Below are 57,435 nucleotides of genomic sequence, written 5' to 3'. Positions count from 1 at the left end.
GCGCGCAGGCCAGCATGTCCTGCGGCAGGGCAGGCGGCATGGGGGGCGCTTTGGGCGCCGCCGCATCAGGGGCGCGGCGGCTGCGCCAGATACCTACGGCCACCGCGATGACGACCAACAAGACCAGGTACTTCATGCGCTGCGGCCCAGAACAACTTCCAATACAAAACGCGAGCCCACATAGGCCAGCAGCAACAGGGCCGAGCCCGCATACAACACACGCACCGCATTGCGGCCCCGCCAGCCAAAGCGGGCACGGCCCAGCAGCAACGTGGCAAAGGTCAGCCACGAGAGCATCGAGAACACGGCCTTGTGGTCCCACCGCCAGGCCCGGCCATACAGCGTCTCGCCAAACAGCCAACCGGCCAGCAAGGTGGCGGTGAGCAGTACAAACCCCGCCGTCACGAACCGGAAGGTCAGCCGCTCCAGCGTCAGCAGCGGGATGCCGCTGTGCGGGTCTTCAGCCTGCCGGATGTGGCGTTCGGCGCGTGTCATGAGCCAGGCGTGCACCACCGCCGCTGCAAACAGGCCATAACACGCAATGCCCAGCGCCAGGTGCAAAGGCAGCCAGGCAGATGCGGTCACGTGCAGCGGCTGCCCGGGGAACAGCATCGCCAGCACGATGGCGGCCGCGCCCAGCCCTGCCAGTACCCAGCGTGACTGCATTTGTGGAAACAACTGCCGTTCCACGGCATAGACCGTGAGCACCAGCCAGGCGGTCATCGACAGCGCGGGCGCAAAACCGAACCGGGGCGCATCGCCCCACAGGCCCCAGACCAGCACGGCGCCGTGCAGCAACCACGCGACCAGCAGTGCATTGCGTGCTGCTGCAGCCCCCAGGCGGGAGGCTGCAGCAGCCGGTACGGCATAGGCCACAGCAGCGGCCAGGGCCAGCAGCCAACTGACGGGGGAGCTACTCGTTAAAATCATGGGCACAGTTTAGCCTTTCGCCCACCGCCAGCGCCCTGGCGGGGCTGCGCACGCAACGCCCTTGTTGACGGCGCGCAGCCAATACCGGAAACACCCCTATGGCCTCCGCCCTTACCGACAAACTCACGCGCCTCGTCAAGGAGATGCGTGGCCAGGCCCGCATCACCGAATCCAACGTGCAGGACATGCTGCGCGAAGTGCGCATGGCGCTGCTCGAAGCCGACGTGGCCCTGCCCGTGGTGCGCGACTTCATCGCCCGCGTGAAGGAAAAGGCCCTGGGCCAGGAGGTGCTGGGCTCGCTCAAGCCCGGGCAGACGTTGGTCAGCATCGTCAACCGCGAACTGGCCGCCACCATGGGCGAGGGCGTGGCCGACATCAATCTGGCCGCCCAGCCGCCTGCCGTGATCCTGATGGCCGGCCTGCAAGGTGCGGGCAAGACCACCACCACGGCCAAGCTGGCTAAGCACCTGATCGAAAAGCGCAAGAAGAAGGTGCTGACCGTGTCGGGCGACGTGTACCGCCCGGCGGCCATCGAGCAGCTCAAGACCGTGACCAAGCAGGCCGGTGCCGAATGGTTCCCCAGCACGCCCGACCAGAAGCCGCTCGACATCGCCCGCGCTGCCCTGGACTACGCCAAGAAGCACTACTTTGACGTGCTGCTGGTCGATACGGCCGGCCGCCTGGCCATCGACGAAGCCTTGATGAAGGAAATCAAGGACCTGCACGCCGCGATCAACCCCGTCGAGACCCTGTTCGTGGTGGATGCCATGCAGGGCCAGGACGCCATCAACACGGCCAAGGCCTTCAAGGAAGCGCTGCCCCTCACCGGCATCGTGCTCACCAAGCTGGACGGCGACTCGCGTGGTGGTGCCGCGCTGTCCGTGCGCCAGATCACGGGGGCGCCCATCAAGTTTGCGGGTGTCTCGGAGAAGATCGACGGGCTGGAAGTGTTCGATGCCGAACGCCATGCGGGCCGTATCCTGGGCATGGGCGACATCGTGGCGCTGGTGGAGCAGGTCACCGCCGGGGTGGACATGGAGGCCGCACAAAAGCTGGCGGCCAAGGTCAAGAGCGGTGACGGGTTCGACCTGAACGACTTTCTCTCGCAGATCCAGCAGATGAAGCAGATGGGCGGACTGTCCAGCCTGATGGACAAGCTGCCCTCTCAGCTCACCGCCAAGGCCGGTTCGCTGGACATGGACAAAGCCGAAAAAGACATCAAGCGCAAGGAAGGCATCATCCAGAGCATGACGCCCCTGGAGCGCCGCAAGCCCGAACTCATCAAGGCCACACGCAAGAAGCGCATCGCCAACGGCGCGGGCGTGCATGTGCAGGAGGTCAACCGCCTGCTCAAGGAGTTCGAACAGATGCAGGGCATGATGAAGAAGATGAAGGGCGGCGGCCTGATGAAGATGATGAAGCGCATGGGCGGCATGAAGGGCATGGGCGGCGGAGGCATGCCCAAGATGCCTTTCTGAAAGGTTTTCAAGCCTTTTTGGCACCAGGCGCTACAACCATATGCCTGAGTTGCTATAAAAATAGGAGTAAAAAAAGCCGACATGTGTCGGCTTTTTTTATGGCCCGTCCGGCTGGGGGCGGTGGTTCGGTCTGGCACCTCAGGCAGTTTGCAAGGCCATGGGCCTTCCCATGCGCCCGGCGTGCAGCCAGGCGCGGCGCAGCACCGGGGGCGACCACGACTCCTCAGGAATCAGCAGCAGCCGCTGGGCACGCAGCGCACGGCCCAGAGCGATCTGGCTGGTCCACACCGCCAGCGGAATCGCCAGTGCCAGCGGCAAGCCCACGGGCATCAGCCACAACAGCGCGCTGCTGTCGATCAGCGCCACGCCCGCCGCAAGCAGGGCGATCACGGCGCTCATGGGGGCCAGCTGGCGCACGGCGTGGCGCCAGGGCACGGCATGGGCCTCGCGCGGGGGCGACTTCCACTCCAGCTTCAGTCCGGTCAATGCGATCAGCACGAACAGCGAATGCGCCAGCATGCGAACGGGCGCCTGCAGGATGGCCATGACGCTCTCCAGCACGGCGCTCTTGAGCAGGCTGAAAGCGCCGCCGTACTGCTTTTGCTCGCGGCGCATGAACACGGCTGTGACGCCCAGGATGCGAGGCAGGAACAGCAGGCACAGGGTCCAGGCCCACAGCGCCAGCAGCTCGGCGGGCAGGATGTGCCAGTCCGCCACCAGCTTGGCGCCCGACAGCCACAGGGCCGTGCCCAGCGTGAGGAAGGCCAGCCACAGCGGCGCAGACAGATAAGCCATGGCGCCGGTGATGAACATGGAGCGGTGCACGGGGTGGATGCCGGGCTCGGCCATCAGGCGTGCGTTTTGCAGGTTGCCCTGGCACCAGCGGCGGTCGCGCTGCAGTTCGGCCAGCAGGTCGGGCGGCTGCTGCTCGTAGCTGCCGATCAGGTCGGCCACCAGCCACACGTGGTAGCCCGCGCGGCGCATCAGTGCGGCCTCCACAAAGTCGTGCGACATGATGCCGCCAGACAGACCACCCGTGCCCTGGATGGGCGCCAGCGCGCAGTGCTGCATGAAGGGCGCCACGCGGATGATGGCGTTGTGGCCCCAGTAGTGCGATTCGCCCAGTTGCCAGTACTGCATGCCCAGCGTGAACAGGCGGCCGGTGACGCGCGACGCAAACTGCTGCGCGCGGGCATGCAGCGTGACATGGCCGATGGCCTGCGTGGCGGTCTGGATGATGCCGGCCGTGGGGTGGGCTTCCATCAGCTTGGCCATCGAGACGATGCAGTCGCCGCTCATCACGCTGTCGGCGTCCAGCACCACCATGTAGCGGTAGTCCTTGCCCCAGCGGCGGCAGAAGTCGGCCACGTTGCCTGCCTTGCGGTGCGTGCGGCGCGTGCGCAGGCGGTAGTACACCTGCACCTGGGGCTGCTGGCTGTGCTGCGCCAGGGCGTTGCGCAGGTCTTCCCAGGCAGCGCGCTCGGCGCGGGCAATGGCGGGGTCGTTGCTGTCGGAGAGCACAAACACGTCGAACGTGGTGCCGTGGCCGGTGGCGGCCACCGACTCGCAAGTGGCCCGCAGCCCGGCAAATACGGTGGCCACGTCTTCGTTGCAGATCGGCATGATGATGGCGGTGCGGGCGGCTGGCGCCAGGGTGTGCCCAGCCACGCTACGTGCCGAGAGCGCATGCCGGTCGCCGCGCAGCATCACCCAAAAGCCCATCAGCCCGGTCAAAAAGCCGGTCACCACCCAGGCGGACAGCAGGGCAAACAGCGCGATCTGGCCGTAGCTCAGCCACGCGTTTTCGTAGTCGGGCTGCACGCTGGCAAACAGGGTGCTGGCCAAGGCGGTCGTCAGCACGGTGAGCAGCGCAAACGTCCAGCGGCGGCGCTGCGCTGCGCCTTGCCAGGCGGCGGTGGATTCAGCGCGGGCTTGTGCCGCCGTGGCCGGTGCGGGTGGTGGGGATGTACGGCCCGTCAGGCGCATCAGCACGGCAGTGCCCACGCTGTTCCAGAAGCCGCGCCAGGGCAGGGGCACCATGGAGCCACGGTGCAGGGGCGGTGCCGTCACCGCATTGGGGTGGCGCTCCTCGCGCAGTGTGCTGCGTCGGTTGAGGGTTGGCCGGGGGTAAGCCACACCGCGCCGCGCGACCACGGCAGGGCCGGTGGATGCGTGGGTGCCGTGGGGGTCATGAGGGCTTACTCGGGAAGACTGATGTGCGTCCATGTTTCACTCACAGCGTGGTTGTCGTGTTGGAGAAAAGCGCGCAGCTCGATGGGCCGGTCAGCCTGCAGGCGCTGGATGCGAACGGTCATGCGCCAACCGCCGGTGGCGGGGTTGCGGTAGGCAATGTTTTCCAGCACCTTGCCGTTGGCATCGCTGGTCACAACGGCCTTGAGGGAGGCCTCCGCAGGCAGGGCCTTGAGAGCCGGGCCCTCGAAATCGACCACGTACTGAACCTGCTGGCGCAGAGCCTGGGCCGACAGCTTGGTGTAGCCCATGCCACGGCGCGACTGGGTGGCCCAGGCGCCGGGCGGGCGCTGCTGTTCGTCGCCTTGCCAGCTGAGCTCATAGGCAAATTCCAGCGGCTGGCCGGGGGCGGGCATCTGTGCGGGCACCCAGTACGCCACGATGTTGTCGTGCGTCTCGTCGGGCGTATTCAGCTGCACCAGCTCCACACGGCCCGCGCCCCAGTCGTGCAGGGGACGGACCCAGGCGCTGGGGCGGCGCTCGTAGCGGGCTTCCACGTCCTCGTAGCTCGCCCACTGGCGGTCGCGCTGCATCAGGCCAAAGCCCTTGGGGTTCTTTGTGGCGAACGAGGTGACCAGTGTTTGCCGGGGGTTCTGCAGCGGGCGCCACAGCCATTCGCCTTCGCCCGTGGCCACCATGAGGCCGTCGGAGTCATGCACTTCGGGGCGGAAGTCCTCCTTGCGTGGCTGGTTCTCGCCGAAGAAGAACATGCTGGTCAGCGGCGCAACGCCCAGCGTGGCGATGGGTGGGGTGCCCGAGGCGGCGCGCACAAAAATGCGGCTGCGCACCGTGGTGGTGGTCTGCGCGCCGGGCTGGATGTCGAAGCGGTAGGCGCCCGTGGCGCGTGGCGAGTCGAGCAGTGCGTACACCGTGACCTGGGTGGACAGCGGGTCGGGCCGCACCAGCCAGAACTCGGTGAAGCGGGGGAATTCCTCGCCCCGGCCGCCCACGGTGTCAATGGCCAGCCCGCGCGCCGACAGGCCGTACTGCTGGCCTTGGCCCAGCGCGCGGAAGTAGCTCGCACCCTGGAAGACCACCAGTTCGTCCTTGTAGGCGCTGGAGTTCAGGTGGTTGTGCAGACGAAAGCCTGCAAAGCCCAGGTCGCCCCAGGCCTCGGGCCGCAGCTGGTTCTTGCCGTAGTCAAAGTCCGCGCGGCTGTAGGGGATGTGGCGCACGCCCTGGGGCGTCACCTCGTTGATCAGCACCGGCTCTTTCTGGTACAGCCCCAGATGGAAGAACATGGCCTCGTAAGGCAGCTTCTCGGCCCGCCACAGGGCGCGATCAGGGCGCCAGCGGATGTCGCGCACCTGGTCGTAGTTGAGCTTTGCGAGGTCGGCCGGGAGCCTGTCGCTCACGGGCCGGTAGGGTTGGCTGGCGCGTTCGCGGGCGAGGCGGGTCACGCTCTCGAAGTCAAAGCCCTGTGCGTGCGCGCCGCCGGCCAGCAGGGCGGTGGCCAGGGCCATTGCGGGCCCTGCGCGCCTGCCGATCTGTCTAAAAAAGGAGGGAAGAACTGCGTGCATGCCAGGCATAGGGCAAACCCTGTGCCAGCTGCAAAAAATGCTTTGAAATCAATGGGTTGGAGTGGCCTCTGCGTGTAAGCAGTTGTGCAATGGCCTGCGGGCACTGATCAGCCCCTGCTTTTTGTCGCCAGATGGCGACAAGGGGTGGGTACTTTGATCAAAACACCCTGTAAATCAATGACTTACTCGTGTCGCTCATCCACGACATCGTCCGCATCGCCTGCATCCTGCTTGAACTGTCCCGGCGTCAGCGCGTGCTTTTGCAGCAGGCGGTAGAACTCGGTGCGGTTGCGTTGCGCCAGCCGCGCCGCATCGGCCACATTGCCGTCGGTCATCTTGAGCAGTCCCACCAGGTACTCGCGCTCGAAACGCTGGCGGGCCTCCGCAAAGCTCAGCACCTGGGTGGACGGGGTGCGCAGCGCGCGCTGCACCAGGGTCAGCGGGACCAGGGGGGTGGTGGACAGGGCGCACACCTGCTCAACCACGTTGTAGAGCTGGCGCACGTTGCCCGGCCAGGCGGCGGTGGTCAGTGCCTTGAGCGCCTCGGGCGCAAAGCCGGACAGGCGCTTGTCGTATTTGCGGGACAGCCGGTCCAGAAAGTGGTTGGCCAGCAGCGCAATGTCCTCGCGCCGCTCGGCCAGGGTGGGCAGCACCAGCGACACCACGTTCAGCCGGTAATACAGGTCCTCGCGGAACTGCGCGCTGGCCATGGCGGCCTCCAGGTCCCGGTGCGTGGCCGAGATGATGCGCACGTCGATGGGCGTGGCCTGGCTGGCACCCACGGGGCGCACAGCGCGCTCCTGTAACACCCGCAGCAGCTTGACCTGCAGGGCGGGGGGCATGTCGCCAATCTCGTCCAGCAGCAGGGTGCCGCCGTCCGCCGCCTGGAACAGCCCCTTGTGGTTGCTCACCGCATCGGTGAAGGCGCCCTTGACGTGGCCGAACAGCTCGGACTCCAGCAGCGCCTCGGGGATGGCGCCGCAGTTGACCGCCACAAACGGGCGGGCCGCGCGCGGGCTCGCCCGGTGGATGGCGCGTGCCAGCAGCTCCTTGCCCGAGCCGCTGTCGCCGCGCAGCAGCACGCTGGCGTCGGACTGGGCGACCATGTACGCCTCGGACAACAGGTCTGTCATGCGGTGCGACCGGCTCACGATCTCTGCCCGCCAGTCCTCGTTGGCATGCGGCTGCGCTACGGCAGGGGCGCTGAGCGCCAGCGCCTGTGCGATCTTCTCCAGCAGCTCTTTGCCGTCGTAGGGCTTGGTCAGGTAGGTGAACACCCCGCGCGATGTGGCCTCGACGGCGTCGGGAATGGTGCCGTGTGCGGTCAGCAGGATCACGGGCAGAGAGGGGTGGCGGGCGCGCACTTCGTCAAACAGGGCCAGGCCGTCGCGCCCGGGCAGACGCACATCGCTCAGCACCAGCTGCGGGCGCGCAATGTCCAACTGCGCCAGTGCCGCTTCGGCAGAGCCCACGGCCACCACGTCGTGCCCGGCGGCTTTCAGGCGCAGCGACAGCAGCCGCAGCATGTCGGCGTCGTCGTCCACCACCAGGATGCGGGCGGGAGGGGCGGCACGGTGGGGGGCAGAGGAGTCCATGGCGGGGGAAATGGTCAGGGGGCGGGCCGTGGCGCGGATCCGTTGCCCACCGCTGGGGCGGACTGAGATGCGGCGGGCGCTGGGCGGGTGCTCAGGCTGCGTTCGATGGCGCGCACAGCTTCCAGGCGTTCGCTGAGCTGGTCGTTGCGGCGTTGCGTGTCGCGCAGTTGTTGGGTCTGGCGATCGAGCTGGTCCTCCAGCCGGCGTTGTTGCAGCAGTCGGGCCTCCAGCAGCCGGGCCAGGGGGTGCAGGGGCTGCGCTGCGGGGCTGGTGTTGCCCAGCACACGCTGCACCAGACCCAGTGCGCGGGCGGTGTCCACGGCCTGGCGGGTTTGCGCCAAGGCCGTGGCCAGCAGCAGCGGTGTGTCGGGGGTGGCGTCCTCCGCTTCGCCCAGCCGGGCTATCTCCTTGGTGAGTTCGGCAGGGGGCAGCTTGAGCACACGGTCCGTCTGGGCCAGCAGCAGCGCGACGGGGGTGTGGTTGGTGTCCGCATCGGTGCTCCTTGCTTCGGCAGGGCCCACTTCCACCGTCGGGGCCACGGGCACGGCAATGATCATCGCGGCCGGTGGCTTCTGGGCGGGGGCGGGTGGGGGCGTGGTGGTGGCACAGCCCGCCAGCACGGCGCACAGCGCAAGCAGCGGCCATCTCAGGGCGTGGGAGGAAAGGGTGTGACTGCTAGGCGGCATGGGGAAGTTCGATGCGAAAGAAGGAGTGTGCGCCTTCGTCCACCAGGCGCACGCTGCCGCCATGGGCCTGCACATATTCCTGCACGATGGACAGACCGATGCCGGTGCCGCGCACGGCATCGTCCGGTTGGCGAACACCCCGGTAAAAGGGTTCAAACACGCGGTCACGGTCCACCCGGTCCACGCCGGGGCCTTGGTCAAAGACGTCCAGACGCACATGACCGGGAGGTTGCGAGAGCACCAGCCGCACCGTGCCTCGGGGCGGTGAAAAGCGGATGGCGTTGGACAGCAGATTGCTGACGGCGGAGGTGATCTTGTCGGCGTCAACGGGCATGCGCACGGGCGGCCCCTCTACCCGCACAGTCAGGCCCTTGGCCTGCCACTGCAGCCGCTGGGCCTCGACCTGGGCCTCCAGCAGAGCCAGCAGATCGGTGTCGCGGCGCTGCAGCTGGCGAGCCTCAAAAGCGGCGGCATTGAAGCGCAGCAGGGCCTCGATCTCACCCTGCAGCTGCAGCGTGTTGTGGTGCAGGATTTGTGCTACCTCGCGCTGGCCTGCGGTGAGTTCGCCCGTCACGCCGTCCTGCAGCAGTGCTACGCCCTCGCGCAGCGCGGCCAGCGGTGTCTTGAGTTCGTGGGACACATGGCGCAGGAAACGCGCCTTGTCGGCGTCCAGCTCCAGCAGCCGCAGCCTCAGCCATTCCAGTTGCTGGCCCAGCCGGCGCACGTCGTCCGGGCCGGAGATCAGCACCGGCTCGTCCAGCTGGTTTTCGCCCAGCTGACGGATCGCACTCTCCAGCCGCTTGAATGGCCGCGCGAGCCAGATGCCCAGCGACAACGCCAGCACCAGCGCCAGCACAATCGCGCCCACCACCTGGTGCGTCACGCTGCGGCGGCTTTGCTCCACCTCGTCCTGCAGCGCGTTGTTGCGTTGGGTGTTGAGGTCCTGCACCGTCTGCACCATGGTGCCGTGCAAGGTCTCCAGGGCCACAAACTCTTCGGCAACCAGGCGTTCGTTGTCCAGAGCGCGGTCCGGCGGTGCGTCCAGCAGGGCTTTGACGGCATCGAGGTGGGTGCGCCACGCCTGGGTCTGCGCAACGGGCAGGCCTGCGGCCTGCAAATGGTTGAGCACCGTGAGGGCTTCGACCGCCATGTCGTCGAAGCTGCGGCGCAAGGGGGCATCCCGCAGCACCAGGGACTGCCGCGCTGAGCGCTCCAGGGCTTGGCCGCGCTGGTTCAGGCCCTGTGCGGCTGCAGTCAGCGCAGTGGCCTCGGCTGTGCCGTGGCGGCTGAGCACCATGAGCTGCTCCAGCGTGTGCAAAGCCCGCAGCGAGCTGACCCCCAGCAAGCCGGCAATCAGCGCGAACGCCAGCAGCAACAGTTGCTGGAAGGAGAGGCCATGCAACAAGCCTTCGGCGGGTGGCGGTGCCGTGGGCGGTGTGCTGGGCGTGGGCATTGCAGCCAAAAGGGCGCGGGGCGTGCGGGGTGTCGGTACCCGCGCGTCAGCCGGCCAGTGCGGCGGTTTCGTGCGTCAGCACCTCGCCCCGCAGGGTGTAAGCCTTCGCTTCGGTGATGGTCACATCCACCATCTGCCCCACCAGGCGGGGCTGCCCGGCAAAGTTGACCACCCGGTTGCATTCGGTGCGGCCCATCAGCTCGCCCGCATCGCGCTTGGAGGCGCCCTCCACCAGAATGCGCTGCACCGTGCCCACGCGGCTTTCGCTGATGGACTTGATGTTGGCGTTGATCACGCCCTGCAGGTGCTGCAGGCGGCGCAGCTTCACATCGTGCGGCGTGTCGTCGTGCAGACCCGCAGCAGGCGTGCCAGGGCGGGGGCTGAAGATGAAGCTGAAGCTGTTGTCGAAGTGGATGTCGTCGATCAGCTTCATCATCTTGTTGAAGTCGTCTTCCGTCTCGCCGGGGAAGCCCACGATGAAGTCGCTGCTCATGGCCAGATCGGGGCGGATGGCGCGCAGCTTGCGCACCGTGCTCTTGTATTCCATGGCGGTGTAGCCGCGCTTCATGGCCATCAGAATGCGGTCGCTGCCGTGCTGCACGGGCAGGTGCAGGTGGCTGGCCAGCTTGGGCAGCTTGGCATAGGCCTCGATCAGCCGGGGCGTGAACTCGTTGGGGTGGCTGGTGGTGTAGCGGATGCGCTCGATGCCGGGAATGTCCGACACGTATTCGAGCAGCAGCGCAAAGTCGGCAATTTCGGCCGTGCCGCCCATCTTGCCCAGGTAGGCGTTCACGTTCTGGCCCAGCAGGGTGATTTCCTTCACGCCCTGGTCGGCCAGGCCCGCCACTTCGACCAGCACATCGTCAAACGGGCGGCTCACTTCTTCGCCACGGGTGTAGGGCACCACGCAGTAGCTGCAGTATTTGCTGCAGCCTTCCATGATCGACACAAAGGCCGAGGCGCCCTCCACGCGGGCAGGCGGCAGGTGGTCGAACTTTTCAATCTCGGGGAAGCTGATGTCCACCTGTGGCTTATCGAGCTGCTCGCGCTGGTTGAGCATCTCGGGCAGGCGGTGCAGGGTTTGCGGGCCAAACACCACGTCCACATACGGGGCGCGCTTGATGATCTCGGCGCCTTCCTGGCTGGCCACGCAGCCGCCCACGCCAATCTTCACGCCGCGCGCCTTCAGGTGCTTGATGCGGCCCAGGTCGCTGAAGACCTTTTCTTGCGCCTTTTCGCGCACCGAGCAGGTGTTGAAGAGGATGAGGTCGGCCTCGTCCACGTTCTGAGTAGGCTCGTAGCCTTGGGCGGCGTTGAGCACGTCGGCCATCTTGTCCGAGTCGTACTCGTTCATCTGGCAGCCGAAGGTTTTGATGAAGACTTTTTTGGCCATGGCAATTTCGCAAATAGCAAGCAAACACCGCGCCCGGCATGGCGCGGAGACTGTGAAGGGGCTGTGGCGCAGGGGCCTGGCAGCAGCGCCGCTGAAGGGTTACTTCAGCGCGGCGCCCGAGCTGGTCGTGATGTTGGTGATGACGGCGTCGCTGCCCTTGCGGGGCTGCGCAGCCTCGCCTTCGGTCAGGATCCAGGCGGCGTGCAGCATGCCGGTGCTGTTCTCCAGCACGTAGTTGACCTTGAAGGTCTGGCCCAGCACGGTGTGTGCCATGACCAGGGTGTTCTGGGGGCTGAACAGCCGCATGCCCGGGGCCATGCGGATGGTCTTCCCATTGAGTGTGGCTTCGTACGCGGTGTTGATGCTCAGCGTGCCACGCAGTGCGGCCTCTGGGAACGGGCGTGAAAGACCCAGGCCGGGCTGGGTCTGGGCCGAGGCGGGTGCTACGGCGCAGAGGGCTGTGCTGGCCATCACTGCCAGCACAGCAGCATGGAAATATCGAGGTGCCCGACGGGAGGGGGCTGGGCCGGAAGAGCGTGTGGTGCAGCGGTTCATGGTTTACATCCAGGGGCTGAAGGCACAATTTTAGAAGGGGGTTGCCAGCGTGGCACATCCCTCGGACAAGTCAAGCGGCCCGTGCATCAATGGTCACTGGAGCGGGTTCTTGGGCTTGCCTGAAAGAAAAAACCCACAGTGGGTGGCCTCACTGTGGGTTTTTGTATTTGGTGGTCGTAGGTGGACTTGAACCACCGACATCAGCATTATGAATGCTGCGCTCTAACCAACTGAGCTATACGACCGCAGACCAAGATTATAGAACAAAAATTATTGGTGTGTGAAGTTTGCCGTGCGTTTGTTCATGAACGCGTCCATGCCTTCCTTCTGGTCTTGGGTGGCAAACAGCGCGTGGAACAGGCGGCGCTCGAACATCACGCCGTCGGCAAGCGTGCCCTCGAAGGCACGGTTGACCGATTCCTTGGCCGCCATGACGGCAATCTGCGAGAAGCCGGCAATGATGATGGCAGCGCCCAGCGCTTCGTCCATGAGCTTGTCGTAAGCCACTACGCGGCTGACCAGCCCAGCGCGCTCAGCTTCGGTCGCGTCCATCATGCGGCCTGTCAGTGCCATGTCCATGGCCTTGGACTTGCCCACAGCGCGGGGCAGGCGCTGCGTGCCACCGGCACCAGGGATCACGCCCAGCTTGATCTCGGGCTGGCCGAACTTGGCATTGTCCGCAGCGATGATGAAGTCGCACATCATGGCCAGCTCGCAGCCGCCGCCCAGTGCAAAGCCGCTGACGGCTGCAATGACGGGCTTGCGGATGGAGCGGATGGTCTCCCAGTTGCGGGTGATGTAGTCGCCCTTGTAGGTGTCAGCAAAGCTGTACTTGGCCATGGCACCAATGTCCGCGCCCGCCGCAAAAGCCTTTTCGCTGCCGGTGACGATCATGCAGCCGATCTTTTCGTCCGCATCGAAGGCCTTGAGGGCAGCGCCCAGTTCATTCATGAGTTGGTCGTTCAGCGCATTGAGTTGCTTGGGCCTGTTGAGGGTGATTATGCCGACCTTGTCCGCTTCAACGCGCACCTCGATGGTTTCGTAAGCCATGAAATCTCCTGGGGGTTATGGTTGGTTATGAAAGCTGCAGCAATATACCCAAGGCAGTGGGGCTTTGCTGACGTCAGGTCAGCCAGCGTCCCAGCGCGGCGGCGTCTGTCACCGTCAGGCTGATGGTGTCTGGTGCCGTGGATGGGGCTGCGGTGCTGCGTCGGCCCTTGGCAGGGGCTCCAGTCGGCTGGATTGGCGGCATTTCCAAGGGCAGGCGCAGCAGCCGCCCGTCGCGTGCCACCAGGGCCTGCAGGGTGGTGTGGGTTCCCGCGTAGAAAGTGACGTCGTCGAGCTTGCTGACGCGCCAGCCCTGGCCCTGCACTTCTATGCCCAGCCACTCGTCGCCGGCAGACATTCCTGCCTTCTCTGCGGCTCCGCCACGCAGCACGGTCTTGATCTGCACGCTGTGGTTCTCGGCTACGCGCAGGCCCAGGCGCTGGGCCAGCTGCGGCCGGTCGGCCTTGAGCGCCACGCCGTGGGCGGCCAGCAGCTCTTCCAGGGGCAGATCGGCAGTGCTATGCACCCAGTGCGCCAGCTCCTTGTCGAATGGCCGCCCGGCCAGGTCGTGGAGCACGGCGCGCAGATCTGCTTCGGTCATCGGCCCGCCCGCGCAGCGCTTCCACAATGCACGCATCACATCGTCCAAAGTGGCTTTGCCCTCACGCCGCAGAGCCAGGTCCAGGCACAGGGCCACCAGCGAGCCTTTGGTGTAGTAGCTGACGGTGGTGTTGGGTGTGTTCTCGTCCTGCCGGTAGTACTTCACCCAGGCGTCAAAACTGGCCTGGGCCACACTTTGTACCGACCGGCCGGGTGTTTGCAGCACCTGGTTGATCGTTTTGGTGATGAGCTTGAGATAGGTGGCGTCGTCCAGCAGCCCGGCGCGGCGCAGCAGCAGGTCGTCGTAGTAGCTGGTGAAGCCCTCGAAGAACCACAGCAACTCGGTGTAGTTCTCCTGCGCATAGTCGTAGCCGGCGAACTCGGCGGGCCGCAAGCGCTTGACGTTCCAGGTGTGAAAGTATTCGTGGCTGATGAGTCCCAGCAGCGTGGTGTAACCCTCGCTGGCCCGCGCCTCGCCCTGGCGCGGTAGGTCACGCCGTCCGCAAATCAGCGCCGTGGAGTTGCGGTGTTCCAATCCGCCATAGCCGTCTCCCACGGCGTTGAGCATGAAGACGTAGCGTTTGAAAGGCGCTTTTCCTTCGCGGTGCCAGAAGCGGATGGCGGTTTCGCAAATTTTCTGCGTGTCGGCCAGCAAGCGCTTGCCGTCGAACGACGGAGCCGCACCCGCCACCACAAACTGGTGGGCAATGCCGCAGGCCTTGAAGCGCCCCACCCAGAAGTTGCCCAGCTCCACCGGGCAATCCACCAGCTCGTCGTAGTCGGCCGCCAGATACAGGCCAAAGCCTTGTTTGTCGGCATCCAGGGGCCGCAGACCGGTGGCGGCAGCCCAGGTCGCCGTGGCAGCCGTGCGTGCCAGCTCCAAGGTGTGGGACCGCGTCTCCTGCCCACGCACGCGCAGGCACAGGCTGGTGCCGTTGAAAAAGCCGCGTGAGGCGTCCAGCCAGGCGGTGCGTACGGAGCTGTCGTAGGCGCACACCTGATAGGTCAGCACCAAGGGCTTGCCCTCTGTGCATTGCGCTTGCCAGCGGTGCTTGTCCAGTTGGGCTATTTGCAAAGCGCGTTGGCCTTGCCGAGCCGCCAGCGCTTGCAGATTCTTGGAGAACTCCCGCACCAGGTAGCTGCCCGGGATCCAGACCGGCAGAGACAGTTCTTGCGATGCCGCTGGCCGCTGCACCGTCAGCGTCACGGTGAACAGATGCGCGTGCAGGTCTGTGGGTTCGACGCGGTAGTGAATGTCTGCGGCAGAGGCTGGGCGGGAGAGGGGCATGGCATGTGCCGCGCAAGGGCCGCGCGGAGTCGTCGGTCGGGGGCTTTCAGCGGCTATTAATTAGCGGTGGTGGTGTCGCTGGCGGCTTCGGCCAGGCGTTTTTCCACCTCCTGGGCCCCGATGGCGCCGGGCACGCGTGTGCCGTTGGCAAAAATCAGGGTGGGGGTGCCGGTGATCTTGTACTTCTTGCCAAAGGCCAGGTTACGTTGCAGTGCGCTGGTGTCGCAGCTGGCTGCCGGTGCGGGCTTGTCACGCACCATCTGGTCTTGCCACGCCGTAGCCTGGTCCTTGGAACACCAGATGTTGCGCGACTTTTCGGCCGAATCCGGACTCAGGATGGGGTACAGGAAGAGATACACCGTCACATTGTTGATTTGCTGCAGGTCGCGCTCAAAGCGTTTGCAGTAACCGCAGTTCGGGTCCTCGAACACGGCCACCTTGCGCTTGCCGTCGCCGCGCACAATGGTCACGGCATCTTTCAGGGGCAGGGCGGAGAAGTTGACCGCTGTCAGCTTATTGATGCGGTCTTCGGTCAGATTGCGGCGCGCCTTGGAGTCGATGAGTTCGCCCTGGATCACATAGTCGCCCTTGGCGTCGGTGTAGAACAGGTCTGTGCCGATGCGCACCTCGTACAACCCCTTCATGGGCGTAGCGCGCACTTCGTCGATCTTGTCCATCTGAGGAATACGTTGGGCCAATGCCTTGCGGATGGCGTCCTCTTGCGCTGTGGCGCTCAGGCTCAGGGTGGCTGCCCCAACGGTCAGCAAAGCAGTGGTCAGTTTCATCGTATTCCTGTTTATCAAACTCGCGCGTTCAGCGCATTCCCATGGCTTGGCGGGCCACAAAATCTTTCAGCATGCCGCTGCGTTCAAAGCCCTTCATGCCCCAATTGCGCAGGGCTTGCCAGGGGGCTTCCTGGCGCGCAAACAGTTGCTGCAATCCATCGGTGGCCAAGCCCATCGCTGCCAGGGCTGCTTTTTGCTGCCGCTCATAGCGGCGCAGCAGTCGCAAGTCAGCCACGCTGCGCCAGTAGTCGCGGGTGCGCAGCACCTCGGCCAGGGCTGCCACATCAGCCAGCCCCAGATTCAGCCCTTGCCCTGCCAGCGGGTGCACGTTGTGGGCGGCATCGCCCGCGAGCACCCAGCTTCGTGCAGCATTTCCGGTAGAGGTAGCGCCGCACCAGCGGTCTGCCTTGGCCAGTTGCAGCGGCCACGTGGCACGCTCTGCAATGAGTTGAACGTTGCCCAGTGTGTGCTGGCTCGCCGTCTGCAACTCTTGCGCAAAAGCGTCGGCAGGCAAGGCCATCAGTGCGGACACCCGGTCCTCAGGGACGGACCACACCACGGCCACAGAGTTCCCCTGAGCGCCCTCCAGCGGCAAAAAAGCCAGAATGCCTTGGGGCGAAAGCCACTGGCGTGCCACCTGTCCATGTGGGTGTTCGCAGCGCACCCGCGTGGCAATCGCGTGCTGGGCATAGGGCGTCACGTCAAAGCGCACGCCAAACTCGGCCCGGGTGGTGCTGGCGCGGCCTTCGCACACCACGGTCAGGGGCGCGGCCACCGGGCTGTCCACCACCTCCACCAGGGGCTGAAACCGCACAGCCTGGGCCAGGCGCTCTTCCAGGGCCGGCACATCCACGATCCAGGCGAGTGCTTCCACCCCCTGGGGGGCGGCATCGAAATGCACGCAGCCGTCCTGATCACCCTGTACCTGCATGTGCTTGACGGCGGTGGCGTGTTCAGCATCGGGCCAGCTGCGCAGCGATTCGAGCAGGCTGCGGGACGCTGCATTCAAGGCATAGGCCCTTACGTCGGCGGTCGCCGCGCTGTGTGGGCCCGGGGCGGGCACCAGGGCCACCTTCAGTCGTTCCCGTGCCAGCAACAAGGCCAAAGTTCGGCCCACGATGCCGGTGCCACGAATACAGATATCAAAGGTTGGGGCCATGAGAGGCATTGTAGGAGGGGTCTTACCCCCTGCGATGAGAGGGCAGAATTGCGGTCTGGCCTTTCTGGCCCCCTTCTTCAGGAGCACCCGGCGTGAGTTTCCCTTCCGAGTCTGATCTGTCCGGCACCATTGCGCGGCTGTTTGTGTACCCTGTCAAATCCTGTGCGGGCATCGAGGTGCAGCAGGCGCTGCTCACCGAGACCGGGTTGGATCTGGACCGCGCCTGGATGGTGGTGGATGCGCAGGGCATGTTCCTCACCCAGCGCAGCTTGCCCCGCCTGGCGCTGATCCGGCCCCAGCTCAAGAGCGACGAAATGGTGCTGCGGGCTCCGGGCATGCTGGCATTGCATGTGGCGATCGACGCGGTGGAAGCGCCGGCCACGGTGACCGTCTGGCGCGACACGGTCCCTGCGTGGGACATGGGCCCTGTGGCGGCGCAGTGGTTCAGCGATTTTCTGGGGCAGCCTTGCCGCCTGGTGCGGTTTGACCCAGAGCATCGGCGCCTGTCCAGCCTGGAGTGGACGGGGGGCGTGGAGGTCCCCAACCAGTTTGCCGACGGGTTTCCGCTGCTGGTGACCAGTGAGGCCTCCTTGCAGGACCTTAATGTGCGGCTTGCCGCCGAGGGGCATCCCTCCGTCGGCATGGAGCGGTTCCGGCCCAATGTGGTCTTGGCCGGAGTGGATGCCCACGACGAAGACCGTGTGGACATGATTCACGTGGAGGGCGATGGCACCGCCGACGTCCACCTGCAGCCGGTAAAGCCCTGCGCGCGATGCCCTATTCCTGACATCGACCCGGCCACAGCTGAGAGCCATCCGTCGGTGGGTGACACCCTGCGCACCTACCGCCAGGACAAGCGGCTGGACGGCGCCATCACCTTTGGCATGAACGCCATCGTGCGCAGCGGTGCGGGGCAGTGGCTGCGCGTGGGGCAACGCATGGCCGCCGATTTGCGGTTTGAATGAAGGCCTGATGCAGGCCCTCGGCAGCGGGTGCTGGGCGGGCCCGTAAAATCGGCGGTTTGTCTCCAGAACACCAGAAAGCCCTGCCATGAGCCTCCAATGCGGCATCGTGGGCCTGCCCAACGTCGGCAAGTCCACCCTTTTCAACGCGCTGACCAAGGCTGGTATTGCCGCCGAAAACTATCCCTTCTGCACCATCGAGCCCAATGTGGGCGTGGTGGAAGTGCCGGACCCCCGCCTCCAGCAACTGGCCGAGATCATCCACCCAGAGCGCATCGTCCCTGCCATCGTCGAGTTTGTAGACATTGCCGGTTTGGTGGCGGGCGCCAGCCAGGGGGAAGGCCTGGGCAACCAGTTCCTGGCCCACATCCGTGAAACCGATGCCATCGTCAACGTGGTGCGCTGCTTTGAAGACGACAACGTGATCCACGTGGCAGGCCGTGTGGACCCGATCTCCGACATCGAAGTGATCCAGACCGAGCTGTGCTTGGCCGACCTAGGTACGGTCGAGAAGGCCCTGAACCGCTACACCAAGGCCGCCAAGTCGGGCAACGACAAGGATGCTGCCAAGCTCGTGGCGCTGCTCACGCGCATCCAGGCTGCCCTCAACGAAGGCAAGCCTGCCCGCTCGGTCGAGATCACCAAGGAAGAGCAGCCCCTGCTCAAGTCCCTGTGCTTGATCACGGCCAAGCCCGCAATGTTCGTGGGCAACGTGAGCGAAGACGGTTTTGAGAACAACCCGTTCCTGGACCGCCTCAAGGACTACGCGGCCAGCCAGAACGCCCCTGTGGTGGCCATCTGCGCCAAGATGGAAGCCGAGATGGCCGAGATGAGCGACGAAGACCGCGACATGTTCCTGGCCGAAATGGGCCAGACCGAACCAGGCCTCGCGCGCCTGATCCGTGGCGCCTTCAAACTGCTGGGCCTGCAGACCTACTTCACGGCGGGCGTGAAGGAAGTGCGCGCCTGGACCATCCACATCGGCGACACCGCCCCCCAGGCGGCGGGCGTGATCCACGGCGACTTCGAGCGCGGCTTCATCCGCGCGCAGACCATCGCCTTTGAGGACTTCATCGCCTACAAGGGCGAGCAGGGGGCCAAGGATGCCGGCAAGATGCGCGCCGAAGGCAAGGAGTACGTGGTCAAGGACGGTGATGTGCTGAACTTCCTGTTCAACGTCTGACCACCCCCCAGACCCGTGTGGGTCTGCCGTGCTCCCCGCCATCCCTGTCTGCCCTTGGGCTGGCAGGGATTTTTTCTGGCGATGCCGCGTTCGATCCCGTGGCTGTCCACCCATTCACCCGTTCTGGGTTTTTTGCGCATGAATACCGGAATCCTCTACGCCGCCCTGGCCTATGTCGCCTGGGGATTGTTCCCGCTGTACTTCAAGCAGGTGGCCGATGTGCCCTCGCTGGAGGTGGTGATGCACCGCACGCTGTGGTCGCTGGCCGTGGTCCTGGGGCTGCTGGCGGTGCGCAGGCAATGGGCATGGATGGCGTCGGTGGTGCGCCAGCCGCGTGTGCTGGGGGCCTTTGCGCTGTCGGCAGTGCTGCTGTCGGGCAACTGGTTGACGTACGTGTGGGCCGTGCAGAACCACCATGTGGTCGATGCGAGCCTGGGGTATTTCATCTTGCCGCTGGTGAATGTGGCGCTGGGCTTCGTGTTCCTGCGCGAGCGCCCCCGGCCTGGGCAATGGCTGGCCGTGGCGGTTGCTGCGGCTGGTGTGCTGTGGCTGGCAGTGCAGGCAGGGCGACTACCCTGGATCGCGCTGGTGCTGGCCCTGACTTTCGGGTTCTATGGCCTGTTGCGCAAGGTCGCGGTGTTGGGCGCGCTGGAGGGACTCACCCTGGAAACCTTGATGCTGGCGCCGGTGGCGGCCGTGGTGCTGGCCTGGTGGAGCTGGCAAGGGCAGGGCGCTCTGGTGCAAGGGGACCTGTCCACGGTGGGGTGGCTGCTGTTGGCCGGGCCCATGACGGCCGTGCCTTTGCTGCTGTTTGCCGCCGGTGCCCGGCGCATTCCCATGTCCACGCTGGGCATCCTGCAATACATCTCCCCCAGCCTGCAGTTTGCACTGGGCGTCTGGGTTTACAACGAGGCCTTTCAGCCTGCGCGTCTGGTGGGCTTTGTACTGATCTGGGCGGCGCTGGTGGTGTACAGCCTGGAGGGCTGGTGGGCGCGCCAGCGGGCGGTGCTCACATAGCACGCCTGCGGGTGGGCGGTTGTCGCCTGGGCTACTGGAAAACGCGCAGATCGATTTTGTCAGCCACGCGTAAGATCCTGCGATTTGTCTGACGGGTGCCGCATGTGTGTTGCTGCGCCACCTTTCCTTCCTCTTCCAGGCCTGAGCCCGCCACCACATGCTTTTTGGACGCAAAAACCTGTTTTCGGCGACGGATGCCTTCCCGTTGACCGATGCCGTGCTGGAGTTCGACGATTCTTCGTCGGTGGCCGTCCGACCTGGACGGCGCGCGCTGGACGGCTTTGGCCCCCGGGGCGAACGCAGCGCTTCGTCCAAGTGGTGGGCCGTGGCGGGGCTGATTGGGCTGTACGCGCTGGCCCTGGCAGGTTTTTACGCCCTGGGCGTGGTGGGGGCTCAGGTGTTGTGGGTACTGGCTGGCCTCACGGCTGCGGGCTTTGCCGTGTTCGGTGCCGTGTTCCGTTCGGGATTGCAACGAAAGCTCAGGCTGAGGCATCTCAAGCTGGGCATTGTGACCACGGCCATCGGCGGCATGCTGGTGGTGTTTTATCTGGAGCCAGTCACGCAGATTCTGTTGGCACCGTTCATGTTCGTGGCAGTGGCCTACGGCATTTTCACCGTGCCCCGGCGCACGCTGCTGGTGCTGACGGCCGCTGTGTTGTGCGCCTATGCGGCGGTGATTGCTGCGCACTATGCAGAGCAGGGCAACGACGCCCTGTTGCGGCTGGAGCTGATGCACCTGCTGGCGCTGGCCGTATCGGTGCCGGCGTTCATCGTCCTCATGGGCCGCGTGCAGCGGCTGTACCGCAGCCTGTACCAGGCCAGCCGCAAGATCAAGAACATCCAGGAAGACGCGCAGCGCGACACCTTGCTGGGCTGCTTCAACCGCCGCTACATCCTGGCGGCGCTCGAAGAACAAAAGCAGCTGGCTGATGAAAGCGGGATTCCGTTGTGCCTGGCCGTGCTGGACATCGACCACTTCAAACGCATCAACGACGAGCTGGGCCACCTCGGAGGCGACGAGGTGTTGCGCACCTTTGCCCGCATTGCGCAGCAGGGCGTGCGTGGCGGTGATGTGTTTGGGCGGTACGGCGGGGAAGAGTTCTTGCTGATCTTCCCGGCCACCTCGCTGCTGCCCTCGCTCAACACCTGTGAGCGCATCCGGGCCCAGGTGGAGTCGCACGCCTGGACGGGCCTGCTCAAGGGCCGCGTGACGGTCTCCATCGGCGTGACGCAGTATGTGCTGGGCGAATCGGTGCTGGAGTTCTTCTCGCGGGCAGACACCGCCATGTACATGGCCAAGGAGGGTGGGCGCAACCAGGTGGTGGTCGAGGAGCCGATTGCCAAGGGCGATTCGCAGATGTCGGATTTGTCGATTCCCAGCAGCCACGCGTTCTTGTAGGGACTGGCCCGCATGGGTGCACAAGCCCCCGGGCGCCCTGCGCATCGGAGGCATCGACCCATCATGGGTCTATCTCCAAAGCCCATTGCAGCAGGGCTCTGACCGGCAACCTAAATCGCCAGATGACCAGGCATGAAATACAGCAGCACGCTGGTCATCGCCAGATAGCGCAGAAACTTGCCCACTGCCATATAGGCCAGGCATTGCCAGAACGGCAGCTTGAGCCAGCCGGCCACCGCGCACAGCGGGTCGCCCACCACCGGCAGCCAGCTCAGCAGGCATGCGCGCGCGCCAAAGCGCTTGAGCCAGTTCAGTGCCTGCACCTCGGTTGCATTGCCGCGCGCCTTGTCCACGGCCTTGTGTGCGCCCAGCCCCATCCACCAGCTCACGCCGCCGCCCAGGGTGTTGCCCACGGTGGCGACCAGGATGGCAGGCCAGAACAGCTCCGGGTTGAGCTTGATCAGGCCAAACACGGCGGGCTCGGAGCCCAGTGGCAGCAGCGTGGCCGAAACAAACGACACCACAAAGACCGTGCTCAGCCCGAACTGCGGCAGGGCCAGCCATTCGAGCAGCTGGTGCATCCAGATTTCCATAGCGGTTGAGTGTAGGGGGCTGCTGGGGCTTCGTTGGCCCCTGGGGGATCTGTCCTACAGCGGCGCGCGCCTTCGGCGCATGGCCGGGCCGGAGGGGCTTTTGTATCGTGAAAACACATTGGCCCTGAATGACACACCCAGGAGGTCGCCCATGCTGGCATTGCCCACCACGCCCGCTCCCCGCCGCTTGAATCCCACCGCTGCCATGCCGCCAGCGACCCGCTGGTCGTCCGTGGCCGCGGCCTTGCTGCTGTCGGCGTGTGCGCACAGCCCCCAGGCCGCGGTGCCCACCCCGGGACTGCAAAGCGGGGCCATGCCGTGGGAGCAGACGGCCATCTCGCCCTGCGACAAGGAGCCCACCGCAAGGCCCGCGCTGGAGCGTATTGGCCGTGAGCTGCAGTCCCAAGGGATGGCATTGCAGGCCGCCTGCAACGCTGCCAGCGGGGGCTGGGTGGTGCAGGTGCAGGTGGTGGATGGCACCAAGGCCCACAAGGTGGTGCGCGGGCCGCTGGCCGACGGGCAGGCCGTGGACATGGGCACCCCGGCGGGCGCTGCGCGGTCCGAGGCCGCAGCGGGAGCCACGGGTTTTTCCCCCGATGTGTTGCACAACCGCCAGTGGCTGCGTGCGCTCATGGCGCGCCACCAGTTCGACAACCTGCCGGATGCCTGGTGGCATTTCGCGCAGCGGGGTCTGCCGCCGGCGCAGGCTGCAGACACCGATCTCGCTGCGCGGTGAAGTGAAGCTCTTTCCCAGGGACGCGTGACCTCAGGGGGAGAGTAGAGGACGCAGGCCCATAGCGGTCCGTCAATGAAGCCTTGGCCGCAGATAGAAAGCGCGTGCACCCCATTTCAGTTGCTGAAATTTTGAGCAGGTACAATCCCGCCTCCTTTTTCAGCATCTTTTGCTGCCTCCCCGCTTCCTACCCCGCCCATGCAAATCGGCCACATTCCTTTGGCGAACCGGTTGTTCGTCGCCCCGATGGCGGGCGTCACCGACCGGCCGTTCCGCCAGCTGTGCAAGGAGCTAGGGGCAGGCTATGCGGTGAGTGAGATGGTGACCTCGCGCAAGGACCTGTGGAACAGCCTCAAGACCTCGCGCCGGGCCAACCATGAAGGGGAGCCGGGGCCCATTGCCGTGCAGATTGCCGGCACCGATGCGCCGATGATGGCCGAGGCGGCGGTCTACAACGTGGAACGCGGCGCGCAGATCATCGACATCAACATGGGCTGTCCGGCCAAGAAGGTCTGCAACAAATGGGCGGGCTCTGCGCTGATGCAGAACGAAGCCCTGGCGGTGGAGATTGCCGCTGCCGTGGTTGACGCCTGCGCACCCTACAACGTGCCCGTCACGCTGAAGATGCGCACCGGCTGGTGCCAGGAGCACAAGAACGCTGTGCAGCTTGCGCGCCAGTTCGAAGCCGTGGGCATCCAGATGCTCACCGTGCACGGCCGCACGCGTGAGCAGGGCTACAAGGGCCATGCGGAGTACGACACCATTGCCGCCGTCAAGGCGGCGGTGAAAGTGCCCGTGGTCGCCAACGGCGACATCACCTCGCCCGAGAAGGCGCGTGATGTGCTGGCCGCCACCGGCGCCGACGCGATCATGATCGGCCGTGCCGCCCAGGGCCGACCGTGGATCTTCCGCGAGATCGGCCACTTTCTGGCCACGGGCGAGCACCTGGCGCCACCGCTGGTGGCCGAGGTGCGCCGCCTGCTGCTGGACCACCTGCAAGACCATTACAGCCTGTACGGCGAGCTGACCGGGGTGCGCAGTGCGCGCAAGCACATTGCGTGGTACCTGCGCGCGTTGCCGGGTGGCGAGGCCTTCAGGCAACACATCAACACGATCGAAGACTGCACCACGCAGTGGCAGGCCGTGGCCGACTACCTGGATGCCCTGGGGCAACAGATGGACCGGCTGCCTGCCGCCACGGGCGTGGACGCAGAACCAGAAGAACAAGAGGGATTGGCTGCATGAGCAAGAAACACATAGAAGAATGCGTGCGCGAGAGCCTGCAGGGCTACTTTCGCGACCTGGGCGGCGAGACGCCCGATGGCATGTACGACATGCTGGTGCGTGTGGTCGAAAGGCCGCTGCTGGAAGTCGTGATGCAGCAGGCCGACAACAACCAGTCGCGCGCCGCCGAATGGCTGGGCCTGAACCGCAACACCCTGCGCAAGAAGCTGGTCGAGCACAAGCTGCTCTAAGAGACTGAGAGTCTCTTGTCCGAACCCGCCATGCACGCCAAAACACTCCGGCTCGTCGTTCCAAATGCTCGCCATAGCCCGAGCTATGGCTGTGCTTTGCGCCTAGATCCGAAGCGTTTTCGCGCGCCTTTCGGGCTCGGCCAAAAAACTCTCAGCCTCTGACTGCTCTACAAGATACACAACTACTAAATTAATAGCTGCCAGCGCATGATGCACTAGCGCTACAGCCCGTTTTTATTCAAAACCTCCGCACCACCACCATGAACGCACTCCTCTCCGTCTCTGACAAGACCGGCATCGTCGAATTCGCGCAAGCGCTGCACGCGCTGGGCATCAAGCTGCTGTCCACCGGCGGCACCGCCAAGCTGCTGGCCGACAAGGGCCTGCCCGTGACCGAAGTGGCCGAGGTCACCCAGTTTCCCGAAATGCTCGACGGCCGCGTGAAGACGCTGCACCCCAAGGTGCACGGCGGCCTGCTGGCCCGCCGCGAGCTGCCCGAACACATGGCCGCGCTGAAGGAGCACGGCATCGACACCATCGACCTGCTGGTGGTCAACCTGTATCCCTTTGAAGCCACCGTGGCCAAGGCTGGCTGCACGCTGGCCGACGCCATCGAGAACATCGACATCGGTGGCCCCGCCATGGTGCGCAGCGCTGCCAAGAACTGGAAGGACGTGGGCGTGATCACGTCGGCCGACCAGTACGACGCCGTGCTGGCCGAACTGAAGGCCGGTGGCAAGTTGAGCGACAAGCTGCGCTTTGCGCTGTCGGTGGCCGCGTTCAACCGCATTGCCCAGTACGACGGCGCGATCAGCGACTACCTCTCGTCCGTCACGTTCGAAGAAGACAAGCTGTCGGAAACCTACGTGCCCACGCGCACCCAGTTCCCCGGCCAGAGCAACGGCATCTTCACCAAGGTGCAGGACCTGCGCTACGGCGAAAACAGCCACCAGCAGGCTGCGCTGTACCGCGACCTGCACCCCGCACCCGGCTCGCTGGTCACCGGCGTGCAACTGCAGGGCAAGGAGCTGAGCTACAACAACATCGCCGACGCTGATGCCGCGTGGGAATGCGTGAAGAGCTTTGAAGCAGCAGCCTGCGTGATCGTCAAGCACGCCAACCCCTGCGGCGTGGCCGTGGGCCTGGACGCGCTGAGCGCCTACAGCAAGGCCTTCCAGACCGACCCGACCAGCGCTTTCGGCGGCATCATCGCGTTCAACCGCGTGGTGGACGGCGCTGCTGCAGCGCAGGTGAGCAAGCAGTTTGTCGAAGTGCTGATGGCCCCCGACTTCACCGCCGAGGCGCTGGAAATCTTCAAGGCCAAGGCCAATGTGCGCCTGCTCAAGATCGCGCTGCCCGCCCACGGTGGCAAGACCGACTGGGAGCGCGGCCGCAATGCCATGGACGCCAAGCGCATCGGCTCGGGCCTGCTGCTGCAGACGGCCGACAACCGCGAGCTGTCTCTCATCGACCTCAAGGTCGTGACCAAGAAGCAGCCCACGCTCGAAGAGATGGAAGACCTGCTGTTCGCCTGGAAGGTCGCCAAGTACGTCAAGAGCAACGCCATCGTGTTCTGCAAGGGCGGCATGACCATGGGCGTGGGCGCCGGCCAGATGAGCCGCCTGGACTCGGCCCGCATCGCCAGCATCAAGGCCGGGCATGCTGGCCTGACCTTGCAAGGCACCGTGGTGGCGAGCGATGCGTTCTTCCCCTTCCGCGACGGCTTGGACGTGGTGGTGGATGCGGGTGCGACCTGCGTGATCCAGCCCGGTGGCTCGATGCGCGACAACGAAGTGATCGACGCGGCCAACGAGCGCGGCGTGGCCATGGTCTTCAGCGGCGTGCGCCACTTCCGCCACTGAGATGACGGTGATCGCAACGGGTCTTGAAGCGGTGCGCGTGCATGCACCGCGACGATGAGACCCCGCCACCCCGGCCCCGCTGGCTGGGCTGGGCACTGATGGGGTTCATGGCGCTGGTGGTGTTGGGCATGCTCAACCTGGGCTGGCGCATGTTGCAGCGGGGGCCGGGCGCTGGCGGGCAAGGCAGCGCTGCCTCAACGCCCGCCGCATCGGCCGGACTTCGCCTGGTGGAAGCATCCGATTGCCTGCGCTGCCATGGCATGGAGCGCCACTACGTAGGCCCCTCGTTTCAGCAGATTGCAGCGCGGTACCGCGACCGCGGCGACGCTGCCGATTACCTGGCCGGCAGGATCCGCAACGGCAGTGTGGGCGAGTGGGGGCGCACCGTGATGCCCCGCCACCCGCAAGTCACGGAAGCCCAAGCGCGTGAGATGGCGCAGTGGCTGGTGTCGCTGCCGGTGCCGGCTGCTGCGGCACCCGGCGCGTCGGCCTCAGAGGCCGCATCGGCGCCACGTTGACGGCGATGGCGACCGGGCAGCAGGGGCGAGGGGCGAGATGCCTGCGGGGGTTCAGGCCCCAAAGTTCATCGGCAGGCCCACATAGTTCTCGGCCAACGACACCGAGGCAGCACGCGAGTGCACCAGGTAGTCCAGCTCGGCCTCCTGAATCTTCTGGCCGAACTCGCCCGTTTCCGGAAAGCGGTGCATCAGCGAGGTGAACCACCACGAGAAGCGCTCGGCACGCCACACGCGGCGTAGGCAGCGGTCGGAGTAGGTGTCGATGCCCACGGACGATTTCTCGTTGTAGAACTCGGACAGCGCGGTCCACAGATAGCCCACGTCGCTGGCGGCGAGGTTCAGGCCCTTGGCGCCGGTGGGGGGCACGATGTGGGCGGCATCACCGGCCAGGAACATGCGGCCAAAGCGCATGGGCTCGGCCACAAAGCTGCGCAGCGGGGCGATGCTCATCTCCAGCGCCGGGCCGGTCACCAGGTTGGCGCGGGCCTCGGGGTCCAGGCGGTTGCCTAGCTCGGTCCAGAACTGGTCGATGGTCCAGTTCTCGACCTTGTCAGTGGTAGGCACCTGCACGTAGTAGCGGCTGCGCGTGGCGCTGCGCATGCTGCACAGCGCAAACCCGCGTTCGGTGTTGGCATAGATGAGTTCGTGCGACACCGGTGGCACATCGGCCAGCACACCCAGCCATCCAAAGGGGTACACGCGCTCATAGGTCTTGAGCAGGTCGGCCGGCGCGCTGGCGCGGCATACGCCGTGGTAGCCGTCGCAGCCCGCGATGAAGTCACACGCCAGCTCGTGGGTCTGGCCGTCCTTTTCGTACGTCACGCGTGGGTGCTGGCCGTCAAAGTCGTGCACTTGCACGTTCTGCGCGTCGTACACGGTGGTGAGTCCGGCCGCTGCGCGCGCATCCATCAGGTCGCGCGTGACTTCGGTCTGGCCGTACACCGTCACGCGGCTGCCGCCGGTCAGCTCGTGCAGATCGATGCGATGGCGCTCGCCCTTGAACAGCAGCTCGATGCCGTCGTGGGGCAGGCCCTCGGCATGGGCACGGGCGCTCACGCCCGCCTGGTCCAGCAGGTCCATGCAGACCTTCTCCAGCACCCCGGCGCGGATGCGGCCGAGCACGTAGTCGGGGCTGCGCTGCTCGATGATGACGGCGTCAACGTCAGACTTGTGGAGCAACTGACCGAGCAGCAGGCCGGCGGGGCCGGCACCAACGATGGCAACCTGGGTGCGCATGGGAAACCTCTGGGAATGGGGTGTGGGAGATGGGGGATACCGAAAACCAGTGGCCTTGAGCGTAGGTTGATCCAGATCAAAGCGATATCCGGCGCTGCCGATTGCGTGCGATCAGTCGATACTTTGTGCGATGATCGCGCAGTGTCCCGAGTGGCTGGCGTCTGCAACCTGGGCCGCTATCGCTCCGAGCCGCTGCGGGGCTCCGCCAGCCCTTGTGCCCCGGGTCCATCCACCTGCACTTCACACACCACCGCCCATGGCTTCCACCCCCATCGCCAAGGCAGACTTCATCGAAGGCATGGCCAAAGGCATGGCCGTGCTGGAGAGTTTCGACACCGAGCGCCAGCGCCTGAACGCCACACTGGCGGCGCAGCGCACCGGCCTCACGCGGGCGGCGGCGCGGCGGCACCTGTTGACACTGGCGCACCTGGGGTATCTGGAAACGGATGGCAGCTACTTCTGGCTGGCGCCCAAGGTGCTTCGGTTTTCGGGCAGCTACCTTGCGTCTGCCCGGCTGCCGCGCGTGCTGCAACCCACGCTGAACCGGCTGGCAGCCCAGACCCAGCAGTCGTTCTCGGCGGTGGTGCTGGATGGGGATGAGGTGGTGATCGTGGCGCGCAGCGGCGTGTATGGCGCGCCGTCGCGGGTGCTGGCCTATGGCTTGCACCTGGGCGCGCGGCTGCCGGCCCACCCTACGTCCACCGGCCGCGTGTTGCTGGCGGCGCTGCCCCCGGCGGAGTTGACCGCCTGGCTCAAGAACCGGCCCTTGCACCGCCTCACGCCCCAAACCATTACGCAGGTAGGCCCGCTGCGGCAGGTGATCACCAAGGTGCGGCGGGACGACTATTGCCTGGCCGTGGAGGAGCACGAGCTGGGCGTGCACGCGCTGGCTGTGCCGCTGCGCAACCTGCAGGGCCATACGGTGGCGGCGCTCAACGTGGTGGCGTCGCCCAAGCAGATGGACGAGGGCAGCCTGCAGCGCGACATGCTGCCGCTGCTGCAGGAGGCCGCCCGCGAACTGCGCGGACTGCTGTGACTGTCCGCCACAAGCCTCGCCGCCATGAAAAATGGCCCTTGTGAGGGCCATTCGGTGCCAAATTGGCAGGAAGCGCTAGTGCAATATGCGCTGATAGCTATTATTTTGAGAGCGTCTTGAATACTTCACGCGCAGCAGCCACGGTGGCTGCCACGTCGTCGGCGGTGTGGGCGGCGCTCACGAAGCCCGCTTCATACAAGGCCGGTGCAATGTAGATGCCCCGGTCCAGCAGACCGTGGAACAGCTGGTTGAAGCGCGCGCTGTCGGTTTTCAGCACCTGGGCATAGTTCTGCGGCAGTTCGGGCAGCAGGAAGAAGCCAAACATGCCGCCCTCGCAGTCACCGCAGAACGGCACGCCTTCGGCCGTGGCAGCGGCTTGCAGTCCATCGACCAGCGAGCGGGTGCGGGCCGACAGCGCATCGAAGAAGCCGGGCTTTTGGATCTCGCGCAGCGTGGTCAGGCCACAGGCCGTGGCCACCGGGTTGCCCGACAGCGTGCCCGCCTGGTACACGCCGCCCAGCGGTGCGAGGTGTTCCATGATGGCGCGCGGGCCACCAAAGGCCGCCAGCGGCATGCCACCGCCGATCACCTTGCCCAGCACGGTGATGTCGGGTTGGAAGCCGGGGATGCTCTTGGCGTACACGCTTTGCGCGCTGCCCAGGGCCACGCGGAAACCGGTCATCACTTCATCCAGCACCAGCAGCGCACCGTATTCGGTGCACAGCTCACGGCAGCGCTGCATGAACGGCACGCTCGCGCGCACCAGGTTCATGTTGCCCGCGATGGGCTCGATCATCACGCAGGCCAGTTCCTTGCCGTGCAGTGCAAAGGCTTCTTCGAGCTGGGCGACGTTGTTGTATTCGAGCACCAGGGTGTGCTGCACCACTTCAGGCGGCACGCCCGCGCTGGTGGCATTGCCAAACGTGGCCAGGCCCGAGCCGGCCTTGACCAGCAGCGAGTCGGCATGGCCGTGGTAGCAGCCTTCAAACTTGATGAACTTGCTGCGGCCCGTGGCGCCACGGGCCAGGCGGATGGCGCTCATGCCCGCTTCGGTGCCCGAGCTGACCAGACGAATCATCTCCATGGACGGCACCAGGCTCAGGATCTCCTCGGCCAGCTCGACTTCGCGCTCGGTGGGGGCGCCAAAGCTGAAGCCTTCGAGCGCCGCCTTCTGCACCGCGTCGAGCACGGCGGGGTGGCCGTGGCCGAGGATCATCGGGCCCCAGGAGCCGATGTAATCAATGAAGCGCTGGTCGTTCGCATCCCAGAAGTAGGCGCCTTGCGCGCGCTTGACGAAGCGGGGTGTGCCTCCGACCGCCTTGAAGGCCCGCACGGGCGAATTCACGCCTCCGGGGATCAGCGCCTTGGCGCGTTCGAACAGGGGAATATTGAGATCAGTGCTTGGTGTCATGGGGTGGCATCACAAAACCCTCCAGGGCATGTGTTTCGTCAATCGTGGGTTCTTCTTCGTCGCCGCCGGTCTCGTCGTCCTCGGGCTGCGCCCAGAACATGCGGTCGGGCACGATGTGCCCCATGCCGGGGCGAAAGCCTGCGTCCAGGCAGCGGTCGAGGTATCCCAGCGCTTCGCTGGTGGCTTCGCCCAAGTCGTTGCCGCTGGCCACCAGGGCAGTGAGTGCGGCCGAGAGCGTATCGCCCGCACCCGAGAAGGTGGCGTCAAACAGCTCGAACTTGCCACTGCCCAGCACGGTCTGCGGCGAGGCCAGTACGTTCTCGACGAACTGCTCGGGCAAGGGGATGCCAGTGACCAATGTGTAGGGCACGCCCATCTCGGACGCTGCGCGGGCAATGTCTCGGGCGGTGGGGCTGCGCTCGCCCGTCCAGTCCGGCAGCAGCCAGCGCCACAGGGTGCTGTGGTTTCCAACCAACACCGAGGTCTGGGGCAGCAGCAGCTCGCGGAAGGCGTCGAGGTACTCGTCGATCAGCTCGTCACGCCACCAGGACAGGTTGGGCATGTAGGCGATCACGGGGACTTCGTCATAGTCGGTCGTGATCTCGGCAATGGTGCTGATGTTCTCGGGGCTGCCGACAAAGCCGACCTTGATCGCCTGCACGGGCAGGTCTTCCAGCACGGCCCGCGCCTGCTCGGACACAGCCTCGTCGTCGAAGCTGAAGTGGTCAAAAATCTGAGCGGTGTCGCGGGCATAGGCCCCGGTGACCACGGCGATCGGGTGTCCACCGACCGAGGCGATGGTGGTGATGTCGGCGGTCAGTCCGCCGGCTCCGCTGGGGTCGCTGGCATTGAACACCAGCACACAGGCCGGGCTCGCTTCCTCCGCGTCATCGTCGTCAATATCTGGGATTTCTGGGGGGGGAAGGGAGGCTTTGATGGTCATGGACCAGATCCTGCTGGAGGGGTGGCACGGAAGCTGCAGGCCGCGGAGATCACTAGATACAATCGTTGCATTCTATGTGAAGGCCCTTTAAGCTGTGACCGACTTTAAAACTTGGATGTGTTTGATTTGCGGCTGGATTTATGACGAAGCGGCGGGGTCTCCCGAACACGGCATTCCACCCAACACCCCATGGGATCAGGTCCCGATGAACTGGACCTGCCCAGAATGTGGCGCCCGCAAGGAAGATTTCGAGATGGTCCAGATCTGAGGCGCTCCAGCACCTATCGCTGCTGCGTTGTTTATTTTCTCCATCGGGAGCAGTGACAATTGACTACAACAGGCGCATCTTTCAAAGTGCTCGTGGTGGATGACAGCAACACCATCCGTCGAAGCGCCGAGATTTTTCTCAAGCAGGGGGGGCACGAAGTCTTGTTGGCCGACGACGGCTTTGATGCTTTGGCCAAGGTCAACGATTACCAGCCTCAGCTGATTTTCTGCGACATCCTCATGCCCAAGCTCGACGGGTACCAGACCTGCGCCATCATCAAGCGCAATGCCCGTTTTGCGGATACCCCGGTGGTCATGCTGTCCTCCAAGGACGGTGTGTTCGACAAGGCGCGCGGGCGCATGGTCGGCTGCCAGGAATATCTCACCAAGCCGTTTACCAAAGACCAGCTGTTGCAGGCCGTGCAGCAGTTTGGCAATTCCCAACAAGGAGCCCTCTAATGCCCATTCAGAAAGTATTGGTCGTCGACGACTCGAAGACCGAGTTGATGTTTTTGACGGACCTGCTTCAGAAAAAAGGCATGCAAGTCCGTACTGCAGAAAATGCCGAAGAGGCATTTCGCCGTCTGGCCGAAGAAAAGCCCGATCTCATCCTGATGGATGTGGTGATGCCCGGCCAAAATGGATTCCAGCTCACGCGTGCCATTACCCGCGACCCCCTTTACGCTGATGTGCCCATCATCATGTGCACCAGCAAGAACCAGGAAACCGACCGTGTCTGGGGCATGCGCCAAGGTGCGCGCGGCTACATCACCAAGCCGGTGGACCCCGCAGAGCTGCAGGCCAAAATCGACGCTCTGAACTGAGGCAGCGGCGCGCTCATGGCAAACCGCGAAGCCCTACGGGAGCTCCAGACCCGACTTGCCAGCCGCTTGCAGGCTGCAAGGTCCGAAGGTACGTCCGTGTCCTCCTGGCTGGCTGTAGAGTCCGCCGGGAATTTCTATTTGCTGCCCCTGGGGCAGTCCGGGGAGATCTTCCCCTGGGTGTCGGTGCAGGCCGTGCCTTACACCCAGAGCTGGTTTCTGGGCGTGGCCAACCTGCGCGGTGGCCTGGTGGGGGTGGTGGACCTGGCGGGTTTGCTCGGTTCCACCGTGCCGCGCACCGAGCAAGCCTTGTCCGAGGCCAGCCTGCTCGCGTTCAACGCCGCGCTCGACGTCAATGCCGCCCTGCTGGTGGACCGCCTGGCCGGGCTGCGCGGCACGGACGCGTTTGTGTCGTCCGAACCGCCGGCCGAGGATTCGCCCAGCTTCTTCGGCACCACCTATATCGATTCCAGTGGCACACGCTGGCAGGAGCTGAACTTGCAGATCCTGTCCCAACATCCCGCTTTCCTGAGCATCAGTGCTTGAGTTTTTCTGTAAGGCTGCACCATGTCCGTCGTCAATCAATTTGGAAAACTGTTCAACCGGAAACCCGCCACGCCTGATACCGGCGCAGCCACCGGCGCGACCGACGATGGGCAGGACCTCCTGGCCACGGGAGCCCTGGATGGCTCGCAACTGCGCGACTCCTACCAGGCCGAAGCCATGAACAGCGTCCAGGGCGATCCCGACGGCTACACGCCGGAACTGACCGCGCCCGAAGCGGAAGAAGACCTCATCAGCCTGCCCTTGCTGGGCCGCTCGACTGCCGCGGGCCATCAGCGCCGACTGCTGGCCTTGCTGGCCGTAGGGGTGGTGGTGCTGGCACTGATCGCCGGTTGGGTGCTGCAGCAGGCCGACCGTTCCGCGCAGCAACTGGCTGCTACCGGCCAGTCGCTGATGCAGTCGCAACGTCTCGCCAAGTCGGTGTCGCAGGCGCTGGTGGGTAGCCCACAGGCCTTCCCGGACGTGGTGGAAAGCTCGGGCGTGTTGGCCCGCAACGTGCGCGCCCTGAATTCGGGTGACAACGAGCTGGGTGTGCAGTCGCTGGGCGAGCCCTTCAAGCCCGATCTGGATGCCGTCAACCCCCTGATGGAGCGCGCAGAGCGCAATGCCAGCGTGGTGATGGGCCAGCAAAAGATCCTGACGCAGGTGGGTGACGCTCTGCGCACCATCAACCGCCAGTCGTCCGACCTGCTGGAAATCGCTGAAACGGTGTCGTCGCTCAAGCTGCAACAAAACGCTCCTGCAGCCGAAATCTCTGCCGCCGGCCAGCTGGTGATGTTGACCCAGCGTATCGGCAAGTCTGCCAACGAGTTCCAGACCATGGAAGGCGTGAGCCCCGAGGCCGTGTTCCTGCTGGGCAAGGACTTGAACTCCTTCAAGGAAATCGCACAAGGTCTGCTGGAAGGCAGCCCCGAGTTGCGCCTGTCGGCCACCAAGGACGCGCAGACCCGCGAGCAATTGGAAGCGCTGATCAAGCTGTACGAACAGACCCGTACCCAGGCCAGCGCCATTCTGGGCAACCTGCAAGGTCTGGTGTCTGCCCGCGAAGCGCAGTCCGCGATCATTGCCGACAGCGAACCCCTGCGCCGCCAGCTGGAAGGCCTGCAGAGCAAGCTGTCCGCCCAGACCGGTCTGGGCGCCGGCCAGTTCGCCGCACTGGCGCTGGCAGGCTTGTTCGTGCTGCTGTGCGGTATCGGCATTTCGCGCGTTCAGCTGCTGGACAGCCGTGGCCGTCAGGCAGCTGCTGAAAACCAGCAACGCGACGCCAAGCGCCAAGAGCAGGAAGCCAAGCGCGTCAACGACGCCAACCAGGCCGCCATTTTGCGTTTGATGAACGAACTGCAGTCGGTTGCTGAAGGTGACTTGACGCAAGAAGCCACGGTGACGGAAGACATCACCGGCGCTATTGCTGACTCGGTGAACTACACGGTGGAAGAGCTGCGCCAGCTGGTGGGCAGCGTGCAGAACACGGCGACCCGCGTGGCGCAGACGACCGCCCAGGTGGACAACACCTCGACCGAGCTGCTGGCGGCATCGACCGAGCAGCTGCGCGAAATTCGCGAAACCGGCCGCTCCGTTCTGGACATGGCGACCCGAATCAATGAGGTGTCCACACAGGCGCAAGAGTCCGCTACGGTGGCCCGTCAGTCGCTGCAAGCTGCGGACTCGGGTCTGCAGGCCGTGCAGAACGCCATCGGCGGTATGAACTCCATCCGCGACCAGATCCAGGACACTTCCAAGCGGATCAAACGCCTGGGCGAATCGTCGCAGGAGATCGGTGAAATCACCGAGCTGATTTCTGACATTACCGAGCAGACGAACGTGCTGGCTCTGAACGCCGCCATTCAGGCCGCATCTGCGGGTGAAGCCGGTCGCGGCTTCTCGGTGGTGGCGGAAGAAGTGCAGCGCCTCGCTGAACGCTCCGCAGACGCTACGCGCCAGATCTCGGCGCTGGTGAAAGCCATTCAGACCGACACCCAGGACGCCGTGGCCGCTATGGAGCGCTCCACGCAGGGTGTAGTGGAAGGGGCTCGGCTGTCCGACAGTGCCGGTACCGCACTGACCGAAATCGACCGCGTGTCGCGCCGTCTGGCTGAACTGATTGAGCAGATTTCGTCTTCGACTTCCCGGGAAGCTGTTCTGGCCAACGAAGTGGCCGACAACATCCAGCACATTTTTGCGGTGACCGAGCAGACGGGTGAAGGTACCCGCACGACTGCGCAGCAGGTGCGCGAGCTTTCGCACATGGCCGAAGAACTGCGCCAATCGGTGGCACGGTTCAAGATCGCCTGACGCAGCAGTTAGTCATCAACCAGCTGGCTCATTGCAGCCGGGGACGAATCCATGTCATCTATTGATGTCAACAATGCACCGGCCGCCGACGGGACCCAGGGAGATCAGGACCTGGGTCCTTTGGCTTGGGTGCTTGACGAGCTGCGCAAATCGCTGGACGGTGCCGTCAAGGCGATGCGGCGCTTTGTGCGTGATGCCGAGGTAGCACGCGAGTCCGATCTGGCGGCGCTGGACGCTGGCCCCCTGCGCATTGCGCGCCAGCAACTGCACCAAGCCTGTGGTGCGCTGGAAATGGTGGGCATGGGCCCTCCGGCGCTGGTGTTGCGGTCCATGGAATCGGCGGTGCAGAAGTTTGTTCAGCGCCCCGAAACCTGCAGCGATGACGCTGCCGCCGTGATCGAGCGCGCCAGTTTTGCGCTGATCGAATACCTGGAAACCGTGCTGGCCGGCAAAGCCGTGTCGCCTGTGGCGCTGTTTCCGCAATACCGCGATGCGCAGGCCCTGGCGGGCGCTGATCGTGTTCACCCCGCAGACCTGTGGCCGGTGGAACGCCGTTTCCGCGAACCTGAAGGCGCGGTGTCGCTGCCTCCGTTGCCTTATGGTCCCGAGGCGCGTGCGCGGCTGGATGCTGCGGTGCTGCGCATCGTCAAGTCGGGGGATCTGAAGGCCGCCCTCAGCTTGCGCGACACCTGCCTGGGCTTTGTGGCTGCCCAGACGGATCGGCAAGCGCGCGCGTTCTGGAAAATCTGCGCGGGCTTCTTCGATGCCTTTGGCTCAGGGCTGTTGCCGCCGGATGTATACGTGAAGCGCGTGGCGTCTCGTGTGCTCATGCAGTACGCCACCCTGGCCAAGGGCGATCCAACGATTGCCGACCGGCTGGTGCAGGATCTGCTGTTCTTCTGCTCGCAGGCGCGGGTGGCAGATCTCCCGGATGACGCTGCGCCCTCGCTGCGGGCGGTTCGCCAGGCTTTTGCGTTGGACCGGTTCAAGCCGGTGGACTACGAGACCGCCCGCTTTGGCCGTTTTGACCCGGCGGTGCTGGCCCAGGCGCGCAAGCGCATTGCTTCGGCCACGGAAACCTGGTCCGCCCTGGCGGGCGGTGACCGCAACAAACTCAAGCCAGCGGCAGACCAGTTCAGTCTGGTGTGCGATTCGCTGCGCAAGCTCCACCCCGGCAGCGAGAACCTGGCGCAGGCGCTGACGCGTGCCCTTGATTCCACCACCCGGTCGGGCGAACCCCCTTCGCCCGCATTGGCGATGGAAGTGGCTACCTCCGTGCTGTACCTGCAGGCAGCTTTTGAAGAGTTGGACACTGCGGACGAACAGATGGAAGCCCGCGCCAGCCGTCTTGCAGAGCGTCTGGATGCGGTCACGGCGGGTGCCGAACCCGAACCTCTTGAACAATGGATGGAAGAGCTGTACCGCCGGGTCAGCGACAACCAGACCATGGGCAGCGTGGTCGACGAACTCCGCGTGACCCTGGGCGAGGCCGAAAAGGCCATGGACCAGTTTTTCCGAAACCCCAAGGACACCGCTGTGCTGGCGACCGTGCCAGGGCATCTCGCGCAAATGCGTGGCGTGCTTTCGGTGCTGGGGTTGGACCAGGCGTCGCTGGCCGTGGTTCGCATGCGCGACACGGTGGAGCGTCTGCTGATCAATGAAGTGCCCGAAGAAGAACGCCAGGGCGCATTTGAAAAGCTGGGCAACAGCCTGGGAGCCTTGGGCTTCCTGATCGACATGCTGAGCTACCAGCGCACCATGGCGCGCAAGCTCTTCGTGTACGACGAAGATCTGGGCGAGCTGCGCATCCTCATGGGCAAGACCCGTGCGCGCGCCTCCGATGCGGTGGAAGAAGCGCCCGCCAAGCTGGAAGAGCGTTCAGCCACTGTGGTGCCCGACGTGATTCCCCGGTTCCCTGTGCAGGAGCCTGCCAGCGAGCCCACGGACTTTGCGCCGTTCCCTGATTTTGATTCGGCCCCTGCGGCCGATGCTGGCGTGGCGGCTGAGCCCGCCGGCCTGGCCCCGGACATTTCTTTTGACGTTCCGGCCCCTGCCGTGGTGGCCCCTGCACCAGCTGAGGCGGCGTCCCCGGTGCCCGCCGCTGCGCCCGCCGCAGTGCCCGATGTGGAAGACGAACTGCTCGACGTGTTCCTCGAAGAGGCGCGCGAAGTGGTGGTGAACGGTCTGGCTGCCATCGAGCAGCTGCGGGGAGAACCCGGTGACCTGAGCGAGCAGACCACGCTGCGCCGCGCGTTCCATACGCTCAAGGGCAGTTCGCGCATGGTGGGGCTGAACGACTTTGGCGAAGCCGCTTGGTCGATGGAGCAGGTGCTCAACGTCTGGCTCGCCGAACAAAAGCCCATGCAGCCCAGCTTGCTGCAGCTGTCGACCGATGCCCTGCATGCCTTCAGCAGCTGGGCCGATGACATCGCCGCAGGCCGGGCGACGGGCTGGGACCCCGAGTCCTTCCGTCGCTCTGCCGACGCCATGCGTCTGGACGGCACATTGGTGCCGCTGGCCATGGCCTCGGGCGACGCTGCCGCACTGGAACCCGTTCCGGCCTCGGCAGTCGCAGATATTGCAGAGGAGCCCGCACCGGAGCCGACCATGGCGGCGATGGCCCCCTCCACCGAGGCGCTCGAAGACGAACTGACGGTGCCGGACTTCCAGGCCACCGAGATCTCGGACCATGTGCCCGAACAGCCTGCCGACGTCGCCAGCGCTGCGCCAGAGGTGGCTGAGGAGATCGACTTCTCCGTGTTCACCGCAGCACTCAACGAGTCCGCTCCCGAGCCCGCACCGGCGGTGGATCCGTCCAGCGCAGACTTCGTGCTCGACCTGGAGCTGCCCGATCTGGAACCCGTGTCGGCCGAGATGCCAGCGCCAGCAATGGCTCACGCAGAGCCCGTCGACGCGCCGCTGGAAGTCCCCGCAGACGCTCTGGGCGACGAATTCCTGCTACCGGAAGACCTGGTGCTCGACGCGCCCGAACCGGAAACCGGGGTGGTCACGGAGGCCAGCGTTCCTTCGGACGGGTTAGAAGCGCTGGATGTGGCCGAGCTGGAGAAGCTGCTGGAGGCCGAGTCTGCCGAGTCTGCCGAGGCTGCTTCACTGCAGGCACCTGCCCCCGAGGACGTTGCCGAGGCAAGTCCCGAAGCCTTGCCAGACGACCTCGCTGAAGCAGAGTCCGCGCAAGACGTGGCGAATCTGCTCGATGCCCTGCCGCAGGAAGAAGGCGGCAGCGACGATGCCGTCAAGGTCATCGACACGCTGCGCATCGGCATCCCGCTCTACAACGTGTACCTGAATGAGGCTGATGAATGGTCTCGTCGCCTGGTGACCTGCTTGCAGGAATGGGCGCTGGAGCTGCACGAGCCGCTGCCTGACACGGCCGTGGCCTTGTCGCACTCGCTGGCCGGCAGTTCGGCCACGGTAGGCTTCACCGCGTTGTCCGAAATGGCCCGCGTGCTGGAGCACACGCTGCAGCATGTGCAATTGCAGTCGGGGGGCACCGAGGAACAGGCGGCCGCCTTCATGGCAGCGGCGGAAGACATCCGTCGCCTGCTGCACCAGTTTGCTGCCGGGTTCCTCAAAGAGCCCAGCCCGGAAGTGCTGGCCCAGCTGCGCCAGATTCTGGAAACCGAGGTGGTCAGCACCCAGTCTCCGCCCGAAGAGGATGCGCAGGCCTACCTCGACGCCGCCGAGCAGGAAGCGTCCGAAGCTGCCGCTGCCGAATTGGCACCAGAGCCGGTGGCGCAGGCGGCCGCAGCGGTCGCCGAGCCTGAGCCAGTTGCACCTGCAGTGCCCGAACCCGTGTCCGCACCTGCCGTGGGCCATGTGGCCCCCGCGCTGTCTGCGGTCATCCACGACCATGATCAGCACATTGACGATGCCATCGCGCACGCCATTGCCTCGATCCCGGACGCGGACGACGACATCGATGCGATCGACGTCATCGACCCTGACCTGTTCCCCATCTTCGAAGAAGAGGCGGCCGAGTTGCTGCCCCAGCTGGGTGGTGCGCTGCGCCAGTGGGCCTCGCGCCCCGACAACCTCAGCGCCCGCAGCGAAGTGTTGCGGGCCCTGCATACGCTCAAGGGCAGTTCACGACTGGCCGGTGCGATGCGCCTGGGCGAAATGGCCCATCGGCTGGAATCTGCGATCGAACAACTGGACGCAGAGACCGTCACGGCCGACCAGATCGAGCCGCTGCAAGGTAGTTTCGACGGCCTGCAAGCCAACTTCGAGGCACTGCGTGCCATTGGTCAGGCTCCCTCGGACGGTGTGGTGGCCTTGCCGGTGGAAGCCGTGCCTGCCGCCCGCGCCAGCGTGGCGGATGTGTCGGAGGCTTCCGTCCCGTCGGTGGCCGCACCGTCTGCCAAGCCGGTGGCGATGACGGCCCCGGCCGTGCGCCTGCCAGGACCCTCGCAACTGGCGCCCCTGCGCGTGGCGGCCAACCAATCGGTGCGCGTGCGTGCACAGCTGCTGGACCGCCTGGTCAACCAGGCGGGCGAGGTGATGATCAGCCGTTCGCGCCTCGACGCGCGCCTGGGCCAGTTCCGCAGCTCGCTCACCGATCTGTCGGGCAACCTGGACCGCTTGCGCCAGCAATTGCGCGACATCGAGGTGCAAGCCGAGTCGCAGATGCAGTCGCGCCTGGCGCTGTCCAAGGACTCTGCGGCAGGCTTCGATCCGCTGGAGTTCGACCGCTTCACCCGGGTGCAGGAGTTGACCCGCATGATGGCCGAGTCGGTCAACGACGTGGCCACGGTGCAGCGCAATCTGCAACGCGCCATGGAAGGCGCCGAAGACGACCTGATCGCCCAGGGCCGCCAGGCGCGCGAGCTGCAGCGCGATCTGTTGCGCACCCGCATGGTGGAGTTCGAAGGCATTGCCGAACGCCTGTACGCCGTGGTGCGCCAGGCCTCCAAGGAAACCGGCAAACAGATCAAGCTGGACATCACCGGCGGCTCCATTGAAATGGACCGTGGCGTGCTGGACCGTATGACACCCGCCTTCGAGCACTTGCTGCGCAATTGCGTGGCCCACGGCATCGAAGAGCCCGAGGTCCGCATGGCGGCTGGCAAGCCGGCGTCGGGCACCATCACGGTGGACCTGCACCACGAAGGCAATGACGTGTCGGTCGAGTTCCGTGATGACGGTGCGGGCCTGAACCTGCCGCGCATCCGCGAAAAGGCCCTGTCCCAGGGCATCGTGGAACCCGGCGTGGAGCTGAGCGACGCCGATGCCGCCAACCTGATCTTCATGCCGGGCTTCTCGACGGCCTCGGAGGTCACGGGCCTGGCAGGTCGTGGCATCGGCATGGACGTGGTGCGTGCCGAAATCAACGCGCTCGGCGGCCGTATCGAGACCACAACGGAGGCCGGTAAGGGCGCTGCATTCCGTATGGTGCTGCCGTTGACCACGGCGGTGACGCAGGTGGTGATGCTGCGCTCGGGCGATCTGGCGATCGGGGTTCCGGCCAACGTGGTCGAGATCGTTCGCCGCACCTCGGCCCCCGACCTCGCAGAGGCGTATCGCACCGGTGTGTTTGACGACGGCATGGAGAAGATCCCGTTCTTCTGGTCGGGAGCCCTGCTGCAGTCGTCCACCCGCAGCACCGAGCCAGCGGGCAAGACCCGCCCGGTGGTGATCTTCCGAAGCGCTGCCCAGCGCGTGGCCATGCACGTGGACGAAGTGCTGGGCAATCAGGAAGTCGTGGTGAAGAACTTGGGGCCGCAGTTGTCCCGTCTGCCAGGTCTGGCGGGCATGTCCGTGCTGGCCTCGGGTGCCGTGGTGCTGATCTACAACCCTGTGGCCTTGGCCACGGTGTACGGCGACCAGGTGCGCGCAGCCAGTGCCGACATGGCGCCAGCACCCGACACCCCCGCTACAGGGGGCACGGGCAAAGCCGTGGTGTCTCAGCAGTTGTCGGGCCCTAGCCAGGTGCCTTTGGTGCTGGTGGTGGACGACTCCATCACGGTGCGCCGCGTGACGCAGCGCCTGCTGCAGCGCGAAGGCTACCGTGTGGCCCTGGCGGCCGATGGTCTGCAGGCGCTGGAGCGCTTGCAGGAAGAGCGCCCGACGGTGGTTCTGTCCGATATCGAAATGCCGCGCATGGACGGCTTCGATCTGGCGCGCAACATCCGTGCAGATGGTGCCTTGCGTGATCTGCCCATCATCATGATCACCTCGCGCATTGCTGAAAAGCACCGCGAGCATGCGATGGAGCTGGGCGTGAACCATTACTTGGGCAAGCCGTATTCGGACGAAGAGCTGCTGAGCCTGATTCAGCACTACGCCCGCATCGCCGCAGCGGCCGAGGCCTGACACCATGCCGGCCCACTCCCGACCCTGCGAGTCAGCCTGGGTCGGGGGTGCTCATTCATCACCATCGCTTGTGTCCCGTGCATGGATACGGCGGACCGCGTCTCCGTGATGGACCCGCTGGCACCATCCCCATCCCCCGATCCCCGGCTGCTGGCTTGCCTGGCCCTGGTGGCGCGCGAGCGCGCTTCGGATCTGTTTCTGATGGCAGGTGCTGCGCCCACCATCAAGCGGCAGGGCGCCTTCATCCCCATTGCGCAGCAAGTCCTGTCAGCCGACGATGTGCGGCAAATGGCCTATTCCATCCTGCGGGAGGCCCAGCGCAAGGAGTTTGAGGCCACGATGGAATGTGACCTGTCGCTGCAGACCGCCGATGGCGAGCGCTTTCGGGTGAATGTGCACATGCAGCGGGGGCAGGCCGGCATGGTGATTCGCCATGTGATTGCGCGGATTCCCACGCTGGAAGAACTGGGGTTGCCGCCCGTGCTCCAGCGGCTGGCGTTTCTCAAAGGGGGATTGGTGTTGACGGTGGGCTCGGCAGGCTCAGGCAAGACCACCACGCTGGCTGCACTGCTGGACCATCGCAATACGCACACCGGCGGGCACATCCTTACGGTGGAAGACCCCATCGAATACCTGCACAGCCACAAAAAATCCCTGGTGACGCAACGCGAGGTAGGGCTCGATACCCTGTCGTATGACGAAGCGCTGCGCCGCGCCATGCGTGAGGCGCCTAACGTGATCATGATTGGCGAGATCCGCGACCGGGCCACCATGCAGCACGCGCTGCACTACGCCGAATCCGGCCACCTGTGTGTGTCCACCCTGCACGCCAACAACGCCAACCAAGCCGTGCAGCGCATCGTCAACTTCTTCCCCGAGGATGCGCACCGCCAACTGCTCATGGACCTGTCGCTCAACCTGCGCGCCGTGATTGCGCAGCGGCTGGTCCAGGGGCTTGCGGGCCATCTGGTACCCGCTACTGAGATCATGCTGCTGACGCCCTATGTGGCCGAGCTGATCCAGAAGGGGCAGATCGACGAACTCAAGACCGCCATCACCCGCAGCGGCGAGCAGGGCATGTGGAGCTTTGACCAGTCGCTGCTGGGCATGGTGGAGGCGGGCGCGATATCGCCCGAAGAAGCCATCGCCAACGCGGACAACCGCACCGATGTCCGCTTGCGGCTGCGGCTGGCCGCGGGGGCCTCGCTGGGCGGCGAGGGCATGCAGATGGCGCCGGAGGAACCCCCGCCGGACGAACCACCGCCCACGACACATCGCTGACCCACCGTGTGCCCTGCTCAACAGGGCGAGTGTTACCCCCCGGCCGTCTTGACGACGGCGTAGCGCTCCAGCGTGCGCTGCCGCGCTGCGTCATGCTCCACCACGGGCAGGGGGTAGGTGTCACCAAAGCGTACCCCCGCCTCCTGCAACTCCAGCGGCCGCGCCAGCCACGGGGCGTGCAGCGCCTTGGTGGGAAGCGCTGCGAGCAGGGGCAGGTAGCGGCGGATGAACTTGCCCTCCGGGTCGAACTTCTCGCTCTGGCTCACCGGGTTGAAGATGCGGAAATAGGGCTGGGCGTCGCACCCGCTGGAGCTGGCCCACTGCCAGCCGCCGTTGTTGGCGGCCAGGTCGAAGTCATTGAGGTGCGTGGCAAAGTAGGCCTCGCCGCGCCGCCAGTCGATGCCCAGGTCTTTCACCAGAAAGCTGGCCACTACCATGCGTAGGCGGTTGTGCATGTAGCCCGTCTGGTTGATCTGCGCCATGGCGGCGTCCACCAGCGGGTAGCCGGTGCGGCCCTCGCACCAAGCGGCAAACAGGGCATCGGCTTCAGGGCCGGTCTCCCAGGCGATGGCGTCGTAGGCAGGCTTGAAGCTCTGGCCCACCACATGCGGGTGGTGGTGCAGGATCTGGAAGTAGAAGTCCCGCCAGATCAGCTCACTGAGCCAGGTCGTGGCTCCGGGGTTGCCTTCCAGCATCAGGCGGTGCGCCGTGCGCGCGAGCAAGCGCGGCGAGATGGTGCCAAACCGCAGGTGCACGCTCAGGTAGCTGGGCCCTTTCACTGCCGGAAAGTTGCGCGTGTCCTCATAGCGCTCGATACGGCCGAGAAAATCATCGAACAGCTGTTGTGCGCCCCGGGCGCCCGTGGGCAGGCGCAGCTGGGACAGGGCCGTGGGCTCAAACCCGAGGTTCTGCAAGGTGGGCACGGGCTGGCAATGGGCCTCAGGGCGCGCTGCCAGATGGTGGGCGTGGCGCTCCACCGGATAGCTCTTGAGCTGGAACGCATTGATCTTCTTGAGCCACGCATTCTTGTACGGCGTGAACACGCTGTACGGGTTGCCGGTCTGCGTCAGCACCTCACTGCGTTCCAGCAGGGTATGGTCCTTGAAGGTGTGAAAGGCCTTGCCGGCGGCCGCCAGGCGCGTGCGTACCAGGCGGTCGCGGTCCAGCGCCTGGGGTTCATCGTCGTGGTTGACAAAGACAGCCTGCACGTCCAGGGCGCTGGCCAGGGCCGGAATGGCATCGCTGGCCACCGCGTGCCACACGATGAGGCCGCCCCTTTCCTGCCCCGAAAGCGCGCGCAGCGTGTCGTCCAGCTCCACCAGCGACTCGCGGATGAACTCCACCCGCCGGTCGGCGCGGGGCAGGGCGTCGAGGATGTCCTTGTCAAAGACGAAGGCGCAGAACACCTGCTCGCAGCGCGTCAGCGCGTGGTACAGGGCGGCTTGGTCGTGGGCGCGCAGGTCGCGGCGGAACCAGACCAGGCCGCGGGGATAGCGGGGCTCGGGGGAGGGGGGCATGTTCACCGTTAAAATTGCGGGATGTCTTTCGATTCTGCGCCCATCAACCTGACGCATCATTTCCTGATCGCGATGCCCGGCCTGGAAGATGAGTCTTTTGCGCGCAGCGTCGTCTATCTGTGCGAGCACAGCGAGCGCGGTGCGCTCGGCCTCATCATCAACAAGCCCACCGATATCACCCTCAAGGGCCTGTTCGACAAGGTGGACCTGTCCCTGCGCCGCGAGGACCTCACCAAAGAGCCCGTTTTCCAGGGCGGCCCGGTGCAGACCGAGCGCGGTTTTGTACTGCACGAACCGATGCTCATGGACAAGGGGGAAACCGACGAGTCGGCCTATGCCTCCACCATGACCATCCCCGGCGGCCTGGAGATGACCACCTCCAAGGACGTGCTAGAAGCCCTGTCCACGGGCGCCGGCCCCCGCCGCGTGCTCATCACGCTGGGGTACTCGTCCTGGGGCGAGGGGCAGCTCGAATCGGAGCTGGCCGAGAACGCCTGGCTCACCGTGGCGGCCGATCTGTCGGTGATCTTCGACACCCCTGTGCCTGAGCGTTACGACCGGGCCCTGTCGCTGCTGGGCCTGCAGGCCTGGATGCTGTCGCCCGAGGCGGGGCACGCATGACTGGCGCGCCCGCTCAGTCCATTCAGCTGCCAGCCGTTCCTGCGCATTTCCAGACTTTTCTTGCTTTTGATTTCGGGCTCAAGCGCACGGGCGTCGCCTCGGGCAACCGCATGCTCAAAAGCGCCACCCCCCAGCGCACCATCCAGGCCGAGGGCGATGCCCGCTTTGCCCAGGTGGCCGAGCGCATCAAGGAATGGCAGCCTGACGCTTTGGTGATCGGCGTGCCTTACCACCCGGACGGCGCAGCCCACGAAAACACCGCACGCGCGCTCAAGTTTGGGCGCCAGTTGCGTGGCCGCTTTGGTCTGCAGGTGTTTGAGGTGGACGAGCGGTACAGCACCACCGAGGCCATTGCGGGTGGTGCCAAGGATGCCGACGCGGCCTCGGCCTGCATCATCCTGGAACAGTTTTTGAGGAATCTCCCATGACCACCCCATCCCCCGGAATGTCCGGCAGCCTGGTGCTCGACGCCGAGGCGCTGTACCGCGAACTGCTGCGCGGCGTGCGCAGCATGCTCACCCCCACCACGCGCCTGGCGGGCATTGCCTCGGGCGGTGCCTGGCTGGCCGAGCGCCTGCAAAAAGACCTGGGCCTGGAAGGGCCCGCCGGTGTGCTCTCGTCGGTGATGCACCGCGATGACTTTGCGCAGCGCGGCCTGTCGGCCAGCGCACAGACCGCGCTGCCTTTTGACGTGAACGGCGCCGACGTGCTGGTGCTCGACGACGTGCTCTACACCGGCCGCACCATCCGTGCCGTGCTCAACGAGCTGTTCGACTACGGCCGCCCCGCCAGCGTGCGCTTGGCTGTGCTGGTGGACCGTGGCGGGCGCGAGCTGCCGGTGCAGGCTGACTTTGCCGCCGCGCGCGTGGCGCTGCCCGCCGCCCAGTCGCTGGCCCTGGCGCGGGGCGACAGCGGCACCTTCCAATTCCAAGTCCAGGACAAAGACTAAAGAGGCCCGACCGTGCTGCACAAGCGCAACCCCCAACTCAACAAGAACGGCGAGCTGATCCACCTGCTGTCCATCGAGGGCCTGCCGCGCGACATCGTCACGCACATCCTCGACACCGCCGCCAACTTCGTTAGCGTCAACGACCGCGAAGTGAAAAAGGTGCCTCTGCTGCGCGGCAAGAGCGTGTTCAACCTGTTCTTCGAGAACAGCACGCGCACCCGCACCACCTTCGAGATCGCGGCCAAGCGCCTGTCTGCCGACGTGATCAACCTGGACATCGCGCGCAGCTCGGCCAGCAAGGGCGAATCGCTGCTCGACACCATCGCCAACCTGAGCGCGATGGCGGCCGATTTGTTCGTGGTGCGGCACAGCGAGTCGGGTGCGCCCTACCTGATCGCGCAGCACGTAGCGCCCCACGTGCACGTGATCAACGCCGGCGATGGCCGCCATGCCCACCCCACGCAGGGGCTGCTGGACATGTACACCATCCGCCACTACAAGAAGGACTTCAACAACCTCACGGTGGCCATCGTGGGCGACGTGCTGCACTCGCGCGTGGCGCGCTCCGACATCCACGGCCTGACCACCTTGGGCTGTGCCGAAGTGCGTGTGGTGGGCCCGCGCACGCTGGTGCCATCTGACATGGCGCAGATGGGCGTGCGCGTGTGCCACACGCTCGAAGAAGGCATCAAGGACGCCGACGTGGTCATCATGCTGCGCCTGCAGAACGAGCGCATGAGCGGAGCGCTGCTGCCGTCCAGCCAGGAGTATTTCAAGAGCTTTGGCCTCACACAGGAGAAGCTCCAACTGGCCAAGCCCGACGCCATCGTCATGCACCCCGGCCCCATCAACCGCGGCGTGGAGATCGACTCCGCCGTGGTCGATGGCAAGCAGAGCGTGATCCTGCCGCAGGTGACCTTCGGCATCGCGGTGCGCATGGCGGTGATGTCCATCGTCGCAGGGAATGAAGCGTGACCCGTCGGGTGAATGCTCCTGTTTTAATAGCTGCTAGCGCATATATCACTGGCGCTATCGGCCTATTTGGCTTGAAATCATGAAGATACTGATCCAGAACGGCCGTGTGATCGACCCCGCCTCGGGCCTTGACCAGACCTGCGACATCGCGCTGGCGGCAGGCCGCATCGTGGGCGTCAACCGAGTGCCGCCCGACTTTGCGCCCAACCGCACCATCAACGCTGCCGGCTGCATCGTGCTGCCCGGCCTGGTGGACCTGGCTGCGCGCCTGCGTGAGCCTGGCCACGAGCACGAAGGCATGCTCGAATCCGAAATGGCTGCCGCCGTGGCCGGTGGCGTGACCAGCCTGGTCTGCCCGCCCGACACCGACCCCGTGCTCGACGAGCCCGGCCTGGTGGAGATGCTCAAGTTCCGCGCCGAGAAGCTGCACCAGTCGCGCCTGTTCCCGCTGGGCGCACTGACACGCGGCTTGGCTGGCGAGGTGCTGACCGAGATGGCCGAGTTGACCGAGTCCGGCTGCGTGGGCTTTGGCCAGGCCGAGGTGCCGCTGGCCAGCACCCAGGTGCTGCAGCGCGCGCTGCAATACGCCGCCACCTTTGGCTACACGGTGTGGTTGCGCCCGCAGGAGATGCATCTGGGCAAGGGTGTGGCCGCCAGCGGTGCGCTGGCCACGCGGCTGGGCCTGTCGGGCGTGCCCGTGGCGGCCGAGACCATTGCGCTGCACACCATCTTTGAACTGCTCAAGACCACCGGCGCGCGCGTGCACCTGTGCCGCCTCAGCAGCGCTGCGGGTGTTGATCTGGTGCGCCGCGCCAAGGCCGATGGCCTGCAAGTCACGGCCGATGTGAGCATGAACTCGCTGCACCTCACCGAGAACGACATCGGCTTCTTTGACAGCCGCGCGCGCCTGACGCCGCCGTTGCGCCAGCAGCGCGACCGCGACGCCCTGAGCGCGGCGCTGCTCGATGGCACCATCGATGCGCTTGTGTCCGACCACACCCCGGTGGATGAAGACGCCAAGACGCTGCCGTTCGCCGAGGCCGAACCCGGCGCCACGGGCCTGGAGCTGCTGCTGTCGCTGGCACTCAAGTGGTCGCAGGACAGCGGCGTGCCCTTGCAGCGCGCGCTGGCCGTGGTCACCGCCGAGCCCGCACGCGTGCTGGGCAACGCGCTGGGCACCTTGCAGGCCAGCGTGGGCCAGATCGTGGAAGGCGGCGTGGGTGACCTCTGCATCTTCGACCCGCAGGCCGCCTGGACGGTGCAGGACGACGCGCTCGCCAGCCAGGGCAAACACACGCCCTTCTCGGGCTACGAGCTGCCCGGCCGCGTGCGCATGACCCTGGTGGGCGGACAGGTCGCTTTCGACCGCAGCTGAGACGACTCAACGCGATAAGGCCCAGCCGTGAAGTTCCTGCGCGCCAGCTGGCGCCTCTTGCGGCTGCTGGGCCATATTGCCAAGGGCCTGTGGATCGTGGCGCTGCGGTTTCCGTCGCTGTCGCCGGACCAGCAACACGCCCGCGTGCAGGTGTGGTCGATGGAGCTGCTGGCCCATGCGGGCATCAGCCTGCGCATCCTCGGGCGGCCCCCGGTCACCGGCCCGGTGATGCTGGTGGCCAACCACATCTCGTGGCTCGACATCCCGGTGATGCACGCCGCACGGCACTGCCGTTTTGTCTCCAAATCCGACGTGCAGGCCTGGCCGCTGATCGGCACCCTGGCCACGGCCGCTGGCACGCTCTACATCGAGCGCAGCTCGCGCCGCGATGCGCTGCGCATGGTTCGGTCCATGCAAGAGGCGCTGGAGCGTGGCGAAGTGCTGGCCGTGTTCCCCGAGGGCACCACGGGTGACGGGCGCGAGATGCTGCCCTTCCACGCCAACCTGTTGCAGGCTGCCGTAGCCGCGCAGGCACCGGTGCAGCCCGTGGGGCTACGCTTTGCCGACAAGGCCACCGACGCCACCAGCTTCGCACCCAGCTACATTGGCGATGAAACCCTGGTGGGCTCGATCTGGCGCACGCTCAGCGCCCCGCCCATCGAAGCCGTGGTGCACTACGGCACGCCCGAGCTGGCGGGCGAGCGCGACCGCCGCACCTGGACGCAGCACCTGCACGACACGGTCGATCAGCTGCGCAAAGCCTGAGGGCGCTCGCAGGCTCAGAGCCCGGGTCCTCAAAAGCCGTCTTTGTGCGGCAAAAACGTGCATATTCCACGCTTTGGGCCTTGCCGACTGATGTCTGGACGATCTACCCGGCGCAATGTCCCTTATCGTCCGCGCTTTCCGTTTGCCTGCGGGTCATCGCAGGCCTTTGCACACTGCCGGGAGGGCACCATGAACCTGATTGAACGCGCCAAAAGCATTCTTCTGCAACCCAAGGAGGCCTGGGCCACCATCGACACGGAGACCACCGACACCGCCACCCTGTTCACCCGTTACGCGATGATCCTGGCCGCCATTCCGGCGGTCTGCGGTTTCATCGGCATGTCGCTGATCGGCTTTGGCGGTTTTGGGGTCACCATCCGCGTGCCTTTTGTCTCCGGGCTGGTGAACATGGTCGTGTCATACGGGTTGAGCCTGGTGGGCTTGCTGGTGCTCGGTTTCATCATCGATGCGCTGGCGCCCACCTTCGGCGGGCGAAAGAACGCCATCCAGGCACAGAAGGTGGCGGTGTACGCCAGCACGGCCGCTCTGCTGGGCGGAGTGTGCAGCCTGCTGCCATCGCTGGCCATGCTGGGCCTGCTGGCGGCGGCGTACTCCATCTACCTACTCTACACCGGCCTGCCTGTGCTCATGCGCAGTGCGCCCGAAAAGTCGGTGGGCTACACGGTGGTGGTCATCATTGCGGCCATCGTGATGGGTGTGGTCATCGGTGCCGTCAGTGCGCTGTTCATGCCGCGCAGCGGTGCGCTGTTTGGCGGTGCCGATGCCCCTGCCATCACCATGAACACGCCCGGTGGTAAGGTGTCCATCGACACCGCCGGTCTGGAAGCTGCCGGCAAGAAGATGGAAGAAGCCGCCCGCAAGATGGAAGAGGCCCAGAAGAGCCAGGATCCGGCCGCCATCGCAGCCGCCACGGGCGATGCCGCCAAGGCCGCTGCGGGTGTGCTGGGTGGGGGTCAGGCCATTGCGGCCCAGTCGCTCAAGGCGGCCCTGCCCGAGAAGCTGGCGGGCCTGCCCCGCACGGGTTTTGATGTGCAGGACGGTGCCGCCCTGGGCTTGCCCACCAGCCAGGCCAGCGCGCAATACGGCAACGACGACAAGCAGCTGCGCCTGGAGATCGTGGACGTGGGCGGCCTGGGGCAGATGGCGGTAATGGCCATGGGCATGGCGCAGGGCGAGAAGGAAGACCAGACCAGCGCCGAAAAGACGTGGCAAGAGGGTGGCCGCACCTTGCACCAGCGCTACGACAAGGATGGCAGCCACGCAGAGTTCAAGACCATCCTGAAGAACGGCCTTGTGGTCAGCATCGAGGGCGACAAGATCGGTGTGAAAGAGCTGCGGGGCTTGATGTCGCAGGTGGACCTGAACGGGCTGGAAGGCCTGCAGCGCAAAGGCAAGTCGTGAGCTGAAGGGTAGTTGCTATTGATTCAATAGCTATTCGGGCATGTTCGACTAGCGCATCCGGCCGATTTTGATTCCATCACCGCCTCAGCCACGCGGAAACGTCACCACATGGTCGACCTGGGCGCGGATGCCGATCCACTCGCCCAGCGCGTGGTCGTGGTGGCTGGGCACATGGGCCAGCACCGTGTGGCCACTGGCCAGGCGCAGGGTGTACAGAAACTCCGACCCCCGGAACGACTTGCGCACGATTTGCGCCTGCACGGGCGCATGGTCGTCGTGCACGATGTCGTCGGCGCGCAGCAGCACATCACATTCACCCGCGGGGTAGCTGCTGGGCAGGGGGCACTCATCCAGGTCGGTCAGGTCGCCCAAGGGTGTTTGGGCCACCACGTTGTTGCCGCGCTGCACCAGCGTGGCGGGTGCAAACACGCCGTGGCCGATGAAGTCGGCCACAAACCGCGTGGCAGGGCGGTGGTACAGGGTGTAGGCATCGTCCCACTGGTGCAGGTGGCCTTCGTTCATCACACCGATCACGTCGCCGATGGCAAACGCCTCGAACTGGTCGTGCGTCACAAACAGCGCCGTGGCGCCTGCGGCCTTGAGAATGCCGCGCACCTCGTGTGCCAGGCGCTCGCGCAGGTCCACGTCGAGGTTGGAGAACGGCTCGTCCAGCAGCATGAGCTGTGGGCGCGGCGCCAGCGCACGCGCCAGCGCCACACGCTGCTGCTGGCCGCCAGAGAGTTCGTGCGGGTAGCGGTGCTCGCTGCCCGTCAGGCCCACCAGCTGCAGCACCTCAGCCACCCGCGCGGCCTGCTCGGCCTTGGGCAACTGGTGGATGCCAAACGCCACATTGCGGCCCACCGACAGGTGCGGGAACAGCGCGTAGTCCTGGAACACCATGCCGATACGGCGCAGCTCGGGTGGCACGCTCAGGCGGGCGCTGCTGACCACGCTTTTGGTGAGGCGGATCTCGCCCCCCGTCACGGGCTCCAGCCCGGCCACGGCGCGCAGCAGGGTCGTCTTGCCGCAGCCGGAGGGGCCGATCAGCACGCCGATGTCACCCGCTTTCAGGCTGAGCGTGACGCCTTGCACGGCGGCCTGTGCGCGGCCTGCGTAGCGCACTTCGAGTTGGGAGACCTCAAGAAACATATCCACGCATTTTAGGCGGCGTGGAGTGAATGCTTAAAATTCGCATTTGCATTCCTGGGTGCTGGTGTAATGTTGCGCGCTGGATGGCACATTGAAGACCGATGGATTTTTGGTCAGGGCAAGGCGCAAACCACAGCGATACCCGAAGGTACCGCGAGGATTTGCTACGCAGCCCTGGCCGAAAAGACGCGGTTTTTAAGTGCCAGATAGCGTGCAACACTGCACCAGGGTGCCCATGCCTTTGGGCAGGTGTGCGCTTTCTTCCTTCTGCCGAGCCCACCGCCTTGCGCCGCACCCCGTTCTCTGTCTTTCGCAGCATCCCGCTGATCCTGTTTGCAGGCTTTCTGGCCTTGCCGGTGCTGGCGGTGCTGGCGTCGTGGCTGCCGTTCTCGCCCACCGGGCAGGGCGATGCGCAGACGGGCGCCATCCTGCGCGAAATGGCAGCCACGGTGCTGCCCGGCTATGTGTGGACCACGCTGTGGCTCAGCGTGCTGGTTGCGCTGGGCGCGGCCGTGGTGGGCACGCTGGCGGCTGCGGCCGTGACGCTGTTCGACTTTCCGGGCCGCCGCACCTTTGAATGGCTGCTGCTGTTGCCCCTGGCCATGCCCGCCTACGTCACGGCGTATGCGTACACCGACTTTCTGCAGTTCAGCGGCCCGCTGCAGGTGGGCCTGCGCAACACCTTCGGCCTGGAAGGCCGCTTGCTGCCCGAAGTACGCAGCCTGGGCGGCGCCGTGTGGGTGTTCATCTTCTCGCTGTACCCGTACGTTTACCTGCTGGCACGCACGGCCCTGGGGGAGCGCGCCGCCCACCTCATGGAGGCCGCACGCCTGCTGGGCGCACCGCTGCCGCGCCGCATCCGCGCCGTGGCCTTGCCGCTGGCACGCCCGGCCGTGGCGGCTGGCGTGGCGCTGGTGCTGATGGAAACCCTGGCCGACTTTGGCGTGGCCAGCTACTTCGGCATCCAGACCTTCACCACGGGTATCTACAAGGCCTGGCTGTCCATGGACAACCGCCTGGCCGCCGCGCAGCTGGCCACCATGCTGCTGGTGGTGGTGATGGCGCTGCTGCACCTGGAGCACCGCGCGCAAAAGCGCATGCGTTTTGCCACCGGCGGCGGGCGCGCTGGCTCGGCCGAGGCGCAGCCGCTTCGGCTCCATGGTGCGCGCCGGTGGGCCGCCTGGGCGGTCTGTACGGTGCCAGTGGTCATGGGTTTTGTCGCCCCGGTGGTCTTCATGCTGCGGCCGCTGGCGGCCGACTGGTCGGTGCTGCCGTGGGAGCGGTTCATGGAATGGGCTTGGCACAGCGTGCGCTTAGGATGCATCACTGCGGCGCTGGCCGTCGCCATCGCGCTCGCCCTGGCTTTTGCGGTGCGCCGCCAGCCCGACGCCATCACGCGTGGCGTGGTGCAGCTGGCCAGCGTGGGTTATGCCGTGCCCGGCGCCGTCATCGTCGTGGGGCTGTTGTTGCCCGTGGGCTGGCTGCAGGCGGCCATGCCGCAGTGGGGCGTGGGCGCGCTGGTCACGGCCACGGCCTTTGGCATTGTGTGGGCCTACCTAGTGCGGTTTTGTGCAGTCGCCCTGCAATCCATGCAGAGCGGCTACGCGCGGATTCCGCCCAGCCTGGACGACTCTGCCCGCATGCTGGGCATGGGCAGCGCAGGCCTGCTGGCACGCGTGCACTGGCCGCTGCTCAAGCGCTCTACCGCCGCCGCAGCGCTGCTGGTGTTTGTGGATGTGATGAAGGAGCTGCCTGCCACCATGGTGCTGCGCCCCTTCAACAGCGACACCCTGGCCGTGGTGGCCTATCAGCTGGCCCGCGACGAGCGCCTGGGCGAGGCGGCATTGCCGTCGCTGGCGCTGGTGGCGGTGGGGCTGGTGCCGGTGATTTTGCTCAGCCGTACGCTGCGCAGTCGGACGTAGCGCCAGACTGCAAAGCCGCCGAGGTAGGGGGAGGCGGGGGGCGCCGATGGTGAATGGTCTCGCCACTTCTCCGACAGATCGCCAAGATCCAAGGCGCCGCTGCCGTTGGCCGGGCGTCATTGCACGGGGTAGAGCGTTCCTGTGTACCGATCACCGCGCGAGTCACGAAACGGGCGCACGATCAATGTGCGGTAAGACTTGTAGTTGCCGTCTTTCAGCTCATCGCCAACCCACACAATCCATTCTTTCCGCAGGCGTTCACCACCCGCTTCGGTGGCCGGGCGGCTCACCACCCCGACGATCTTGAGGCTGAAAAATTGCGTGTCCGTTTCGATTTCCACCGTGTCTCGGTTCATGGTCACTTTGCCCAAAGCCAACAGAGTCTTCAGCGTGTGGGTTGGACCGTCTGCACGGTTGCGCAGTGAGGACGGGAAGGAGCGCAGGTCCAAGCGTTCATAAAGCGCTTTGGCCGCGTGGGCAGGCAAGGCGGCTTGGGTCACGATAAAAGGCTGGGCACCGACCATTCGCAATGCATCGCACACCAGGTATTCGCTGCGAATTTCCGCACTGCGTGTTGACTCGTCCGGAGCACTGGTAAACAAAAGGTGGGAATACTGCGCGCAGTTGTTTGCCACGCCTCCGTTGTCAAATGGCAAAGCCGTCCTGGGCGCAAAAAGCGCTCCCTTCATGTCCGTCAGTGCGGCTGCCACAGCAGCGTTCTGGGGGCTTATTTGGGTGATGGCGTGGTGAGCTGAATGGCTCGCTGCTGGTGATGCGGCCACTGAGACACAGAGAATTGCCGCCGCGGCGAGACCAAATTTCTTCAATTGATGTCCTCCAAGAGCGTGCTGCGGCCTCCTGATTGCGGCGACCGTCATCACACTGGCAAGGCAGCATTGTCTTCACTGGCTGCGGTGATTTTTTGCCGGGCGCTGCGCAGCCAGCATCAACCCCACAACACCTTAGCGCGTCGCATCCGTACGAGCCTGCTTAATGAGACTCCATGCCAGGCTCACGGGGCAAAGTCAGCGTGAAGCGCGACCCCTGGCCCTCCGAAGAGGACAGCGTGAGCGTGCCCCCCATCAGCACCGCCAACGCCCGCGATAACGCCAGCCCGAGGCCCGTGCCGCCGTGCTGGTAGCTCACCTGGTCGTTGCCTTGGCGAAATTTCTCGAAGATGGTTTCGTGCAGGTGCGTGGGGATGCCTGGGCCGGTGTCCACCACGTGGAAGCTCACGGCGTCTGGGCTGGCATCCACCTCGATGGCGACCGAGCCCGTGTCGGTGAACTTCATGGCGTTGGACAGCAGGTTGTTGAGCACCTGCTTGAGCCGCAGACCGTCGCACATCAACGTGTGCGGGGCGTCCGGGGCGATGCGCACATGGAGCACCAGGTTCTTGTTGGCGGCCGTGACGGCAAAAAAGTCGGCGGTGGACTGAACAATCTCCGCCACGTTTTGCTCGGTGGGGAGATGGGGCATGGCGCCGGCTTCCACCTTGGCCAGGTCCAGAATCTCGGTGAGCAGGGCGTTCAGGTGCTCGGCGGCCTTGCGGATCAGGCTGGCCTGTTCCTTGAAGCGGGGCTGGTCCAGCCGCATCTCCATCAGCTCGGCAAAGCCCCGGATGCTGGTGAGGGGCGTGCGCAACTCGTGTGAGACGGCGGCCAGAAACTCGCTTTTGGCCTGGCTGGCCGAGCGGGCCTCGGCCTCGCTGATACGCAGGGCGGCGTTGGTGCTTTCGAGCTTTTGCACGCTGCGCAGAAAGATGACGACAGCCCCCACGAGTGCCACGCTGAACAGTGCCATGGTGAACAGCGCCACGTTGCGGTTGCCGCGCCACCCGCTCAGGGCCTCGTCGGTACTGGTGGCCACCACCAGCAGCAGCGGGTAGTTGCCCACGCGGCTGTAGGCGTAGATGCGCTCGATGCCATCCAGCCCGCTGGCGCGTATGTAGTGACCGTTGGCCCCCAGTTCTTCGGCGTTGTTGTTGGCGGCACGGGCCACCACCTCGCCCATGCCGATGCTCTGGCCGCCCATGACGCGGGCGCGCACGGCACGGTCGTTACCGACCAGGGTCACGATGCCCGTCTTGCCCAGCTGCACGTCCCGGTACACGTCCTCGAAGTAGCCGGGGTTCACCGAGGCCACCACCAGCCCGGCAATGCTGCTGGTGCCATACGAGATGCTGCGCGACAGCTGGATGGTCGCCTTGCCTGAGACCTTGCCCACCACCGGTTTGCCGACGAACAGGCCGCTGGGCGTCATCTGCAGGCGCGCGGCTTCCGTTGCGGTGCGGGTCAGGTGCACCTGCACATGCTCACGCTCCGACAAGTCCACATGGCCTGTTTTTTCGCCGGTGGGATCGATGTTGCTGCCGACAAACCGGCCATCAGGACCTACCAGCGACAGCTGGGTGAGGATGTCGGGGGCGAGGCCCGTTTCGTTGGCAAAGCGCGTGAAGTCGGCCTTGTCAAAGTCACCTGCCAGCACTGCGTCGCGCATGCGGATCGTGGCCTGGTCTACCGCCGCCATGACCCGCACGGTCTGCTCGCCCAGGCTCAGTGCCAGGTTGCTGTTCTGGCGTATCTGCGCGTTCATCGCATCGCGCCACGACACATTGAGCAAGATCGCCACGGTGGCCCACGCCAGCAACAGCACCAGTGCGGTGCCCAGCACCACCATCGTCCGCAGGGGCAGGCTGGAGTGTGGTGGCTTGGACGGCGCAAGGTGCGCGGCCGGTGGGTGCAAGGCGGGGTTGTTTGCAGGCGGGGATGCTGGGGCCGTCATGGGCAGGTGTTTCAAAAGGCAACTGCAACCATCATAGGGCTGCGACCTGTCACGGTCACGGCCTTGCACCCCGACCCGGTATCGGCCGCAGTTTCACACCCAACCTGCGCCACCCCATTACGATGCCTGTCACGCTCATCACCGCCCCGCCCAAGCTCAGCGCGATGAGCAGCACATCCCACAGTGGTCTGCGCTCCAGCAGGGGCAGCCAGTCCCAGCTGTGCAGCATGGCAAACAGCCAGCGGCTGGTACGGCGGTGGCTGTCGGTGCGGCTTAGCACCGCACCGGTGTGCGGGTCGATGTGCACCCAGGTGGCGTGCGGGTCGTCGAACACCACGCGCAGTGCGGGCAGGGGTTTGTCGATGCCGCCAGTCATGGTGTGGGCAGCGCGGTCGTAGTAGTGCAGGTCGTAGGCTGTCAGCGTTTCGGTGCGCACCACCGCGTGGGGCAGCAGGTGCTCGGCGGCTTCTGCCACAGCACCCGGGGCCCACACATGTGCGGCGGCGTTGATGGCGTCCAGCACCGTCGGGGCGGCGGTGGGGCTGTAGGCTAGCACCAGCGTGTGTCCGGCATGGCGCACCCACCGCAGCTCACGGGTGTTGGGCGATGCCGCAGAGAGCAAGGCGTGTACCGCTGCTGCCTGCGCGGGCACTTGCAGGGGGCCGCCATGCATGGCCTGCTGGCGCAGTGGCACTGCACCGCTGTCGAAAATCTTCCATGGGTTCATGGACATGAGGCCGCTGAAGATCCAGGTGAACGTGATGACCGCAAAAACGAGCCCGAACACATGGTGCCAGCGCATCATGAAGCCCCGGTACGGCGTGCGCGCGCCCGTCTTGTACCGGCCCCGGAAGCGCCAGCGCAGCACGCCCACCACCGTGCCCGTCACCGTGAGCGTGATGCCCGCGATGGACAGCCAGTTGACGATGTCCGTCCAGTAGTCGTTGAAGACATTGCCCCGGAAGGGGTAGAGCCAGTGGAGCCAGGCGCCTGCGTAGTTCCAGGCGCGCTCTTGCAGCGGCGCATCGCGCACCACCTCGCCCGTGGTGCCGGAGACGTAGACCACGGTGCCCGCGCTGTCGCCCAGGTGCAGGCGGTGCAGCGGGCGGTGCGCGTCCAACGCGCGCGAGTGGGTGAAGGCGTCTTCGTCGATCGTGCCCTCGTAGTCGATGGACGGGTTGGCTTCCTGCGCAAAGGCGCGGGCCGAGGCGATGGCGTGCGTGGCGTCCGCGCGCTGTAGCCGTTCGCCGGTGATGGCGTCGATGACTGCAGGCGCCGGTGTCCGGTGCGGGCG

Annotated in this window: 48 protein-coding genes and 1 tRNA gene (2 of these 49 running past the window's edge); 26 read left to right on the top strand and 23 right to left on the bottom strand. The window is 65.6% G+C overall.

Annotation, left to right across the window (positions count from 1 at the left end):
• Together ACT531_RS11115 and ACT531_RS11110 are read right to left on the bottom strand one after the other, a co-directional pair.
• On the bottom strand, nt 1-136 hold the 5' portion of the coding sequence (locus ACT531_RS11115) for a PP0621 family protein (protein WP_476017453.1). It extends 92 nt beyond the left edge of the window; only the first 136 of its 228 coding nucleotides appear in the window; its start codon is at nt 134-136; the stop codon falls past the left edge of the window.
• The gene (locus tag ACT531_RS11110) at nt 133-930 is read right to left on the bottom strand and encodes a cytochrome C assembly family protein (protein ID WP_015015617.1); all 798 of its coding nucleotides are present in this window, start codon (nt 928-930) and stop codon (nt 133-135) included. Before ACT531_RS11110 ends, ACT531_RS11115 begins: the two co-directional genes overlap by 4 nt.
• Nucleotides 931-1,028: 98 nt before the next feature.
• Here ACT531_RS11110 and ffh point away from each other — a divergent pair, with 98 nt between their 5' ends.
• Nucleotides 1,029-2,408, top strand: coding sequence for a signal recognition particle protein (ffh, locus tag ACT531_RS11105; protein WP_015015616.1), 1,380 nt, complete (start codon nt 1,029-1,031; stop codon nt 2,406-2,408).
• Between the two features lie 138 nt (nt 2,409-2,546).
• On the opposite strand, the gene mdoH is transcribed toward ffh, so the two are convergent.
• From mdoH to ACT531_RS11045, 12 genes are all read right to left on the bottom strand, one after another.
• On the bottom strand, nt 2,547-4,634 hold the full coding sequence (gene mdoH / locus ACT531_RS11100) for a glucans biosynthesis glucosyltransferase MdoH (protein WP_476017452.1): 2,088 nt from the start codon (nt 4,632-4,634) through the stop codon (nt 2,547-2,549).
• Nucleotides 4,607-6,121, bottom strand: coding sequence for a glucan biosynthesis protein G (locus ACT531_RS11095; protein ID WP_476017451.1), 1,515 nt, complete (start codon nt 6,119-6,121; stop codon nt 4,607-4,609). Before ACT531_RS11095 ends, mdoH begins: the two co-directional genes overlap by 28 nt.
• 239 nt (nt 6,122-6,360) lie before the next feature.
• Nucleotides 6,361-7,773, bottom strand: coding sequence for a sigma 54-interacting transcriptional regulator (locus ACT531_RS11090; RefSeq protein WP_110960211.1), 1,413 nt, complete (start codon nt 7,771-7,773; stop codon nt 6,361-6,363).
• A 14-nt stretch (nt 7,774-7,787) separates the two neighbouring features.
• Nucleotides 7,788-8,459, bottom strand: coding sequence for a hypothetical protein (locus ACT531_RS11085; protein ID WP_476017450.1), 672 nt, complete (start codon nt 8,457-8,459; stop codon nt 7,788-7,790).
• Entirely contained in the window at nt 8,449-9,912 is a 1,464-nt protein-coding gene (locus ACT531_RS11080) for a sensor histidine kinase (RefSeq protein WP_476017449.1), read from the bottom strand. Before ACT531_RS11080 ends, ACT531_RS11085 begins: the two co-directional genes overlap by 11 nt.
• 46 nt (nt 9,913-9,958) lie before the next feature.
• Nucleotides 9,959-11,305, bottom strand: a complete 1,347-nt coding sequence (gene miaB, locus ACT531_RS11075) for a tRNA (N6-isopentenyl adenosine(37)-C2)-methylthiotransferase MiaB (RefSeq protein ID WP_015015610.1) — start codon at nt 11,303-11,305, stop codon at nt 9,959-9,961.
• 99 nt (nt 11,306-11,404) lie between these two features.
• Nucleotides 11,405-11,776: a hypothetical protein gene (locus tag ACT531_RS11070; RefSeq protein WP_476017448.1), complete on the bottom strand. Its 372-nt coding sequence runs from the start codon at nt 11,774-11,776 to the stop codon at nt 11,405-11,407.
• Nucleotides 11,777-12,028: 252 nt separating this feature from the next.
• Nucleotides 12,029-12,105 (bottom strand) — tRNA-Met (locus tag ACT531_RS11065).
• Nucleotides 12,106-12,130: 25 nt separating this feature from the next.
• Nucleotides 12,131-12,910, bottom strand: a complete 780-nt coding sequence (locus ACT531_RS11060; protein WP_291443782.1) for an enoyl-CoA hydratase — start codon at nt 12,908-12,910, stop codon at nt 12,131-12,133.
• Nucleotides 12,911-12,983: 73 nt separating this feature from the next.
• Nucleotides 12,984-14,795, bottom strand: a complete 1,812-nt coding sequence (locus tag ACT531_RS11055; protein ID WP_476017447.1) for a M61 family metallopeptidase — start codon at nt 14,793-14,795, stop codon at nt 12,984-12,986.
• Between the two features lie 56 nt (nt 14,796-14,851).
• On the bottom strand, nt 14,852-15,580 hold the full coding sequence (locus ACT531_RS11050) for a DsbC family protein (protein WP_295942508.1): 729 nt from the start codon (nt 15,578-15,580) through the stop codon (nt 14,852-14,854).
• A gap of 28 nt (nt 15,581-15,608) precedes the next feature.
• Complete coding sequence (locus ACT531_RS11045) at nt 15,609-16,739, bottom strand: FAD-dependent monooxygenase (RefSeq protein ID WP_476017446.1); 1,131 nt, start codon at nt 16,737-16,739, stop codon at nt 15,609-15,611.
• Between the two features lie 92 nt (nt 16,740-16,831).
• Between ACT531_RS11045 and ACT531_RS11040 the strand changes: the two genes are divergently transcribed.
• From ACT531_RS11040 to ACT531_RS11025, 4 genes are all read left to right on the top strand, one after another.
• Entirely contained in the window at nt 16,832-17,704 is an 873-nt protein-coding gene (locus ACT531_RS11040; RefSeq protein ID WP_110960204.1) for an MOSC domain-containing protein, read from the top strand.
• Nucleotides 17,705-17,789: 85 nt separating this feature from the next.
• Nucleotides 17,790-18,884 (top strand): redox-regulated ATPase YchF, encoded by a 1,095-nt coding sequence (gene ychF, locus ACT531_RS11035; RefSeq protein ID WP_015015603.1) that lies wholly within the window; start codon nt 17,790-17,792, stop codon nt 18,882-18,884.
• A 138-nt stretch (nt 18,885-19,022) separates the two neighbouring features.
• Entirely contained in the window at nt 19,023-19,901 is an 879-nt protein-coding gene (rarD, locus tag ACT531_RS11030) for an EamA family transporter RarD (RefSeq protein ID WP_476017445.1), read from the top strand.
• Between the two features lie 157 nt (nt 19,902-20,058).
• Nucleotides 20,059-21,300, top strand: coding sequence for a GGDEF domain-containing protein (locus ACT531_RS11025; protein WP_209818216.1), 1,242 nt, complete (start codon nt 20,059-20,061; stop codon nt 21,298-21,300).
• 110 nt (nt 21,301-21,410) lie between these two features.
• On the opposite strand, the gene ACT531_RS11020 is transcribed toward ACT531_RS11025, so the two are convergent.
• A complete protein-coding gene (locus ACT531_RS11020) occupies nt 21,411-21,893 on the bottom strand; it encodes a YqaA family protein (RefSeq protein WP_476017444.1) in 483 nt (160 codons plus the stop codon).
• A gap of 151 nt (nt 21,894-22,044) precedes the next feature.
• Between ACT531_RS11020 and ACT531_RS11015 the strand changes: the two genes are divergently transcribed.
• The 5 genes from ACT531_RS11015 (at nt 22,045) to ACT531_RS10995 (ending at nt 26,481) form a co-directional block, all read left to right on the top strand.
• Nucleotides 22,045-22,629: a M15 family metallopeptidase gene (locus tag ACT531_RS11015; protein ID WP_476017443.1), complete on the top strand. Its 585-nt coding sequence runs from the start codon at nt 22,045-22,047 to the stop codon at nt 22,627-22,629.
• 195 nt (nt 22,630-22,824) lie between these two features.
• Nucleotides 22,825-23,871, top strand: a complete 1,047-nt coding sequence (dusB, locus tag ACT531_RS11010) for a tRNA dihydrouridine synthase DusB (protein WP_476017442.1) — start codon at nt 22,825-22,827, stop codon at nt 23,869-23,871.
• A complete protein-coding gene (locus tag ACT531_RS11005) occupies nt 23,868-24,101 on the top strand; it encodes a Fis family transcriptional regulator (RefSeq protein WP_015015597.1) in 234 nt (77 codons plus the stop codon). The genes dusB and ACT531_RS11005 overlap by 4 nt, the downstream gene beginning before the upstream one ends.
• Nucleotides 24,102-24,361: 260 nt before the next feature.
• Nucleotides 24,362-25,963: a bifunctional phosphoribosylaminoimidazolecarboxamide formyltransferase/IMP cyclohydrolase gene (gene purH / locus ACT531_RS11000; protein WP_309822128.1), complete on the top strand. Its 1,602-nt coding sequence runs from the start codon at nt 24,362-24,364 to the stop codon at nt 25,961-25,963.
• Nucleotides 25,964-26,004: 41 nt separating this feature from the next.
• Nucleotides 26,005-26,481 (top strand): c-type cytochrome, encoded by a 477-nt coding sequence (locus tag ACT531_RS10995; protein WP_476017441.1) that lies wholly within the window; start codon nt 26,005-26,007, stop codon nt 26,479-26,481.
• Nucleotides 26,482-26,532: 51 nt separating this feature from the next.
• Here the strand turns inward: ACT531_RS10995 and pobA are convergent, their stop codons facing one another.
• A complete protein-coding gene (gene pobA, locus ACT531_RS10990) occupies nt 26,533-27,717 on the bottom strand; it encodes a 4-hydroxybenzoate 3-monooxygenase (RefSeq protein WP_476017440.1) in 1,185 nt (394 codons plus the stop codon).
• Between the two features lie 256 nt (nt 27,718-27,973).
• Here pobA and ACT531_RS10985 point away from each other — a divergent pair, with 256 nt between their 5' ends.
• Entirely contained in the window at nt 27,974-28,753 is a 780-nt protein-coding gene (locus ACT531_RS10985) for an IclR family transcriptional regulator domain-containing protein (protein ID WP_056066242.1), read from the top strand.
• A 100-nt stretch (nt 28,754-28,853) separates the two neighbouring features.
• Here the strand turns inward: ACT531_RS10985 and hemL are convergent, their stop codons facing one another.
• Nucleotides 28,854-30,164: a glutamate-1-semialdehyde 2,1-aminomutase gene (hemL, locus tag ACT531_RS10980; RefSeq protein WP_476017439.1), complete on the bottom strand. Its 1,311-nt coding sequence runs from the start codon at nt 30,162-30,164 to the stop codon at nt 28,854-28,856.
• Complete coding sequence (gene thiD, locus ACT531_RS10975) at nt 30,148-31,107, bottom strand: bifunctional hydroxymethylpyrimidine kinase/phosphomethylpyrimidine kinase (RefSeq protein ID WP_476017438.1); 960 nt, start codon at nt 31,105-31,107, stop codon at nt 30,148-30,150. The genes hemL and thiD overlap by 17 nt, the downstream gene beginning before the upstream one ends.
• A gap of 115 nt (nt 31,108-31,222) precedes the next feature.
• Between thiD and ACT531_RS10970 the strand changes: the two genes are divergently transcribed.
• The 7 genes from ACT531_RS10970 (at nt 31,223) to ACT531_RS10940 (ending at nt 42,662) form a co-directional block, all read left to right on the top strand.
• On the top strand, nt 31,223-31,375 hold the full coding sequence (locus tag ACT531_RS10970; RefSeq protein ID WP_476017571.1) for a rubredoxin: 153 nt from the start codon (nt 31,223-31,225) through the stop codon (nt 31,373-31,375).
• A gap of 59 nt (nt 31,376-31,434) precedes the next feature.
• The gene (locus ACT531_RS10965; protein ID WP_060984016.1) at nt 31,435-31,833 is read left to right on the top strand and encodes a response regulator; all 399 of its coding nucleotides are present in this window, start codon (nt 31,435-31,437) and stop codon (nt 31,831-31,833) included.
• On the top strand, nt 31,833-32,198 hold the full coding sequence (locus ACT531_RS10960; RefSeq protein ID WP_005796104.1) for a response regulator: 366 nt from the start codon (nt 31,833-31,835) through the stop codon (nt 32,196-32,198). The genes ACT531_RS10965 and ACT531_RS10960 overlap by 1 nt, the downstream gene beginning before the upstream one ends.
• Nucleotides 32,199-32,213: 15 nt before the next feature.
• A complete protein-coding gene (locus ACT531_RS10955) occupies nt 32,214-32,741 on the top strand; it encodes a chemotaxis protein CheW (RefSeq protein WP_209818234.1) in 528 nt (175 codons plus the stop codon).
• A 21-nt stretch (nt 32,742-32,762) separates the two neighbouring features.
• Entirely contained in the window at nt 32,763-35,051 is a 2,289-nt protein-coding gene (locus ACT531_RS10950; protein ID WP_209818236.1) for a methyl-accepting chemotaxis protein, read from the top strand.
• 51 nt (nt 35,052-35,102) lie between these two features.
• Entirely contained in the window at nt 35,103-41,381 is a 6,279-nt protein-coding gene (locus ACT531_RS10945; RefSeq protein WP_476017437.1) for a hybrid sensor histidine kinase/response regulator, read from the top strand.
• 108 nt (nt 41,382-41,489) lie between these two features.
• Complete coding sequence (locus tag ACT531_RS10940; RefSeq protein WP_015015585.1) at nt 41,490-42,662, top strand: PilT/PilU family type 4a pilus ATPase; 1,173 nt, start codon at nt 41,490-41,492, stop codon at nt 42,660-42,662.
• 32 nt (nt 42,663-42,694) lie between these two features.
• Here ACT531_RS10940 and ACT531_RS10935 read toward each other — a convergent pair whose 3' ends face one another.
• Entirely contained in the window at nt 42,695-44,179 is a 1,485-nt protein-coding gene (locus ACT531_RS10935; protein WP_476017436.1) for a cryptochrome/photolyase family protein, read from the bottom strand.
• A 21-nt stretch (nt 44,180-44,200) separates the two neighbouring features.
• On the opposite strand from ACT531_RS10935, the gene ACT531_RS10930 reads away from it, so the two are divergent.
• The 7 genes from ACT531_RS10930 (at nt 44,201) to ACT531_RS10900 (ending at nt 50,286) form a co-directional block, all read left to right on the top strand.
• Complete coding sequence (locus ACT531_RS10930) at nt 44,201-44,800, top strand: YqgE/AlgH family protein (RefSeq protein WP_015015583.1); 600 nt, start codon at nt 44,201-44,203, stop codon at nt 44,798-44,800.
• On the top strand, nt 44,797-45,228 hold the full coding sequence (gene ruvX, locus ACT531_RS10925; RefSeq protein ID WP_476017435.1) for a Holliday junction resolvase RuvX: 432 nt from the start codon (nt 44,797-44,799) through the stop codon (nt 45,226-45,228). Before ACT531_RS10930 ends, ruvX begins: the two co-directional genes overlap by 4 nt.
• Nucleotides 45,225-45,749 (top strand): bifunctional pyr operon transcriptional regulator/uracil phosphoribosyltransferase PyrR, encoded by a 525-nt coding sequence (pyrR, locus tag ACT531_RS10920; protein WP_015015581.1) that lies wholly within the window; start codon nt 45,225-45,227, stop codon nt 45,747-45,749. The genes ruvX and pyrR overlap by 4 nt, the downstream gene beginning before the upstream one ends.
• 12 nt (nt 45,750-45,761) lie before the next feature.
• Nucleotides 45,762-46,724, top strand: a complete 963-nt coding sequence (locus ACT531_RS10915) for an aspartate carbamoyltransferase catalytic subunit (protein WP_476017434.1) — start codon at nt 45,762-45,764, stop codon at nt 46,722-46,724.
• A 79-nt stretch (nt 46,725-46,803) separates the two neighbouring features.
• Nucleotides 46,804-48,099, top strand: coding sequence for a dihydroorotase (locus ACT531_RS10910; RefSeq protein WP_476017433.1), 1,296 nt, complete (start codon nt 46,804-46,806; stop codon nt 48,097-48,099).
• Nucleotides 48,100-48,126: 27 nt separating this feature from the next.
• Nucleotides 48,127-48,864: a lysophospholipid acyltransferase family protein gene (locus ACT531_RS10905; protein WP_476017432.1), complete on the top strand. Its 738-nt coding sequence runs from the start codon at nt 48,127-48,129 to the stop codon at nt 48,862-48,864.
• 189 nt (nt 48,865-49,053) lie between these two features.
• A complete protein-coding gene (locus tag ACT531_RS10900) occupies nt 49,054-50,286 on the top strand; it encodes a Yip1 family protein (protein ID WP_476017431.1) in 1,233 nt (410 codons plus the stop codon).
• Between the two features lie 84 nt (nt 50,287-50,370).
• On the opposite strand, the gene ACT531_RS10895 is transcribed toward ACT531_RS10900, so the two are convergent.
• On the bottom strand, nt 50,371-51,435 hold the full coding sequence (locus ACT531_RS10895; protein WP_291437008.1) for an ABC transporter ATP-binding protein: 1,065 nt from the start codon (nt 51,433-51,435) through the stop codon (nt 50,371-50,373).
• Nucleotides 51,436-51,719: 284 nt separating this feature from the next.
• Between ACT531_RS10895 and ACT531_RS10890 the strand changes: the two genes are divergently transcribed.
• A complete protein-coding gene (locus ACT531_RS10890; protein WP_476017430.1) occupies nt 51,720-53,357 on the top strand; it encodes an ABC transporter permease in 1,638 nt (545 codons plus the stop codon).
• A gap of 116 nt (nt 53,358-53,473) precedes the next feature.
• Here the strand turns inward: ACT531_RS10890 and ACT531_RS10885 are convergent, their stop codons facing one another.
• The 3 genes from ACT531_RS10885 to ACT531_RS10875 all read right to left on the bottom strand — a co-directional run.
• Nucleotides 53,474-54,235: a hypothetical protein gene (locus ACT531_RS10885; RefSeq protein ID WP_476017429.1), complete on the bottom strand. Its 762-nt coding sequence runs from the start codon at nt 54,233-54,235 to the stop codon at nt 53,474-53,476.
• A gap of 112 nt (nt 54,236-54,347) precedes the next feature.
• Entirely contained in the window at nt 54,348-56,141 is a 1,794-nt protein-coding gene (locus ACT531_RS10880) for a sensor histidine kinase (protein ID WP_476017428.1), read from the bottom strand.
• Nucleotides 56,142-56,196: 55 nt separating this feature from the next.
• A protein-coding gene (locus ACT531_RS10875) for a PepSY domain-containing protein (protein WP_476017427.1) crosses the window boundary here: on the bottom strand, nt 56,197-57,435 show its 3' portion. The gene runs 321 nt beyond the window's last position; the window shows 1,239 of its 1,560 coding nt (coding positions 322-1,560); its start codon lies off the right edge, out of view — the gene reads right to left on this strand; the stop codon is at nt 56,197-56,199.

It is taken from the genome of Acidovorax sp. DMC1 (assembly GCF_056314325.1).
This window is presented reverse-complemented; position numbering and strand designations above follow the sequence as displayed.

Bases quoted from the DNA above. Each gene is read 5' to 3' on its own strand.
- hemL (WP_476017439.1), bottom strand. From the start codon at position 30,164: ATGACACCAAGCACTGATCTCAATATTCCCCTGTTCGAACGCGCCAAG.
- ACT531_RS10935 (WP_476017436.1), bottom strand. From the start codon at position 44,179: ATGCCCCCCTCCCCCGAGCCCCGCTATCCCCGCGGCCTGGTCTGGTTC.
- ACT531_RS10940 (WP_015015585.1), top strand. From the start codon at position 41,490: ATGGACCCGCTGGCACCATCCCCATCCCCCGATCCCCGGCTGCTGGCT.
- ACT531_RS11005 (WP_015015597.1), top strand. From the start codon at position 23,868: ATGAGCAAGAAACACATAGAAGAATGCGTGCGCGAGAGCCTGCAGGGC.
- ACT531_RS10880 (WP_476017428.1), bottom strand. From the start codon at position 56,141: ATGACGGCCCCAGCATCCCCGCCTGCAAACAACCCCGCCTTGCACCCA.
- miaB (WP_015015610.1), bottom strand. From the start codon at position 11,305: ATGGCCAAAAAAGTCTTCATCAAAACCTTCGGCTGCCAGATGAACGAG.
- ACT531_RS11060 (WP_291443782.1), bottom strand. From the start codon at position 12,910: ATGGCTTACGAAACCATCGAGGTGCGCGTTGAAGCGGACAAGGTCGGC.
- ACT531_RS11110 (WP_015015617.1), bottom strand. From the start codon at position 930: ATGATTTTAACGAGTAGCTCCCCCGTCAGTTGGCTGCTGGCCCTGGCC.
- ACT531_RS10985 (WP_056066242.1), top strand. From the start codon at position 27,974: ATGGCTTCCACCCCCATCGCCAAGGCAGACTTCATCGAAGGCATGGCC.
- rarD (WP_476017445.1), top strand. From the start codon at position 19,023: ATGAATACCGGAATCCTCTACGCCGCCCTGGCCTATGTCGCCTGGGGA.
- dusB (WP_476017442.1), top strand. From the start codon at position 22,825: ATGCAAATCGGCCACATTCCTTTGGCGAACCGGTTGTTCGTCGCCCCG.
- ACT531_RS10900 (WP_476017431.1), top strand. From the start codon at position 49,054: ATGAACCTGATTGAACGCGCCAAAAGCATTCTTCTGCAACCCAAGGAG.
- mdoH (WP_476017452.1), bottom strand. From the start codon at position 4,634: ATGGACGCACATCAGTCTTCCCGAGTAAGCCCTCATGACCCCCACGGC.
- ACT531_RS10910 (WP_476017433.1), top strand. From the start codon at position 46,804: ATGAAGATACTGATCCAGAACGGCCGTGTGATCGACCCCGCCTCGGGC.
- ACT531_RS10930 (WP_015015583.1), top strand. From the start codon at position 44,201: ATGTCTTTCGATTCTGCGCCCATCAACCTGACGCATCATTTCCTGATC.
- ACT531_RS11015 (WP_476017443.1), top strand. From the start codon at position 22,045: ATGCTGGCATTGCCCACCACGCCCGCTCCCCGCCGCTTGAATCCCACC.
- ACT531_RS10960 (WP_005796104.1), top strand. From the start codon at position 31,833: ATGCCCATTCAGAAAGTATTGGTCGTCGACGACTCGAAGACCGAGTTG.
- ACT531_RS11050 (WP_295942508.1), bottom strand. From the start codon at position 15,580: ATGAAACTGACCACTGCTTTGCTGACCGTTGGGGCAGCCACCCTGAGC.
- ruvX (WP_476017435.1), top strand. From the start codon at position 44,797: ATGACTGGCGCGCCCGCTCAGTCCATTCAGCTGCCAGCCGTTCCTGCG.
- ACT531_RS11020 (WP_476017444.1), bottom strand. From the start codon at position 21,893: ATGGAAATCTGGATGCACCAGCTGCTCGAATGGCTGGCCCTGCCGCAG.
- pyrR (WP_015015581.1), top strand. From the start codon at position 45,225: ATGACCACCCCATCCCCCGGAATGTCCGGCAGCCTGGTGCTCGACGCC.
- ACT531_RS10885 (WP_476017429.1), bottom strand. From the start codon at position 54,235: ATGACGGTCGCCGCAATCAGGAGGCCGCAGCACGCTCTTGGAGGACAT.
- ffh (WP_015015616.1), top strand. From the start codon at position 1,029: ATGGCCTCCGCCCTTACCGACAAACTCACGCGCCTCGTCAAGGAGATG.
- ychF (WP_015015603.1), top strand. From the start codon at position 17,790: ATGAGCCTCCAATGCGGCATCGTGGGCCTGCCCAACGTCGGCAAGTCC.
- pobA (WP_476017440.1), bottom strand. From the start codon at position 27,717: ATGCGCACCCAGGTTGCCATCGTTGGTGCCGGCCCCGCCGGCCTGCTG.
- ACT531_RS11055 (WP_476017447.1), bottom strand. From the start codon at position 14,795: ATGCCCCTCTCCCGCCCAGCCTCTGCCGCAGACATTCACTACCGCGTC.
- thiD (WP_476017438.1), bottom strand. From the start codon at position 31,107: ATGACCATCAAAGCCTCCCTTCCCCCCCCAGAAATCCCAGATATTGAC.
- ACT531_RS10995 (WP_476017441.1), top strand. From the start codon at position 26,005: ATGCACCGCGACGATGAGACCCCGCCACCCCGGCCCCGCTGGCTGGGC.
- ACT531_RS11090 (WP_110960211.1), bottom strand. From the start codon at position 7,773: ATGGACTCCTCTGCCCCCCACCGTGCCGCCCCTCCCGCCCGCATCCTG.
- ACT531_RS11045 (WP_476017446.1), bottom strand. From the start codon at position 16,739: ATGGCCCCAACCTTTGATATCTGTATTCGTGGCACCGGCATCGTGGGC.
- ACT531_RS11070 (WP_476017448.1), bottom strand. From the start codon at position 11,776: ATGGCCAGCACAGCCCTCTGCGCCGTAGCACCCGCCTCGGCCCAGACC.
- ACT531_RS10945 (WP_476017437.1), top strand. From the start codon at position 35,103: ATGTCATCTATTGATGTCAACAATGCACCGGCCGCCGACGGGACCCAG.
- ACT531_RS10950 (WP_209818236.1), top strand. From the start codon at position 32,763: ATGTCCGTCGTCAATCAATTTGGAAAACTGTTCAACCGGAAACCCGCC.
- purH (WP_309822128.1), top strand. From the start codon at position 24,362: ATGAACGCACTCCTCTCCGTCTCTGACAAGACCGGCATCGTCGAATTC.
- ACT531_RS11085 (WP_476017450.1), bottom strand. From the start codon at position 8,459: ATGCCGCCTAGCAGTCACACCCTTTCCTCCCACGCCCTGAGATGGCCG.
- ACT531_RS10895 (WP_291437008.1), bottom strand. From the start codon at position 51,435: ATGTTTCTTGAGGTCTCCCAACTCGAAGTGCGCTACGCAGGCCGCGCA.
- ACT531_RS10955 (WP_209818234.1), top strand. From the start codon at position 32,214: ATGGCAAACCGCGAAGCCCTACGGGAGCTCCAGACCCGACTTGCCAGC.
- ACT531_RS11025 (WP_209818216.1), top strand. From the start codon at position 20,059: ATGCTTTTTGGACGCAAAAACCTGTTTTCGGCGACGGATGCCTTCCCG.
- ACT531_RS11080 (WP_476017449.1), bottom strand. From the start codon at position 9,912: ATGCCCACGCCCAGCACACCGCCCACGGCACCGCCACCCGCCGAAGGC.
- ACT531_RS11095 (WP_476017451.1), bottom strand. From the start codon at position 6,121: ATGGCCCTGGCCACCGCCCTGCTGGCCGGCGGCGCGCACGCACAGGGC.
- ACT531_RS10970 (WP_476017571.1), top strand. From the start codon at position 31,223: ATGTGTTTGATTTGCGGCTGGATTTATGACGAAGCGGCGGGGTCTCCC.